Annotated in this window: 55 protein-coding genes and 1 tRNA gene (2 of these 56 only partly in view); 21 read left to right on the top strand and 35 right to left on the bottom strand. The window is 62.8% G+C overall.

Annotation, left to right across the window (positions count from 1 at the left end; all coding sequences use genetic code 11):
- The 7 genes from HAHE_RS16305 to rsmA all read right to left on the bottom strand — a co-directional run.
- Positions 1–329, bottom strand: the beginning of a protein-coding gene (locus HAHE_RS16305; protein ID WP_338685899.1) for a hypothetical protein. Its footprint begins 475 nt before the window's first position; the window shows 329 of its 804 coding nt (coding positions 1–329); it begins with the start codon at positions 327–329; the stop codon falls past the left edge of the window.
- Positions 330–427: 98 nt separating this feature from the next.
- Complete coding sequence (gene def / locus HAHE_RS16300) at positions 428–976, bottom strand: peptide deformylase (protein ID WP_338685897.1); 549 nt, start codon at positions 974–976, stop codon at positions 428–430.
- Positions 973–1,410, bottom strand: coding sequence for a biopolymer transporter ExbD (locus tag HAHE_RS16295; RefSeq protein ID WP_338685896.1), 438 nt, complete (start codon positions 1,408–1,410; stop codon positions 973–975). Before HAHE_RS16295 ends, def begins: the two co-directional genes overlap by 4 nt.
- Before the next feature lie 5 nt (positions 1,411–1,415).
- A complete protein-coding gene (locus HAHE_RS16290; protein ID WP_338685894.1) occupies positions 1,416–2,120 on the bottom strand; it encodes a MotA/TolQ/ExbB proton channel family protein in 705 nt (234 codons plus the stop codon).
- 22 nt (positions 2,121–2,142) lie between these two features.
- Entirely contained in the window at positions 2,143–3,270 is a 1,128-nt protein-coding gene (locus HAHE_RS16285) for a hypothetical protein (RefSeq protein WP_338685892.1), read from the bottom strand.
- A gap of 73 nt (positions 3,271–3,343) precedes the next feature.
- Positions 3,344–3,793: a hypothetical protein gene (locus HAHE_RS16280; RefSeq protein WP_338685891.1), complete on the bottom strand. Its 450-nt coding sequence runs from the start codon at positions 3,791–3,793 to the stop codon at positions 3,344–3,346.
- Between the two features lie 112 nt (positions 3,794–3,905).
- Complete coding sequence (rsmA, locus tag HAHE_RS16275) at positions 3,906–5,237, bottom strand: 16S rRNA (adenine(1518)-N(6)/adenine(1519)-N(6))-dimethyltransferase RsmA (RefSeq protein WP_338685890.1); 1,332 nt, start codon at positions 5,235–5,237, stop codon at positions 3,906–3,908.
- 368 nt (positions 5,238–5,605) lie between these two features.
- On the opposite strand from rsmA, the gene HAHE_RS16270 reads away from it, so the two are divergent.
- From HAHE_RS16270 to metG, 3 genes are all read left to right on the top strand, one after another.
- Complete coding sequence (locus HAHE_RS16270; RefSeq protein WP_338685889.1) at positions 5,606–7,252, top strand: SurA N-terminal domain-containing protein; 1,647 nt, start codon at positions 5,606–5,608, stop codon at positions 7,250–7,252.
- 17 nt (positions 7,253–7,269) lie between these two features.
- Positions 7,270–7,605, top strand: a complete 336-nt coding sequence (locus HAHE_RS16265) for a tetratricopeptide repeat protein (protein WP_338685888.1) — start codon at positions 7,270–7,272, stop codon at positions 7,603–7,605.
- Positions 7,606–7,671: 66 nt separating this feature from the next.
- Positions 7,672–9,246 (top strand): methionine--tRNA ligase, encoded by a 1,575-nt coding sequence (gene metG, locus HAHE_RS16260; protein ID WP_338685887.1) that lies wholly within the window; start codon positions 7,672–7,674, stop codon positions 9,244–9,246.
- Positions 9,247–9,286: 40 nt separating this feature from the next.
- Here the strand turns inward: metG and HAHE_RS16255 are convergent, their stop codons facing one another.
- From HAHE_RS16255 to HAHE_RS16155, 21 genes are all read right to left on the bottom strand, one after another.
- On the bottom strand, positions 9,287–9,598 hold the full coding sequence (locus HAHE_RS16255; protein ID WP_338685885.1) for a DUF3820 family protein: 312 nt from the start codon (positions 9,596–9,598) through the stop codon (positions 9,287–9,289).
- Positions 9,599–9,647: 49 nt separating this feature from the next.
- On the bottom strand, positions 9,648–10,442 hold the full coding sequence (locus HAHE_RS16250) for a cytochrome c oxidase subunit II (RefSeq protein WP_338685883.1): 795 nt from the start codon (positions 10,440–10,442) through the stop codon (positions 9,648–9,650).
- Positions 10,443–10,455: 13 nt separating this feature from the next.
- Entirely contained in the window at positions 10,456–10,671 is a 216-nt protein-coding gene (locus tag HAHE_RS16245) for a hypothetical protein (protein WP_338685881.1), read from the bottom strand.
- A 5-nt stretch (positions 10,672–10,676) separates the two neighbouring features.
- A complete protein-coding gene (locus HAHE_RS16240; RefSeq protein ID WP_338685880.1) occupies positions 10,677–10,877 on the bottom strand; it encodes a hypothetical protein in 201 nt (66 codons plus the stop codon).
- 30 nt (positions 10,878–10,907) lie between these two features.
- Positions 10,908–11,285 (bottom strand): cytochrome C oxidase subunit IV family protein, encoded by a 378-nt coding sequence (locus HAHE_RS16235; RefSeq protein WP_338685878.1) that lies wholly within the window; start codon positions 11,283–11,285, stop codon positions 10,908–10,910.
- Between the two features lie 51 nt (positions 11,286–11,336).
- On the bottom strand, positions 11,337–13,172 hold the full coding sequence (locus HAHE_RS16230) for a cytochrome c oxidase subunit 3 (RefSeq protein ID WP_338685876.1): 1,836 nt from the start codon (positions 13,170–13,172) through the stop codon (positions 11,337–11,339).
- 24 nt (positions 13,173–13,196) lie between these two features.
- On the bottom strand, positions 13,197–15,095 hold the full coding sequence (locus HAHE_RS16225; protein ID WP_338685874.1) for a cytochrome c oxidase subunit I: 1,899 nt from the start codon (positions 15,093–15,095) through the stop codon (positions 13,197–13,199).
- Positions 15,096–15,118: 23 nt separating this feature from the next.
- Positions 15,119–15,880, bottom strand: coding sequence for a cytochrome c (locus HAHE_RS16220; RefSeq protein WP_338685872.1), 762 nt, complete (start codon positions 15,878–15,880; stop codon positions 15,119–15,121).
- A gap of 23 nt (positions 15,881–15,903) precedes the next feature.
- Complete coding sequence (locus HAHE_RS16215; protein WP_338685871.1) at positions 15,904–16,620, bottom strand: hypothetical protein; 717 nt, start codon at positions 16,618–16,620, stop codon at positions 15,904–15,906.
- Between the two features lie 32 nt (positions 16,621–16,652).
- Entirely contained in the window at positions 16,653–18,143 is a 1,491-nt protein-coding gene (locus HAHE_RS16210; RefSeq protein WP_338685870.1) for a cbb3-type cytochrome c oxidase subunit I, read from the bottom strand.
- 6 nt (positions 18,144–18,149) lie between these two features.
- A complete protein-coding gene (locus HAHE_RS16205; protein WP_338685868.1) occupies positions 18,150–18,959 on the bottom strand; it encodes a cytochrome c in 810 nt (269 codons plus the stop codon).
- Between the two features lie 34 nt (positions 18,960–18,993).
- Positions 18,994–20,361, bottom strand: a complete 1,368-nt coding sequence (locus HAHE_RS16200) for a hypothetical protein (protein WP_338685866.1) — start codon at positions 20,359–20,361, stop codon at positions 18,994–18,996.
- A gap of 12 nt (positions 20,362–20,373) precedes the next feature.
- Complete coding sequence (locus HAHE_RS16195) at positions 20,374–21,078, bottom strand: cytochrome c (RefSeq protein WP_338685864.1); 705 nt, start codon at positions 21,076–21,078, stop codon at positions 20,374–20,376.
- Positions 21,079–21,114: 36 nt separating this feature from the next.
- On the bottom strand, positions 21,115–21,669 hold the full coding sequence (locus HAHE_RS16190; protein WP_338685862.1) for a DUF3341 domain-containing protein: 555 nt from the start codon (positions 21,667–21,669) through the stop codon (positions 21,115–21,117).
- 43 nt (positions 21,670–21,712) lie between these two features.
- Positions 21,713–23,203 (bottom strand): NrfD/PsrC family molybdoenzyme membrane anchor subunit, encoded by a 1,491-nt coding sequence (nrfD, locus tag HAHE_RS16185; RefSeq protein WP_338685860.1) that lies wholly within the window; start codon positions 23,201–23,203, stop codon positions 21,713–21,715.
- Between the two features lie 35 nt (positions 23,204–23,238).
- A complete protein-coding gene (locus HAHE_RS16180; RefSeq protein WP_338685859.1) occupies positions 23,239–26,658 on the bottom strand; it encodes a TAT-variant-translocated molybdopterin oxidoreductase in 3,420 nt (1,139 codons plus the stop codon).
- Positions 26,659–26,678: 20 nt separating this feature from the next.
- Positions 26,679–27,401, bottom strand: coding sequence for a cytochrome c3 family protein (locus HAHE_RS16175; RefSeq protein ID WP_338685858.1), 723 nt, complete (start codon positions 27,399–27,401; stop codon positions 26,679–26,681).
- 204 nt (positions 27,402–27,605) lie between these two features.
- Positions 27,606–27,932 carry a hypothetical protein gene (locus tag HAHE_RS16170; protein ID WP_338685856.1) on the bottom strand — a complete coding sequence of 109 codons (327 nt, stop codon included), beginning with the start codon at positions 27,930–27,932 and terminating at the stop codon, positions 27,606–27,608.
- A 51-nt stretch (positions 27,933–27,983) separates the two neighbouring features.
- Entirely contained in the window at positions 27,984–28,907 is a 924-nt protein-coding gene (locus tag HAHE_RS16165; RefSeq protein ID WP_338685854.1) for an MBL fold metallo-hydrolase, read from the bottom strand.
- A 15-nt stretch (positions 28,908–28,922) separates the two neighbouring features.
- On the bottom strand, positions 28,923–29,711 hold the full coding sequence (gene pyrF, locus HAHE_RS16160) for an orotidine-5'-phosphate decarboxylase (RefSeq protein WP_338685852.1): 789 nt from the start codon (positions 29,709–29,711) through the stop codon (positions 28,923–28,925).
- Positions 29,712–29,870: 159 nt separating this feature from the next.
- Positions 29,871–30,341: a MauE/DoxX family redox-associated membrane protein gene (locus HAHE_RS16155; RefSeq protein WP_338685850.1), complete on the bottom strand. Its 471-nt coding sequence runs from the start codon at positions 30,339–30,341 to the stop codon at positions 29,871–29,873.
- 102 nt (positions 30,342–30,443) lie between these two features.
- Between HAHE_RS16155 and HAHE_RS16150 the strand changes: the two genes are divergently transcribed.
- The 7 genes from HAHE_RS16150 (at position 30,444) to HAHE_RS16120 (ending at position 36,756) form a co-directional block, all read left to right on the top strand.
- Complete coding sequence (locus HAHE_RS16150) at positions 30,444–31,838, top strand: sulfatase (protein ID WP_338685848.1); 1,395 nt, start codon at positions 30,444–30,446, stop codon at positions 31,836–31,838.
- Between the two features lie 52 nt (positions 31,839–31,890).
- Positions 31,891–32,550, top strand: coding sequence for a YiiX/YebB-like N1pC/P60 family cysteine hydrolase (locus tag HAHE_RS16145; protein WP_338685846.1), 660 nt, complete (start codon positions 31,891–31,893; stop codon positions 32,548–32,550).
- A gap of 88 nt (positions 32,551–32,638) precedes the next feature.
- Positions 32,639–33,766, top strand: a complete 1,128-nt coding sequence (locus HAHE_RS16140; protein WP_338685845.1) for a M20 family metallopeptidase — start codon at positions 32,639–32,641, stop codon at positions 33,764–33,766.
- Between the two features lie 19 nt (positions 33,767–33,785).
- The gene (gene prmC, locus HAHE_RS16135) at positions 33,786–34,625 is read left to right on the top strand and encodes a peptide chain release factor N(5)-glutamine methyltransferase (protein ID WP_338685844.1); all 840 of its coding nucleotides are present in this window, start codon (positions 33,786–33,788) and stop codon (positions 34,623–34,625) included.
- A 72-nt stretch (positions 34,626–34,697) separates the two neighbouring features.
- Entirely contained in the window at positions 34,698–35,966 is a 1,269-nt protein-coding gene (gene murA / locus HAHE_RS16130; RefSeq protein ID WP_338685842.1) for a UDP-N-acetylglucosamine 1-carboxyvinyltransferase, read from the top strand.
- Between the two features lie 86 nt (positions 35,967–36,052).
- Complete coding sequence (locus HAHE_RS16125) at positions 36,053–36,358, top strand: hypothetical protein (RefSeq protein WP_338685840.1); 306 nt, start codon at positions 36,053–36,055, stop codon at positions 36,356–36,358.
- An 8-nt stretch (positions 36,359–36,366) separates the two neighbouring features.
- Positions 36,367–36,756 carry a type II toxin-antitoxin system VapC family toxin gene (locus tag HAHE_RS16120; RefSeq protein WP_338685838.1) on the top strand — a complete coding sequence of 130 codons (390 nt, stop codon included), beginning with the start codon at positions 36,367–36,369 and terminating at the stop codon, positions 36,754–36,756.
- Between the two features lie 59 nt (positions 36,757–36,815).
- Here the strand turns inward: HAHE_RS16120 and fusA are convergent, their stop codons facing one another.
- Positions 36,816–38,936: an elongation factor G gene (fusA, locus tag HAHE_RS16115; RefSeq protein WP_338685836.1), complete on the bottom strand. Its 2,121-nt coding sequence runs from the start codon at positions 38,934–38,936 to the stop codon at positions 36,816–36,818.
- Between the two features lie 161 nt (positions 38,937–39,097).
- Here fusA and HAHE_RS16110 point away from each other — a divergent pair, with 161 nt between their 5' ends.
- Entirely contained in the window at positions 39,098–39,844 is a 747-nt protein-coding gene (locus HAHE_RS16110) for an ABC transporter ATP-binding protein (RefSeq protein ID WP_338685835.1), read from the top strand.
- A 15-nt stretch (positions 39,845–39,859) separates the two neighbouring features.
- Here the strand turns inward: HAHE_RS16110 and HAHE_RS16105 are convergent, their stop codons facing one another.
- Positions 39,860–40,852: a ThuA domain-containing protein gene (locus HAHE_RS16105; protein WP_338685834.1), complete on the bottom strand. Its 993-nt coding sequence runs from the start codon at positions 40,850–40,852 to the stop codon at positions 39,860–39,862.
- A 121-nt stretch (positions 40,853–40,973) separates the two neighbouring features.
- Positions 40,974–41,456 (bottom strand): hypothetical protein, encoded by a 483-nt coding sequence (locus HAHE_RS16100; protein WP_338685833.1) that lies wholly within the window; start codon positions 41,454–41,456, stop codon positions 40,974–40,976.
- A 119-nt stretch (positions 41,457–41,575) separates the two neighbouring features.
- Between HAHE_RS16100 and HAHE_RS16095 the strand changes: the two genes are divergently transcribed.
- The 3 genes from HAHE_RS16095 to HAHE_RS16085 all read left to right on the top strand — a co-directional run bounded on the left by HAHE_RS16095 (position 41,576) and on the right by HAHE_RS16085 (position 45,411).
- Positions 41,576–42,535, top strand: coding sequence for an SMP-30/gluconolactonase/LRE family protein (locus HAHE_RS16095; protein ID WP_338685832.1), 960 nt, complete (start codon positions 41,576–41,578; stop codon positions 42,533–42,535).
- Between the two features lie 5 nt (positions 42,536–42,540).
- Entirely contained in the window at positions 42,541–43,542 is a 1,002-nt protein-coding gene (locus HAHE_RS16090; protein WP_338685831.1) for a DUF3500 domain-containing protein, read from the top strand.
- A 318-nt stretch (positions 43,543–43,860) separates the two neighbouring features.
- Positions 43,861–45,411: an FAD-dependent oxidoreductase gene (locus HAHE_RS16085; protein WP_338685829.1), complete on the top strand. Its 1,551-nt coding sequence runs from the start codon at positions 43,861–43,863 to the stop codon at positions 45,409–45,411.
- 6 nt (positions 45,412–45,417) lie between these two features.
- Here HAHE_RS16085 and HAHE_RS16080 read toward each other — a convergent pair whose 3' ends face one another.
- Positions 45,418–46,569 carry a redoxin domain-containing protein gene (locus tag HAHE_RS16080; protein ID WP_338685828.1) on the bottom strand — a complete coding sequence of 384 codons (1,152 nt, stop codon included), beginning with the start codon at positions 46,567–46,569 and terminating at the stop codon, positions 45,418–45,420.
- 112 nt (positions 46,570–46,681) lie between these two features.
- Between HAHE_RS16080 and HAHE_RS16075 the strand changes: the two genes are divergently transcribed.
- From HAHE_RS16075 to HAHE_RS16055, 5 genes are all read left to right on the top strand, one after another.
- Positions 46,682–47,203 carry a sigma-70 family RNA polymerase sigma factor gene (locus HAHE_RS16075; protein ID WP_338685827.1) on the top strand — a complete coding sequence of 174 codons (522 nt, stop codon included), beginning with the start codon at positions 46,682–46,684 and terminating at the stop codon, positions 47,201–47,203.
- A complete protein-coding gene (locus tag HAHE_RS16070; RefSeq protein ID WP_338685825.1) occupies positions 47,200–48,513 on the top strand; it encodes a discoidin domain-containing protein in 1,314 nt (437 codons plus the stop codon). Before HAHE_RS16075 ends, HAHE_RS16070 begins: the two co-directional genes overlap by 4 nt.
- Positions 48,510–51,374, top strand: coding sequence for a PSD1 and planctomycete cytochrome C domain-containing protein (locus tag HAHE_RS16065; protein WP_338685823.1), 2,865 nt, complete (start codon positions 48,510–48,512; stop codon positions 51,372–51,374). Before HAHE_RS16070 ends, HAHE_RS16065 begins: the two co-directional genes overlap by 4 nt.
- Positions 51,371–52,852, top strand: coding sequence for a DUF1501 domain-containing protein (locus HAHE_RS16060; RefSeq protein WP_338685821.1), 1,482 nt, complete (start codon positions 51,371–51,373; stop codon positions 52,850–52,852). The genes HAHE_RS16065 and HAHE_RS16060 overlap by 4 nt, the downstream gene beginning before the upstream one ends.
- Positions 52,853–53,084: 232 nt before the next feature.
- Positions 53,085–53,948 carry a sugar phosphate isomerase/epimerase family protein gene (locus tag HAHE_RS16055; RefSeq protein ID WP_338685819.1) on the top strand — a complete coding sequence of 288 codons (864 nt, stop codon included), beginning with the start codon at positions 53,085–53,087 and terminating at the stop codon, positions 53,946–53,948.
- A 7-nt stretch (positions 53,949–53,955) separates the two neighbouring features.
- Here the strand turns inward: HAHE_RS16055 and rnc are convergent, their stop codons facing one another.
- Complete coding sequence (gene rnc / locus HAHE_RS16050; protein ID WP_338685817.1) at positions 53,956–54,687, bottom strand: ribonuclease III; 732 nt, start codon at positions 54,685–54,687, stop codon at positions 53,956–53,958.
- A 60-nt stretch (positions 54,688–54,747) separates the two neighbouring features.
- Positions 54,748–54,823: transfer RNA gene (locus HAHE_RS16045), tRNA-His, on the bottom strand.
- Between the two features lie 53 nt (positions 54,824–54,876).
- Between HAHE_RS16045 and HAHE_RS16040 the strand changes: the two genes are divergently transcribed.
- Positions 54,877–55,227: a Smr/MutS family protein gene (locus tag HAHE_RS16040; RefSeq protein ID WP_425510993.1), complete on the top strand. Its 351-nt coding sequence runs from the start codon at positions 54,877–54,879 to the stop codon at positions 55,225–55,227.
- Here the strand turns inward: HAHE_RS16040 and HAHE_RS16035 are convergent.
- Complete coding sequence (locus HAHE_RS16035) at positions 55,195–55,722, bottom strand: cob(I)yrinic acid a,c-diamide adenosyltransferase (RefSeq protein WP_338685814.1); 528 nt, start codon at positions 55,720–55,722, stop codon at positions 55,195–55,197. The genes HAHE_RS16040 and HAHE_RS16035 overlap by 33 nt on opposite strands.
- Positions 55,723–56,006: 284 nt before the next feature.
- Between HAHE_RS16035 and HAHE_RS16030 the strand changes: the two genes are divergently transcribed.
- Positions 56,007–56,528, top strand: partial view of a 7-carboxy-7-deazaguanine synthase QueE gene (locus tag HAHE_RS16030; RefSeq protein WP_338685813.1) — the 5' portion only. 231 nt of this gene lie beyond the right edge of the window; only the first 522 of its 753 coding nucleotides appear in the window; its start codon is at positions 56,007–56,009; its stop codon lies off the right edge, out of view.

Raw genomic sequence — 56,528 nt, 5'->3', positions numbered from 1 at the left:
GCCGGCTCGGGAGCCGAGTCGGCAAACGGCGAATCCGAACTCGCCTTCGGCTCATCCGCTTCCTTGAACGGCGAATCGCCAAACCCGGCAACGGGAGGCTCGTAACCAAAAGGTGATTTGCCCTGACCGGAAGCAAACGGCTCGGAACCCTTATCGTCATCGGAGGTCAGACGGGTCGCCGGTTCGTCCTCATCGACCGAGAAGGGAGACTTGCTGCCACCCGACGGAGCCGCGAAGGGATTCTCCGGCCCGTCATCGACGGAAAACGGACTTTTCGGAGGAGACGCGAAGCCTTCCTGAGGCTCGAAGATACCTTTGTCTTTGCTCATGATTCAGCGATTTTTGGGGTAGGAACGCCGCTGCGACGTCATGGATATTTTGATTATCCTAATCTTCGGAATGAGTCGAGAACTCATCGTGCCAAGCTTCACCCCCCGGCCGCAAGCCGCTTTAATTTGCGACGCAGGCTGACCTTGGTCGCCGGCGAGACGCGATCGATGAAGAGCACGCCGTTGAGATGGTCGGTCTCGTGCTGGATCGCACGCGCAAGCAGACCGTCGGTTTCGAGCTCAATGACCGTGCCGTCGAGCTGGGGAAGCTTCGCGCGGAGGGCGGCCGGACGGCTGACATCCGCCCGGATATCACGGATGCTCAGACAGCCTTCCGTGTCCTTTTCCTTCTCGGTGCCGAGATCCAGTTCCGGATTGATGAAGACCAAGGGCATCCAGTCCTCGAGCTTCGCATCCTCACCGTTCACCTTGAGAAAACTGACACACTCGGGATCGTGCGCGACATCCACGACCGCGAGCCGCAACGCGACCCCGACCTGCGGTGCGGCGAGCCCCACCCCTTGGGCATCGTACATCGTCTCGACCATATCTTCCGCTAGCTTGCGGACCTCGTCATCCACCCGTTCCACCGGCTGGCAACGTTCGCGGAGGACAGGGTGGCCGTACTGGACAATGTCGAGAATCATTCGGAGTCGCTGGATTCGGCGGGCAAACTGATGCGCGCGGGGACGTCCTTAACTTCGATGCCCGCGGCGGTCAACGCATCCCAGATCGCGACAAGCTTCTCAAGGGACACATCCTTGTCCGCCTCGAGCTCCAGCTTGCGGCCGGGATTCTCCTTCACGTAAGCGTTCAAGTACGGCTTCAATAGTTTCAAATTGGGGACGGTCAGCTCATCGAGCCGGATCGCACCGTCGGCATCAATCGCCAGGATCGACCGTTCGTCGACGATCGTGTCCGAAGGGACTTCACGCACCGTCGGCAACTCGATCTTGAGCACCTCGCGCTTCTTTTTGAACTCCGAGGAGACAATGAAGAAGATGAGCACGATGAACAGGATGTCGATCAGCGAGACGATCGGCACCTGGCGCGGACGGGAAGCAGGACGTTCGAACCGCATCGGTCTCAATCGGCTTCACCCGCCGAGGGGTTCGGGACGAGCCGCGGCGACCGCTCGCAGACATGGGCGAGCTTGGTCAGCAGCACTTCCAGCCGTGCCGCATAGGTCTCGATCTTCCGCTGGAAGAATCCCTGGGCAATGATCGCTGGCACGGCGATCGCCATCCCGACGATCGTCGTCTTGAGAGCCCGCCCGATACCTGCGGTGATCATTACCCAGTCGGTATTGTCGGACCCGAGCCCGGAAAAGACCACCACCAGACCGGACGCCGTCCCCAAGAGCCCGAGAAGGGGCGCGACGCTGATAACCACATCGATCGACGCCATACCCGAGTGGAGCCGGACAATCTCCGACCGGGCCATGGCCTGGACGGCCTCGGCGATCTCGGACTGCGGCCGACCCCGCTGACCAACTGTGACCGCGCCCAAACGGGCGAGCGCGCTCTCACCCCTCTCAAAGGTATTGAGAACCTCTTCAACCCTCCCGGACTGGATACGGCTCTCGAAGGAATCGACGTCCGCCGCAAGATCGTCAGGTACGATCCGGGAACGGGCGAGAGTCAGGAACTTGTAGCAGATCGCCGCAACTCCCACGACCGAGGTGAGACCGAGAAGGATCATGAAGAATCCCCCCTCGCGGAAGAACAGCTCGATTTGCTCGATCACGCTGGGCGTCGAGCCGGCAGCTAACAGGGAGAGGACGGGTTGCATGGAAGAACAGTGAGACTCGGACTCAGAAGATGAAGTTGTAAAGCAGTTCGAGAGGCTCGCCATCGAGTTCCTTCTTCACGTCGGCCGGCATCTTCGGCAGGTCCGCTTCGCGGATCGCCGCGTGGGTGAAGCCGATCTGGATCGTTCCCACTCCGAACTCCTCGACCGTTCCGACAGTGCGCACCCGACCGTTCTCGTCGAGCACCACCCGGATCCGGATCACGCCCGGCGTGATAAAGTCCCGGTTGCGCACGACCTGACGCTGCCATGATTGCTCGATCGCCCGGCTCAGGGCGGCGTGGTACTTCCCCAACGGGCCGCTCTTCACATCCAAAGCGGAGCGGCCGCTGCGGGAGATCGAGCCCTTCAGCTCCGTCTTGCGCTGGTATCCCCGGAAGCCCGGATCGCTGCCCGGCTGGTTCTTCACCTCCTTCGGCTGCTCTTCGACAGCCTCCTCCTTGCGCTCGCCTTCTTCCGTCCGAGCCGTCTCGGGCGCAGACTTCGGCTCCTCCTCCACCATCTCGGGCGGAACCGGTCGATCGACCGGCAGAGGTCCATCAGCGAGCCGTTCCTTCGGCACCCCCGGGATTCCTTCTTCCGGAGCTTCGACTTCGGACGGCGGCGGACTGACCGGATCCGCAGGGTCGGCCGGTGGCGTTTCGACCGCCATCTCGGTCGGCTCTGCGGGAGCCCCCGCCGGATCGGCTTGATCCAGCGACCCATCCTGATACTCGCTCGTCGTCGTTTCGATCTCGTCGGGCACCCGCGGCTCGATGCCCGTCTGACTCGGCATGTCGGGCGCATCCGCGACGGCCGCGGCATCACTCGTCGCCAAAGTGTCCCGCTCGCCGATGAACTTCGGATTCTCCGGAAGCCCGGAAGGCTGGTCCTCCGATGTCCTCGCAAACCCCATTGGTTTCTCGACCGGTGGAGGCGGCGGCTCAGCCGCGACCATCGGCAGAATCGTCATCACCCTTTCCTCCGCAGCTTGCTCGCCCTGCTCCGGCTCGGGGATAGTGAAAATCAGCGAGTGCAGGGCCAAAAACGCGAGGACCAGGACCACCGTTCCATTCACCGCGACTGAAACCAGCACCGCTACCAGCCAAAGGCGGGCATCGCTGACTCGGTCGATGGTCTGGACGGCTTGCATCGCGGATTACCGCGAGCATCCACCGTGCCCGGAGATCCTGCAATCCACGAAATGCGGATCCGCCCGATCAGGCTCACCAGTTGATCGTGACTTCCGGGACGTGCTCCTCCGTCAAATCGAGCGAGCACTTCATGTAGAGATCCCCGAGGGGCGGAACCAAATCGCCACCCAACGTGTAGATGCCTGAACCGGGGCAGACCGGCAGACTCTCGAAAAACTGGTCAGGGCCGACCACCCGGGCCTCAAGCCCCAGAATCGTATCCCCCGGGCTCCGGCCGGACATGTTCGCATAGCCTCGAACCGCCTTCTGAACCGCGGTGATGTTGGCGATGCAAAGCGCCCGGTCACTGCCGCGCTTCCACGCCCGTGCCCCAATCACGAGAATCGAGGTGAGAAGCAGCATGATGAAGATCATGACCGTCAACTCGATCAAGCTTAGCCCGGGCAATGCCTTGGCGCGGACCAGCCTTTGCGGGACACCCGCACCTACGGCAAGCCCACCATCACGGGTGGCGTTTTTCATGGCTGGTTTGTGGGACAGTGCTCGGGGAAGCACCTTTCAGCCTACTTATCACGGATGCCCGAACAAGAAATATTTTATGATATTCAGGAATCTTTGATAGATTTGGAACTTCTCAGCGCCCTCGAGCCAGTTTCCAGCACTCAATGAAGCCGCTGGCAAAATCTTCGGGCCGAGCGGCCATCCAGGCATCGACCTGATCGGCCGCCAGCCAGAGCACCGACTCGACCTCGGCACAGGGAAACCTCGGACTTCCGTCCCAGCGAACCATGTACAGCCGGACATGCTCCCAGCCGGTAGCCTCGCACGCTTGGATCCTTCCGACCTCCTCCGGATCGACCCCTTCGATTCCCATTTCCTCAACCATTTCCCTTCGGGCCGCCTCTTCATAGCCCTCTCCTGAATCGAGATGCCCGGCCACGCTCGAGTCCCAAACCCCCGGGTGTGCGTCCTTCAGTCGAGACCGCTTCTGCAGCAGCAGCTCCCCGCGCCGGTTGATGGCGAAAATGTGCACCGCCCGGTGAAGCAGCCCCTTCTCGTGAACTTCCGACCGGGTTGCCTGACCGACGACTTCGTCGCTCTCATCCACCACATCAAAAAGCTCGCCGTCCTTCTGCGGCACTTCCTTCAGCGGGTGTGGGTCGTAGACCTTGGCCAGCGCGACCCAGTCATCCGGACTCAGTTCCTCCGCGCGCGCCGCGGGCGAAATCCCGAGATCTTCCGCCACCTCGTCCCAAACCGGTTCCTCGGGCATCTGCTTGCGCAACTGCTTGCGCCTCTGGGCGAAACCTCGCCGGATCAGCTCGTCGAACCGCCGCGCATCAAACACCGGAAAACGATCCGTCAGCGGTTCCAGCAGGGCGACCGTCGAGTCGATCTGCGGCCGGGGATGAAAAGCTTCAGGAGGGATGACCCGGAGGGGCTTCACATCCCAACCGCTCTGGATCCTCAGGGAAAGAACTCCGTAATCCTTTGTTCTCGGCACTGCCCCGAGCCGGTCGATGACCTCCTTCTGCAGCATGATGACCGCTCGTTCGAACGGATGGGGGCGCGACAGGAAATTCTTCAGAATCGCCCCGCCCGACGAGTAAGGCAGATTGCCGAGAAACTTCACGGGACGATACTTCCACAGCACGCGGGGGTCGAAGCGCGCCCCGTCCTCGTGGTAGACCTCCACGTCCGGCCGGTCGGCGAACCGCTTCTTCAGCCAAGCGGCCAGGCGCGAGTCGAACTCGATGAGCACCAGGCGTTTCACACGCCCGAGCAGCATTTCGCTCAGAGCTCCCGTGCCGGGCCCGACCTCCACCACGGTATCACCGGGCTGCGGATCCAGTTGCTCGGCAATCCAGCCCGCCACCGCAGGATCACAGAGGAAATTCTGTCCGAGCTGGCGGTTCGGCCTCACTCCCGCTTCTTCAAGCGCCTCTCGGATCTCGTGTCCCGTCACCCCCCCAGCGGAGGCGTTCCGGGGCGCAGCGGCAAGTCCGCGGTGCGCCCGGTATTAAATTTCCAAAATCTTTGAACATCTCCCCCACTCCCCGGTCTGAACCCTTTGAAAGCCGCGCGTAAGTGCAGTTTTCATGTAAGGGTGAACAGCAGTTGTCTGTTTTCCGGCTCCCCCCGGACCGGATTTTCGACAACTTCGCCGTCGGGGAGTGGGTGCTCCCCGGCGGCAATTTTTTTTCGGGGACGGCGATGCGACTCCCCCTCCCGGCAGTCGAACCGGACGCCCTCGGTACGGGTGCGAATAAGGGTTGAAGGACCGAGGCGGGATCCCTTTACTTCCGCGCCCCGCACGCAAGCGGCACGCGCTTCATGATCGAGAACATTCGCAGATACACCGGCCTGATCATCGTGGTGATCGTACTTCTCCTCCTCGGGTTCATCTTCATGGACACCAGCGGGATCTTCACTCGCAGCGCCGGCAGCGGCACCTACGTGACCGTCAACGGCCGTGGTTACAGCTACCCCGAGTACCAGAAACTGGGGCCCTCCTCGATCTCTCTGATCCAGCGCCTACCTGACTACCAACTCTACGGCTTTTTCAATGCGCTCCGCGGTGACGCCCAGGACGAGAACAACCAGAATCTCCAGTTCTTCGCCGGACGCGTGGTCATCAAGAACGCCAGTGAGGAGTTCGGGATCTATCCCTCCGACGAGGACGTGCAGGAATTCGTCGAAGGGCTGCGGGTCTTCCAAACCCAGCCACCGGCTGGAACTCCCCCCGGAACACCGGGTGAGTTCAACCAAACGGCCTACAACGCGTTCAAGGAGTCCCTCGGATCGTACGGGCTGTTCGAGCATGACTTCCTCGACCTGATCCGCGACGTGATCGCCACTGAGGAAGTCCGCACGATCGTCGGCGGCGGCCTGCCGGGCTCCCGACACCTCGCCGAAGCGATGACGGTCGTCCGCTCGCAACAGGTCGAAGCATCGGTCGCAAGCATCGATACCGCTCCGTTCGTCGAGAAGATCCAGCCGACCGACGAAGAGCTTCAGGAATACTGGGAGACTCGCAAGGATGCGTTCAAGACCGAGAAGCGAATCAAAGTCAGCTACGTTCTCGCCTCCCCGCAATACCCGGACGATATCGTGGAAAAGCCGGAGGCTCCCGACGCCCCGGAAAAGACGCCGGAGGAGCAAGAGAAAGCGGATGCCGAGAAGCAGGCCCGCGAGGAAGCCCGAGCGAAAGTCGACAAGGAACTGGCGATCGCCGTGGATGACTTCATCAACAAGGTTCACGACTCCGAAGGCGAAGACTACGTCAAGCTCGTCGGAGAAAAGGGCTGGACGCTGGTCCAGACCGACTGGGTCACCGAGACCACCCTGCCGGCCGATCTGAAGCTGCGACCCCGCGCCACGGCCGGCGGCAAGTCCGTAGCCAACCACCTGTTCGGACTCACCTTGGGGCCCGATCCACTGGCGCCTTTCACCGACGCGATCGGCGTCGGTGACAACCAATGGCTCGTCGCCCGACTCGATGAGGTCGAGGAGGTCCGCGAGAAGTCTTTCGACGAGGCCAAGGAGGAGGTGAAGGAACAGTATGTCGATGAGAAGGCCGACGAAGCGATCAAAGCCGAGGTGGAGGCGAAGACCGAAGCCCTCAAGAAGTCGATCGAAGGTGGAAAGTCGTTCGAGGATGCGGCCAAGGAGCTGGAACTCGAACCCAAGAAGCTCGGACCTTGGGCGATGTCGGACACGCTCGACGACGAATCTGCCTCAAGGGAAATCTTCCAGCTCGCCTCGACCGTGAACCCCGGTGAGTTCGCGGAGCCCCTCTACCAGGACGACCGCGCCGTGATCATCCACGTCGACAATCGCCAGATCATCAAGGACGACAACCGTGGGCAGCAGATCGACAGCCTCGGCTCGAACCTCGAAATCCGGAACGAGAACGCCGCCTTCGCGGCATGGTTGAACGAGGAGATCCGGCAAGCCAACCTCCAGACCGCCACTCCCTGAGCGGACACCGCGCCCCGATGTCCCAGCGCGACGATCTCTTCGACGAGGGCAACGGCTGCCTTGCCACCGGAGATCTCGATGAGGCCGCCGCGCTCTATCGACGCAGTACCGAACTCGATCCTGAGTTCTTCGACGGCTGGCATGCCCTCGGCATGGCCCTGCTGAAACTCGGCGAGGTCAAGGAAGCCATCGGCTGCGGACTCAAGGCCGTCACCCTCCGTCCCAACGACCTTCTCGCCTGGACGTCCCTGTCCCAGATGTACGTCCGCGACGGCAACATCCCCGAAGCGGAGGCCGCCAAGGGGAATGCCCGAATCCTATCGCTCGGCGGCAAGGTTGATCGCAACTCCTGAGATTCATTTCCGAGGACTTCGACGTTCGATGTTGGACGTTCGATGTTCGATGTTCACCCTGCCGCCATGCTCCTGACCACCGCCATCGACTACACCAACGGCGCGCCGCACATCGGCCACGCCTACGAGAAGGTCCTAGCCGACGTGCTCGCCCGCTACATCCGGCTCCGCGGGGACGAATGCTACTTCCTCACGGGAGTCGACCAGCACGGCCAGAAGGTCCAGCAGACCGCGGAGAAAGAAGGCGTTCATCCGGCGACTTTCGCCACCAAGAAGACCAAGCTCTTCCTGAACCTGTGGAAGAAGCTCGGTGTCGACTATGACGGTTGGGCGGCGACGACCGACGACCGCCACAAGGCTTGCGTCCAGAAGATCCTTTCGGACCTCAAGGACAAAGGCCAGCTGTACAAGAAAGCCTACAGCGGCTTCTACTCCGTACGTCAGGAACAGTTCCTGACGGATCGCGACCGCAACGATGCGGGCGAGTTCGGACCCGAGTGGGGCGAGGTCGTCGAAATTGAGGAAGAGAACTGGTATTTCCGCCTGTCCGACCATGCCGCATGGCTCAAGGACTACGTGACGACCCGCGAGGACAGCGTGATCCCATCCTTCCGCCGCAACGAACTGCTGGGAGCGGTTGAGCGGGCCGGTGAGCAGGACCTGTGCATCTCGCGGCCGAAAGAGCGGCTCCGTTGGGGAATCGAGATCCCCTTCGACCCGGAGTTCGTCACCTACGTTTGGTTCGATGCCCTCATCAACTACATCTCCTTTGCCGGCTACCTCGCTGACGAGGGATCCGAGCTTCCGGAATTCAACAAGCTCTGGCCCTCGGACGGATCGACCACTCCCCTTCACATCATTGGCAAAGACATCCTGGTTCCGGCCCACGGCATCTACTGGCTGTGCATGCTCCACGCGATGGGTTTCCCGGATGAGCAACTTCCCCGCCTGCTGGTTCACGGCTGGTGGAACATCAGGGGCGAGAAGATGTCCAAGTCGCTCGGCAACGTGGTCGATCCCGACGAGCTCGCGGACCGCTTCGGCCCCGATGCGGTCCGCTACTACCTTGCGCGCGATATCGTCACCGGCAAGGATTCCGACTTCGATCCCGAGCGGTTTCTGATGCTCTACAATCAGGAACTGGCCAACGAACTGGGCAATCTCTGCAACCGTGCGTTGAACATGACGGCCAGGTTCTGCGGCGGGACAGTCACGACCACCCACGAACCGGAATCCCAGGATCTCGAACTCCGCCAGTCGCTCGAAGCAACGACCGCTGCCTACCGGGAGGCGATGGACCGCTTCGATCCGGCGGCGGCACTGAAAGCGATCAACGGGCACGTGAAGCAGTGCAACGCCTACACCGATCGCAACGAGCCATGGGTGCTTGCCAAGGATGAGACCAAGAAGGCACGCCTCGAGACGGTTCTCTACCACATGGTCGAGAGTCTGGCCCATCTCACCGTGCTGCTTTCACCGGTGCTTCCCGAGCCAGCCGGGCGTCTTGCTTACCAATTGCGCAAAGAGGACCTGCTGGACCTGAAGTTGTCCGGTCTGGCGTGGGGGCTCGTTGAAGACGGACACACCACCGGCAAACCGAAGCCCGTCTTTCCACGAATCGTCATCGACGAGGAAGCCTAAGACGGCCGGAGCCGCACGCGGCTGGCCAGGGGCCCGACCTCTATTCCTCGAAATCCCACGACGTGGGGCGCTGCGGCTTGAGCTTCGCGCGACCGCCCAGCGCGCGACGCAGAGGATTGAAGACCTCGTCCATCCCGTGCGCCTTGATGTCGTGAACGGCCTCCATCAGTTCGCCGAGACGTCCCTTGGGAAAGCCCTGTGACTTGAACCAGACGAGATATTCGAGCGGCAGGTCGTGGATCGGGAACCCATGCGGAGGATGAGCCTTCCGCCCATACATGCCGAATGGCATCCGCATCCGCCCGATCTCCTCGAGAAGATTGCGGAAGTCTTCGCGGTCGATTTCCTCCACGGCCCGAGCATCACCCGGACCGCTGTCGATGCCCAGCCCGGACGTCGTCTCAACGGGCCGCGGTGGCCTCAGCGGGGCTGTTGCGTTTGAGAGCGGACTCGGACTCCGCGGCAAACCACGAATCAAAGGCCTTCTCACTGATGACCTCCATCTGGCCGGCCATGTTTCCATGGCCTTCGCCACAGAGCTGGGCACAAACGACCGAGGTTTCGAGTTCCTTGTTCGGTGTGAACCACATCGGGATCTCGCGGCCCGGGATCGCATCCTGCTGGATCCGCATCGGGATGATCGCGTAGTTGTGGATCACGTCGTTCGAGCCGATATTGAGAATCGCAGGACGGCCCTTTGGCAGCTTGAGCACCGAAGTGGTGAAATCATCGAGCGCGTTGGGATCGTCGAGGTCGATGCCCGGGTCGCTGTTCGCTGTCTTGAGACGATGGTCGATCCGGCCGAACTTGCCGTCGGCACCCGCATAGTGATAGGTCCAGCCGAACTGCCAGCCGATGACCCTTACACGGATCGGGTTGCGCTGCTGCACCGTTTCCCATGAATCGGTCCGCTCCTTCCACAAGGGGAACGCGAAACCGAGAAGCAGCACGGCCTCGAGAATCACGATCCCGATTTCGAGGTGGGACGACACGTGGTTCCGGACACCGTGATACGAGGCTTTCGGATTGGCCGACTGGCGGAACCGGACAAGGCAGTACAGGAAGAACAGCGTCCAACCGATGAACAGCGCGATCATCAGCCAGTGAACGACGTCGATCATGTGGTCGACCCGTCCCCCGTGATTCGAGAAGTTATCGGGGATACTGAGGAATTTCGAAGGACTCAGGGAGTTCATGGACGGCGGAAAATCAGTGGGATTGGACGGCGGCGGTCTCGAAGTCGTCGCGCAGCTCCGGATCGAGCGAATTGCGGCTGCGCAGGGCGATGCGAATCATGAAGAAGGCCACACCGGTCATCATCAGAACGATCACGCCCAGCATGAACAGAATCGACCAGCCGGCCGCGTTCGGTCCGTTATCGGCGAAATTGTTGGCGCAAGTGGCGCAGGCAATGATCGATGGCATGGTCATCAGAGCAGGATGTTTCGGGCTTTGCGGTAGAAATAGACACCGTAGATCGGCATTCCGACCGTTCCGGCGATTCCTAGAATTCCAAGTCCGGCGGAGACCACGCTCCGCTCTTCCGTCAGCAGGAATGCCCACAGCGCCAAGAAGATGAACATTAGAGTGCTCACCGTGACGAAAACGATATGGAAGGATCTCAGGGACATGGCGGGAAGATCGGCCGGATGAGTTTCGGGTCAATCGGAGTCGACCGGTTCAACCAATGGTGCCGGGTCGGTTCCGGTCGAGAAGTTGTCGTAGTGAATGGGATCGCCCTTCGCGAGGAAGATGAGCGCCACCATCGCCACGCCGAAGAAGAGCCCGAAGCCGAACAGCCAGTAGACCCACACCTTCTCGTGATTCAGGTGCATGAAGATCAGGGCGACGAGAGTTGCCTTGGTGGTGGCGATCGCGAGACCGAGAATCATGTCCGCCTTGTCGAAGCCGTGACCACCGAAATCGAGGGCCGGAACGGTCGCGACCATTACCGTCAGGACCGTGCCCACGAAAAGCGCCGCGCCGATCATGAGATACAGCCGTGCGGACTTCTTGATGTCTTCTACGCTGTCAGCCATGGAATGGAATGTGTTGGAATCTTGGGATGGGTGTTTTGGCGGATCGCCCGATCACATGAGGTAGAAAATCGGGAAGGCGAAGATCCAGACGAGGTCAACGAAGTGCCAGAAAAGGCCGCCGACTTCGACCCGGTTGGCGAGCCACTCCGGGTTGCTTTGATACATCTTGCGGCTGCAGAAGAGGTAGTAGGCGAGCACGATGGCGCCACCGACCACGTGGAGTCCGTGCAATCCGGTGATCGTGAAGTAGATCGCGTAGTAGGTATTCCACTTGGGCGTGAACTTCGAGTCCAAGGCGACTTCCGCCCTGGGCACCGAGACATGCGGGAACTTCCGGTTATGGTAGTCCGGCCCCATGAAGTGCTCCTTGAGAGTCATCGTGACTTTGGGAGCCGAAACCGCCTTTTCCCCAATCTTGATCTCGGGCAACCCCTTGCCGCCCTCGGCCGTGTGCTTTTCAAGGGCATCCATATAGAAGGCGATCTCCTGCCATCCCATGCGGTAGCGGTCCTTGTGAGTCGGCTCACGGTCCTTCTTGGCCAGGTGATCCTCCAACTGCTCGACCACTCCCTTGTGCATCTCCCAAAGCTCGGCGACCTCCGGGTTGTTCTTGATCAACCAGCTGCTCTCGATCGCGATGATCGGATCCTGATCCTTCTCCTCGGCGATCATCACGAGGTGCTGGAAGTCGATGCCGTCGACATAGTGGAAATTCATCGGGCTTGGCTCATACTTGCCCTCGACCACGGTGTTGTCGCGCAGAGCCACGGAGGTGGAGCCCTCCTCGTAGTCATTGATCACGTCGTGGCTCTTCAACCGCAGCACCATCGGCTTGCTGAAGGTGAACTTGACGGTGGGCTTCTCAGGAAGGCTCACGTCGTCAAGCGACTTGCCCTTGATGAGGACGGGGACGGCGCCGTCGTCGCTGAGCTTGACCTCGGTCAGTGACACCTCGGTCGCAAGACGTGCACGCATGCCCGCCTTCCAGCGTGCGTAGATCTCATCGCGCTCATCCGCGCCCGCCTCAGCACCCTTCGGATAGTCGGCCGCGAACGCCGCTTCACCGAGCAGGTCGTTGCGCTTGATGTCGGCCTTCTTGAGGCGCCATGCCTCGCGATTGAATCGGATCCGCCAGTTGGAATTCTCGGCGTGATTGTCGAGTTGGATACCCTTGAGCTTGTCGATGACTTCAAGCGACAGCGGCGTGCCCGCCTTGACGATCTTGTCTTCGTCCGGCTCGGCGGAGTCCGCCGCATTCAGGTCGAAATCCTCGGCAAGCGTGATCGCGACTCCCTCCGTCGTGGCCTCGGCGATCGCATCCTCCACCCAGTCGCCCTGCATCCGGGCAAGGTCGAAGGTCAGCGAACTGGTCAGGATGTTGTGGCGGTTCGCCTCGATCTTGTGACCGTGGGCATCCAGTAGGTACTCCGGCTCATGGTCGCCGTGATCCCCGTGACCGTGATCGTCGCCCCCGACCTTGAAGTAGTCGATGTGCCCCTCGATCGCGGTGTAGTCATTGAGCCGTGCGGCCTGGTGGTGGAACTTGACGTTGTACTCGATCCCCTTGAAGACCATGAAGATCGCGGCGCAAGCGACCGTGATGCCCATGAAGATCTGGAAACGGCCCCACTGGCGCATCTTGAGCGAGGCCCAGGCGAACACGACGGTGACCGACGAGGCGATCAGGATGAACGTGTTGATCAGGCCCGGCAGCACGGGCAGGGTCCGCTCCGGCCATGGGTAATCCGCTCCGAGGCGGAGGAAGATGTAGGCGGAGAAAAGACCGCCGAAGAGCATGACTTCCGACGCGAGGAACAGCCAGATGGCGATCTTCGAGTTGAAGAGGCCGGTGTCCTTGCGCGGATTGACGACGTAGGGAATTTCCATGTTCTGGGAAAGCTGGGGCGGTGATCAGTGCTCGGCAGGAGATTCCTCCGGCTTCTCGGCGGGCGCTTCGGCCGGCTTCTTCGGTTCGATCCACTGGGGAAGGAAGTCCTCGTCGTGGTCGGGCCGGCTGTATTCGTATGGTCCGCGGTAGACGACCGGCTCGGTCAGGAAGTTGCCGTGACCCGGAGGCGTCGGGGTCGCCCACTCGAGGGTGGTCGCGTTCCAGGGGTTGTCGCTGGTGACCTTGCGACCGGCGAACTTGCTGATGACCATGTTGATCAGAAACGGGACCTGGGCGAGAGCCATGATCCATGCAGCCCATGACATCAGGATGTTGAGGTCGATGTGTTCGGCAACGGTGGTTCCGAAGACATTGGCGCTGTCCGGAGACTTCGCGAGGTAAGCGTCACCTCCGTTGTACCAGCGGCGGTGGAAACCGGCCATCCCCTGAGTGAGCATCGGGAAGAAAATCAGGTTCATGCAGATCAGGCTCGGCCAGAAGTGCAAGTGGCTGAGGAAGCGGCTCATCTGGCGGCCGGTAAGCTTCGGATACCAATGGTAAACGCCGGCGAAGAGACCGAAGAGAATCCCCGGAGCCACGACGTAGTGGAAGTGACCAATGACGTAGTAAGTGTCGTGCAGGTGGAGATCCACGAGGTTGAACGCCAGCGGCAGACCGGTAAGACCGCCGATACCGAACATCGGCAGGAACGCGCAGGCCCAGATCATCGCCGGCGTGAAGCGGATCGAACCACCCCACAGGGAGATGATCAGTGAGGTCAGAAGAATGACCGACGGGATGGAAATCAGAACCGTCGTCGTCTGGAACCACGTCGAGACCACCGGACCCATCCCGGTCAGATACATGTGGTGCGCCCACACGATGAATGACAGGAAGCCGAGCACGAGCACCCCGTAGACCATCGCCTTGTAGCCCCAGAGAGGCTTGCGGGTGTTGGCCGGGATAATCTCGGCCACGCAGGCAATCGCCGGAAGGAGCAGGACGTAGACCTCGGGGTGACCGAGGAACCAGAAAAGGTGCTGGAACAGCAGCGGCGAGCCGCCACCGGAAATCTCAAGAAGACCTTCCGCCTTGGTGTAGAGACCGGAGGGCATGAAGAACGACGAACCGGTCACTCGGTCCATCAGCTGCATGATCCCTGCTGCTTCAAGCGGAGGGAACGCGAGCAGGAGGAGGAAGCCGGTCACCAGCATGGCCCACACGAAGAACGGCATGCGCATCCAGGTGAGGCCGCGTGCCCGCAGGTTGATGATGGTCGTGATGAAGTTGACCGACCCGAGGAGCGAAGAGGTGATCAGGAGTACCAGTCCGATGAGCCACTGCGTCTGGCCCGCCAGCCACTGGTTGGTGATTTGCGCGTCGGCGATGCCCGCCAGCGGAGAGTAGTTCGTCCAACCGGACTTCGCGGCCCCCGATTCCATGAAGAACGAGCCGCACATGATCAGGCCACCGGCGAGGTAGACCCAGTAACTCATCATGTTGAGACGCGGGAACGCCATGTCGGGCGCACCGATCTGCAGCGGAGTGACGAAATTGCCGAAGGCACCGAAGCCCAGAGGCACGACACCGAGGAAGACCATGATCGTACCGTGCATGGCGCCGAACATGTTGTAGGTATCGCCGGTCACCTTGCCGTCCTGAAGCCAGCGTGCCTTCCAGTCGTCGGTGAACATCCAGCTCATCCAGCCCGGAAGGGGCTCGTGAGGATAGGCGATGCTCCATCGCATCACCATCATCAGGAAGAACCCGAACAGCAGGAACGCTCCGGCGGTGATGCCGTACTGGATACCGATCATCTTGTGGTCCGTGGAGAAGATATACTTCTTCACGAAACCGGGATCGTGGTGATGGTCGTGGTCGTCGTGACCGTGTGAGTCGGCCGTGGCGGCATGTGCACTCATGATGGTAGCTGGTAGGTTCCTGGTTACTCGGCGGCGGCTTCCACCGGCTCAAGCGTGACGGGGTCGATCATGGTGGTCGGATCGAGCTTGTCCCCCGGAAGGTCCTTGAGGTGGTCGGCTTTCAGTTCATCGGCGGTCACGGGCGAGCCAGGGTTCGCCCGTGCTTCGGAAATCTTGATCGCCTCGGCGGCCATCTCCTTGGTGACGACATCACCCTTCGAGTTGCCGAAAGCATTGCGCACGTAGGTCATCACGGCGGCGAGATCGACATCGCTCATGCCGATACCCTGGGCGGGCATCACCCCGTAAGTCTTGCCGGTACTCGTCGGCCCGGAAAGACCGTTGAGAACGACCATCGCGAAGCGCTCGGTCTCTCCAAGCGCCCATTCGCTGCCGGCGAGAGCCGGATAGGCACCCCCGCCCTTGCCGTCGGGCGCGTGGCAGCCGATGCACTTGCCGTAGATTTTCTCGCCCTTGGCCATGTAGATCTTTAGGGCCTCGCCGGGTGGCGGCCCGGAGTTGTCGCCGCTGTCGAAGGTTTTGCGAACGTAGTCCGACTTAACCGTCTCGTTGTAGTTGAAGAACGAACCCGCATTCCCCAGCGCGAGGCCGGCGAAAATCAGGATGAACGCGCTGGCGCCGAAGACCCACAGGGACAACGGCTCTCGACCTCCTTCATCAACGTGCTTCTCACGCGCCACGGCAGCCGCCTCGCGCATGGCGCGGTCGTGCGACTGGGTGACGTTCAGCGATTCGTCGAGATCAGGCTTCTGGGAATCTTGCATCGGATGGACGGGAAAGTATCGGTTCAGCCTTCGTTGTTATCGTCGCCCTTGATCGGGGCGTAGTTCATCGAGGCGGGAACGGGATCGTCGTGCTTGAGCGAAAGTAGGTAGCTGACGAGAGCCTCAGCCTTCTCGCCGGGCACCACTTCCCAGCCCTTCTTGACGGTCACACCGAGGGCATCGTCGGACGGCTGTCCGGTGATCTCTCGCTTTTCGAAGAAGAACGACATGGACGGACAGGATGACCAATTGCGGCGGGCCGGATCCAGCCGCGGATCGTAGAGGTGGAGCATCAGCCAATCCTTGGCATCCGCACCGTGCTCCGCCTCGACCCTGCGGCCGAGGTTGGACAGGTCGGGACCCAGACGGGTGACACCGATCGGGGCGAAATCAAGGCCGATGTAGTCGTAGATGTTCGACTCGCGACGGCTGTCGACACCATCGGGATGGAGGGAGGGAGCAAGGCCGGCGAGATCCTGCCGCCCAAGGTCGTTTCCGGCGTAGCTCGGCCGTGCGACCTGCGTGTGGCACTCGTAACAGCCGTTTGCCGCATAGATGTGCGCACCGTTCGCGACCCGACCGGCCCGCTTCGGGTGGTAAATCCCCTCCTGCGTATCGACGCCCTCCTGGAAGGCGATCGGAGCGGGATTGCGAAGCTTGAAGAAAGGCACGACCACCACAGCCAGCCACGCGATACCGAAGCTGGCGGTGAGACCGATGGCAAATTGACGGAAACTCATGGGAAGTAGGTTCGAAAGGGATTCCGTGAAATTCAGTGGGCGGAGGCGGAGCCGACGTTATCGATGTCACCTTCCGGTCCGTGCGGACTCGAATGGTGCGGCGTCACGAGCAGGGTCGGGTGCGAGCTACGCCGACCGAGGCGCAGCCACATCAGCGTCAGGTGGAGGAAGAAGAAGACGTTGGAAAGCAGCAGGAAGCTCCATGCCGTGGTCACCAGAACCGCGTAAGGGAATGCGCGGCCGGCGGCATTCTCCCAAGGTTGGAGGTATTCCTCCTGACCGACGCCCTGCATCAGGCCGCCGAAGAGGGCCACCACGATGATCGCGCCGATCCCGTAGATCGAGAGGAAGAAGTGCCACTTGATCAGGCGGCGCGACAGCCATTCACGACGGGTGATCCGAGGAACGATGAAGTAGATCGAGCCGAAGGCGATGAAGCTGAAGAAGCCGTAGACCGCCAGCAGGTCGTAGCCGTAGCCGGACATCGTGAACTGGGTGATCTTCATTACACCCGGGCTGTTCAGAACGACGCTGGCGGCACCAAGGACGAGGAGGAAGATCAGCCCCCAGATCGTGAAGCGGAGGGTCGGGCTGAGATTGACCGTCTCCATTTCGCTGGAAGCCGTCTTGAGCAGATTGATACCGGCGAGCGCGGCAGGCATCGCGAACAGGATGCCGGCGAATGCGCCGAGATACGGAAGGAAGTTCGGAATCGGTGCACCGGTCAGCTTCTGCAGGCCGGCCCAGGGTGCGATCGCGGCGAGGGTCCAGAAACCGAGGAGCGACATCGAGTAGTTGAACACCGGACGGCCGGTCACCTTCGGCACCAGATAGTAGGCCATCCCGATCCCGACCGGAGCGAAGAACAGCAGCAGCAGCGCCGAGTGATACCAAGCGTTCACGCCGGCGGCGCCGAGAGGGCTGCCGCCGAACCCGTGGACGAGCAGGTGGGCCGATCCGAAGAACCAGGGGAACCAGATCAGCGCCGCCATCAGGTACCACTGCGAAATGTAGGTATGACCTTCCGGGCGCACCTTGAACTGAACCATCGACCAGATGAGGATGGCACCGTAGGAGAGCAGCATCGGGATCCACGCGAAGGACGGCATGTCCATCCAAGGCATGCCCGTTCCGCCACCGGCGAGAATGCCGATCACGCCGATCGAGATGGCGAAGTTCCAGACGTGCCCCGCCATCAGGATCGTTCCGGCATTGCGGCATTCCTGACGCGAAAGGCGTGCCATCAGCCAAATCATCATTCCGAAGGCCGCCTGGCAGCCCCAGCCGTAGAGCAAGGCGCTCTGGTGGGCGGCGAACACGCGACCGTAGGTGAACCATGCGCAGTCACCGAGGAATTGCGGACTGTGAACCTTTGCCGACGAAATGATGCCGAGGAGGATCGCGACGGCCAACCAAGCCGCGCCGCTGGTGAAAAAGAACATCACCGGGTGCCGCAGCGAGCGGTCAATCGCGGCCCGGACGGTCGGGTCGTGATCGATACTGGATTCGGGAGGGTTCGACATGATGAATTACTTCTCGGGAGCGATGAGATCTTCCTGCTTGAGCATCGGCTTGCCGACCTCGCTGCGCAGCATCTTGACCTGTTCAACAAGAACCGGAGGGGCCGTGTTTCCGAAGGAATTGCGGATGTAGGTGAGCACCGCGGCGACGTCCTCGTCGGAGCTCGCCGCCCCCATCGGCGCCATCGGCGCGAGGAATGTGAGCTTCTGCCCCGCAACTTCGATCGGACCTTCAAGACCGCGCATCTGGATACGGATGAGGTTGGATACGGGACCGGTGACCCACTCGGAACCCGCAAGCGGCGGACCGACGTTCGGCACACCCTTGCCGTCCATGCCGTGGCAGGCCATGCAGACCATAAACGCCTGCTTGCCCTTCTCGATGACGGCCGGATCGATCTCGGTGTCGGCAGGAGGCGTCAGGGCATCCACAGCAGCGGGATCGCCCGCGGCAGGTGCGTTCGCGATCTCGATCGCGGTCGGCGAGTTGGGCACAACCTGCGCCGGATCCTCGACCTTCGTCGGAGCACCGTCGACCAGTTGCTTACCGACATAGTCGAAGACATGCTCGGGATGCAATTGGACGGTCTCACCCTCGGTCACGACCTTCGTCTCAAAAGCCGCAGCCTGGGCAGTATCGACCGCCTCGCGCACCTTCTGACGGTTTTTCGCAGCCGCTTCCTCGAGCGGATCGGAGCCTTCACCACCGCCGACCACCATGCGGGTGAGCAGCAGCACGACGAAGAACAGCGAGATCACGCCGATCCCCCACCAAAAGGCGGTGAAACGGATGAGCGGGTTGTCACGAGATGGGTCCATGGAAGGAATGTCGAAATGCGGATGAGGAAGAGACCTAGTTCGAAACGTTCGCCGACTCGAGAAGGCGCGGGTCGCGGTTCGGGTAGAGGTTGTTGGCGCCGAGGGCGCGAAGGTAGAAGAAGACGAAGCCCGCACCGACAGTAACGAAGGCCAGAACATCACCCCAGAACGCTCCGGGAACGGCCGTCGTCACGTGACCGAACTTGTCGGGCAGGATGTTCATCAGCGAGATCGAGCGCTCGGGGATTGAGATCAGGTAGTGATCCACGACGTGCATCACGAGTGTGTAGACCGCGACCAGGCTGAGCAGCTTCGGATTCTTCTTCAGCCATGCCTGCAGCAGGATGACGAACGGAACCACGAAGTGGCCGAAGACGAGGAAGATCATTCCGGTGTTCCAGCCGCCGGTGTTGCGGATCAGGAAGTAGCTCGTTTCCTCAGTGATGTTCGCATACCAGATGAGGAAGAACTGGGAGAAGGTCACGTAGGCCCAGAAGATCGTGAAGGCGAGGAGCAGCTTGCCCTTGATGTGGAAGTGCTCGGGCGTCAGCACCTTCTTCATGTAGCCGGCGCTCTGGAGGAGCGTGGCGGTGATGATGATGACCGCCATCGAGTTCAACGCGGTGCCGGCGAAGATGTAGACGCCCCACATCGTCGAGAACCACTTGTAGTCCAGGCCCATCAGCCAATCGAAGGCAGCGAAGGTGATCGTGATCGCGAAGATGATCAGCGTGTAAGTCGAGTGAAAGCGGGCCTTGAACAGGCGGACCGTTCCGGGGTTCGGGTCGCTGTCCTGCTCAACCGACAGCTTCCTCAGCCCGCGGATAACGAGAGTCAGGCCGACGAAGTAGAAGATGAAGCGAGTGTACCACGCGAAGAGGTTCATGTACCACAGCTTGTTGGCCAACAGCGCGTGGTGGTTGTCGTTGAGCCAACCCTGGAGCGAATCGGAGCCGTAGAAGCCCGCCATGAACCCGTCGAACAGTCCAACATTGTCCTGGGACAGGCCCTCGCGGTGGATGGTCATCCACTCGTAGAGATACTGTTGAACCGCCGGGCAGAGCAGCGGGATCGCGAACAGGAACATCCACGGATAAACCGAACCGAGGTTCTCCATGATCCGGCGGACCGAAGTCCCCCACCCCGAGTTGGAGACGTTGTGGAGCAGCGTCCAGAAGCAGCCGCCGACGGCAAGGGTGAAGAAGAAGAACAGCGCGAACAGCCAGGAGTAGGCGTAGGTCGCGGCCCAGCCTTCGTTGGGTCCGAAGAGCAGGAACAGGCTCACCACCGAGAGGATGGCGCAGAGCCCTCCGGCGATCATCTTGACCTTGGAGACCGTAGCGTTCTGGAGACGCTCCCCGTTGGCGGGGATGTCTGCGGAAGTGACGAAGTGGGATGCCATGGTGGAAAAGTGTTACTGGGCCGAACTCTCGGTGTTCTGGGTCGCGGCATCGAATGCCGCCTTGATCGAAGGATCCGAAAGCGGAGCCTTGCGGGCGGTCTGCAGCGCGCGGACGTAGGCGACCACCGCCCAGCGGTCACGGATCGGGATGTTGTGCTTGTAGGCACCCATGTTGCCCTTGCCGTTCGAGATCACGTCGAACAGCCGGCCGTCCGGGTAGGCGGCCTGGCCGAAGTTGTCCAAGGTCAGGTTGGCGATGCCCGGGACGCCGAAGCTCGAGGTGATACCGAGACCGTCGCCCGACTTGCCGTGGCAGGGCATGCAGTTGATGTTGTAGACCTCCTCGCCGCGGCGGAGGAAGGCGTCCACGTTGTTGGCATCCAATCCGAGTTCGTCGGGCATGCCGTTGGAGTAATAATCCTCGATCGCGCCGGTGGCGTAGTAGCTGGTGCCGCCGCCGAATTCGTATTCGGGGATACCGCCAAGCTCCGACTGGCCTTCGGGGAGAAATCCGACCGGGTTGGTGCCGTCGACCGGATGGCGGCCGCCGGCGCCGTCCGAGAAGAACGCATCCGGCTTCTGGGCCTTGAGTTTGTCCTGGTCATCCATGTCGGGGAACAGGCGCAACGGCGTTTCGGCGCGCTTCTCACCGCGCATCGGAAGCAGTCCGATGACGAGCGCGGCGATGATCGCGTAGGCGAGGAAGAAGTATTTCACGGTGGGAGCGGAGAGCTGGAAGGTGAGCGCGGAGGGTCAGTCCTCTTCTTCGATGAGTTCGATGTTCGAACCGCCGATCTCCTCGAGAAGCGAGCGGGTGCCGTCCGGGCTGAATTTCGGATCGCGGGCCTCGATCGCGATGAAGAACGCGTCGTCGGTCGTCCGGTGGAACTGGCGGCTGGCGAAGAGCGGGTGGTTGAGACGCGGCAGCTTCATCAGCGCGAGCAGGCCGAAAAGCACCGTGAAGCCCGAGAAAAGGATGGTCAGCTCGAACATCGGCGGAAAGAAGGCCGGCACGGTGAAGATGTTGGCCGGCTTGGCCTGAACGACCGTCGGGTAGATGCGGACCTGGGTGATGTAGGCGAGGAAGAAACCGGTCGCCAGACCGGTGCACCCGCCGAAGAACACGAAGAATGGCAGGATCGAGCGTTTGAGCCCCATCGCGCCGTCGAGTCCGTGGATCGGATACGGCGAGTGGCAATCCCACTTGCGGAAGCCGGCATCGCGGACCTTTTCCGCGGCCTTGTAGAGGGCGGAGGCGCTTTTGAACTCGGCGAGGTAGCCGTAGACTCGTTTGCGGGTGGTACTCACTGGAAGAATTGCCAAGGGTTAGAATCCAATTGCCAAATGGGGGTCAGGTATCGGCGGTGGCGGGAGCCGGGGAATGGAGCTCCTTCTGGTAGGCGGCCTCGACGGCCGTGCCTTCGTCCGGATGATCCTCGTGGTCGTCGTGGTGCGGATCGGACTCCGGCAGCGTCCACTTCACCTCGGCGATGTTGATGCACGGCAGGAAGCGCAGGAAGAGGAGGAACAGGGTCAGGAACATCCCGATCGTGCCGACGAACAGCAACTGGTCCTGGCCACTGGGATTGTAGTATTTCCAGTCACCCGGCAGCCACATGCGGGCCAGGGTCGTGACGATGATCACGAAGCGCTCGAACCACATCCCGATGTTGACGAGCATCGATACGCCCATCACGACCCACAGGTTCTCGCGCATGCTCTTGAACCAGAAGATCTGTGGCGCGATGACGTTGCAGAACATCATGCAGAAGTAAGCCCAGGAATAGGGGCCGGTGATCCGGTACTTGAAGGCCTCCATCTCGAACTTGGCGCCCGAGTAGAACGCCACGAAGAGCTCCATCAGGTAGGCGTAGCCGACGATCGTGCCTGTCAGCAGGATGATCTTCGCCATGTTGTCGATGTGCTTCATCGTGATCAGATCCTGCAGACCGTAGATGAAGCGTGCCGGGATCATGATGGTGAGCACCATCGCGAAGCCGCCGAAGATGGCGCCCGCGACGAAGTACGGCGGGAAAATGGTGGTGTGCCAGCCGGGGACAACCGAGGTGGCGAAGTCGAACGAAACGACCGAGTGGACCGAAAGCACCAGCGGCGTCGAGAGCGCGGCGAGGAGCAGGTAGGCCATTTCGTAGTGGCTCCACTGGCGGTTTCCGCCGCGCCAGCCGAGCGAGAAGATGCCGTAGAGCAGCTTGCGCAGGCCGGGCTTGCAGCGGTCGCGGATGGTCGCGAGATCCGGAACCATCCCGAGATACCAGAAGATCAGGGAGATCGTGAAGTAGGTCGAGACCGCGAACACGTCCCAAAGCAACGGCGACTTGAAGTTCTGCCAGATGCCGTTGGCGTTCGGGATCGGAGCGAGGAACCACGCCATCCAGACGCGGCCGACGTGGAAGGCGGGGAAGATGCCCGCGCACATCACCGCGAAGATCGTCATCGCCTCCGCGGCGCGGTTGATCGACGTCCGCCAGTTCTGGCGGGTCAGGAAGAGAATCGCCGAGATCAGCGTTCCGGCGTGGCCGATACCGATCCAGAAAACGAAGTTCACGATCGGCCAGCCCCACATCACGCGGTTGGTGTTCCCCCACACGCCGACACCGGTCGAAACGAGGTGGAACAGTCCGCCGCCGACACCGATGGCGGCGATCAGCGCGCTGGGCAGGAACAGAAGCCACCAGAGGAACGGCTGACGGTTCTCGAGGACGCCGCAGATCCGCTCGGTGATCCAATGGTAGGAACGCCCGTTGAGGATGAGCTTCTCGCGCTTGAGGACCGGGAGCTTCGGAGCGTCGCCGGTCGTGTTGGTTTCAGAGGCGGTAGACATTCTGACGAATGGGGATTCTCAACTCGCGAGTCGAGTTAGTGCATGTGAATGGTGGCCTTGCCGATGTTGTGGGCACCGGGCATCTTTTCATTCGGGTTCTTGACGCGGGCCAGATAACTGGTGCGCGGACGGGTTCCGATGTAGTTGAGAAGGTCGTAGTTCCGCTCGAGAACCGGCGTGTTGTCCTCCCCGCGGATCTTGCGGAGAGTCGAATCCGAGTCGAGCAGGTTGCCGAAGGTGATCGCCTCGGCCGGACATGCCTCCTGGCATGCCACCTTCACCGAATTCGCGGGGATCCGGAGGTTCTCGGTTCCGACTTCGGTCACCGTCGAGTCGCCGGTTGCCAGCGACTGCTGCTTCTGGGTCCGCTTCTGGCGGATCTTCGCGTCCTTGAGTCGCTGCACGCAGTAGGTGCACTTCTCCATGACCCCCCGCATCCGGACGGACACGTTCGGGTTGCGCTGGAGGTGGGCGGCGGTGCCGACCTGCTTCTCACCGAGCGGACCACGGTAGAGGTTGTGCGCAACGAGCGGGTTGCGCTTGTTGTAGTCGAAGAAATTGAAGCGGCGCGCCTTGTAGGGGCAGTTGTTGGCGCAGTAGCGGGTGCCGATGCAACGGTTGTAGGCCATCGAGTTGAGGCCGTCCTCGGTGTGGATCGTGGCATTGACCGGGCAGACGGTCTCGCAGGGCGCCGACTCGCACTGCACGCAGGCGACCGGTTGCGGGATCATCTCCATGTTGGCCTCGTCGAGGACCGGATCACCGTTCTCGTCCTTCACGGGATGGCCGTGGTCGTCGAGCTCAGGCTGCACCGCGAAGTAGCGGTCCATGCGGATCCAGTGCATCTCCCGGCCCTTGGCAAGCTGCTCCTTGCCGACGATCGGGATGTTGTTCTCAGCCTGGCAGGCGACGAGACAGGCGTTGCAGCCCATGCAGGAGGAAAGGTCGATCGACATCCCCCACTGATGGATCGGATCGCTGATCAGCTTTTCGCCATCGCGGTCGACCGGCTTGTAGAGCGAGATGTTCGGCGGAGCGTGCGAGTCCATGCCGTGCTTCTGCACGCTGGCAAGCTGCTTCGCGAAGTCGCCCTTGTGATCGTCCTTGAGGGTCGAGACCTCGCGGGCAAGCGCACGGCCATACATCGAGTGGTGTTCCTGGGTGGCGGCGAGCGAGTAGCGGATGTCGGTGCCCGCCGGCGCACCTTCCACCATGGCGAAGTAAGCGGTTGCGGCGGTGCGGAACGGATAAGCGTTGAAGCCTGTGTTCACTCCGACCTGGCCAACGTGGTTCTTGTGGTCGACCGGACGGCCGAGTTCGTCCTCCTCGTTGAAGCCCTGACCGTAGCCGAGAGAAATGATGATCGTATCTTCGGCTTGGCCGAATGCGATCTGGACCGGCACTTCGAGCGGCTGCTCCTGGCCCTTGACCTTGATCCGGATCAGGCGGCCCGTGCGGTTCTCACCTTCGTCGTCGGGCCCCTTCTTACCGTAGTAGCCTTCGACCCCGTAGCTCTTGCCTTTCGGCTCGAGTCCCACAACTTCGTCGTAAAAGCCGAGGCGCTTGGCGGTCTTCGGCGCGATCAACGCGACGTTGTCCCACGAAATCTTCGAAACCGGGTCCGGAGCTTCCTGAAGCCAGCCGTTGTCGATCCAGCGGCCGTCGTAAATCGAGCCGTCGGTGGCGAAGATGATCTCAAGCTGCTCGTTGGCCGGCTCGGGAGCCGACTTGGCAAGCTCGGTGGCACGGTCGGTGTCGGCTTCGTACTCACCAGACTCGTAGGTCGAGTCCGCGAGGAAACCGTCATGCAGGAACTTCTTCCATGCCGCTTCGCTATCGCCCGCCCGTCCGGCAAAGGTCTTGCGGACCTCGACGTAGGCCGGAGGCATCGGTTCACCGGCAGCTTCCTCACCTTCCTTCGGCTCTTCTTTCGGGAGGAATGCCGCGAGCACTTCGATTTCCGACATGCAGTCCGCGTAGAGCGGCAGGATCATCGGCTGAACGACCGTGTGCACGCCATTGATCGTGCGGCTGTCCGACCAAGCCTCAAGGTAGTGGGCGGCCGGAACATGCCATGTCGCGGCGTGCGCGGTGGCATCGGTGCGGAGACCGAAATGGATGCTCGTCTTCGCCTTCGCCAGGGCCGCAGCGAAATCGAGATCCGAGGGAGCGTCGTAGACCGGGTTGGACGGAGTCAGGAGCAACACGTGCTCGACCGCTCCGGACGTCAGGTCCTTGGTGAGTTGTTCGATGTCGCCGAGACCCGTCGACTCGGTACGGACCAGCTTGACCGGGCCGCCTTCGGCACTGCTCTTCAGGGCGTCGTTGATCGCCGCCACCAGATGGTGGACGACTTCGGGGGCGCGTGAGCCGGCCACCACCGCAACCTTGCCATCGGCATTCTTGAGGTCATCGGCCATCGCCCGGACCCAGTCGCTGATGCGGCTGTCGGGAGTCTTGATGTCCGGCACCTGAATCGAAGCGCCAACCTGCTGCGCGAGGACCTTCGCGAACTGAACCAGCTCGCTCGGCTTCACTTTCAGACGGTGATCGGCCATGCCGCCGGTCAGCGAGAATCCGCTTTCGACCGCATAGAGCCGGTTCATGCCGGATGCTTCCGGCTTGTTGCCGTAGCCTTTGCCTTCCGGCTTGCGGCGATCGAAGAAACCAGTGACCGGACCGACCGGGTCGAGGCCGGCGAAATCGCAGTCGAGCGAAACGATGCGGTCCGCCTTCGAGAAGTCGACCACGTAGCGCTGACCGTCGCCGGCCGCCTTGTGGGCTTCGCCCTCGAGGGCCTCGTAAGCGTAGAACTTGGCGGAGCCGAAGCGGTCCGCGATCTCCTTGCGAAGACGCGCGCGGGTCGGCGAGTCATCGCGACCGAAAACGAACCCGACCTTCGCCGAGGTGTCGCCCGCGAGAGCTTCCATCACGGCATCGAAATCGGCACGCTTGGCCGCCTTGCCACCCTTCAGCACGTAGCGCGAGCGGGACGGCGAGTAGAGATCGAGCACCGACGCCTGGGCGAACGCATCCGTTCCGGCGTTGTCCGGGTGCAGGGTGTTCGGAGCGAGCTTGGTCGGGCGACCCTCGAAGCTCGTCACCACCATCGGCGTAGCGCCATGGGCGCGCGGCATGCTGGTAGCGTAGTAGGTCGCCTTGCCCGGGATCACCCACTCGGGCGCCTGGGCGTAGGGAAGGATATGGCTTTCCGGGCGACGGCAAGCCGCCATGCCGAAGCCGGCGAGAGCGGTCGACGCACCCATCAGCTTGAGGAAGGAACGGCGCGACGTCTGCGCGTCGTCGTCGTCCGCCATCTCGGCAGCTCCTCGGGGAAACTCACGTTCCAGCCACTCGCGGAAGGCCGGGGTATTCTCAAGCTGTCCCGTGCTGCGCCAGGCGACGGTGGTTTCGTCGGCGGGAACCTCGGGGTGTTGCCAGATGCGTTTGCTCATGGATCGGCGAAAGTGGGAAATCAGTGGTGGCAGGTGGCGCAGGTCTCACGCGGCTGGATCTGCCACATCTCCTTGAGTTTCAGGCCCAGTTCCTCGGTCGTCTTGACTCCGAGACGCTCGGCATTGCTGACACCGTCGACCTTCTTGGCGAGGTAGCGGGCGGGGTCATACTTGAGGTTGTAGACCTCCTCGAGAGGACGGAGGTGCTTCTCCGGAGCGCGGTGGCACTCGAGGCACCAGCCCATCGATAGGTTCTGGTCCTGATAGACGACTTCCATCTGGTCGACCCGGCCGTGGCAGCTCTGGCAGGAAATGCCCCGGTTCACGTGGACGAGGTGGCTGAAGTAGACGTAGTCGGGCGTCTTGTGGATCCGCACCCACTCGACCGGCTTGCCGAAGTCCGGGTGCTTCAGCGAGGGGTCCATCCGATTGCGCAGCGGCTGCAACTTCGGGCTCTCCTTCTGCACGTGCTGGTGGCAGTTCCAGCAGGTGTTCGACGTCGGCACGTTCGAGTGGTTCGAAACATCGACGAACGAGTGGCAGTAGCGGCAATCGAGGCCGAGCTGGTCGACGTGGATCTTGTGCGAGAACGGAATTGGCTGGGACGGCTGATAGCCGACCGCGAGCGTCTTCGGTGTCGCGTAGTAGGTAAACCCGGCGACGACGCCCGCGCCGAGGGCGATCACGCAGAATCCGATCTTGAACGGGAGAAGGTTGGTCCAGCGCGGGAAGAAATTGGCCATGACGTGCGTCAAAAGTGTGCTCGGCGGGGGCGAAAGTGGACGCTTGTGAAAATTTTCACAAGCCCTTTCAAGACCCCGTCGGAGGTTGGTCCGGCGGGGGGCGCCGATGTTGCAAACCGCTCCCCGACTGGCAACCGGAAAAACCCCTCAGCCGTGGAAAAAATCGAATTCTTTCAAGCCACCTTCCACTGCTGAGACAGGGTCTCAACTAGACCAGTTCAGACCCTTCTCCTCGCGCCATTTCCGGAACCCGGCGAACTGCTCCTTTTTGGGCAGATCGCGACGCGACGGATCCTCATCGAGGAACTCCTCGAAAAGCCGTTTCTGCTCCTTGTTCTCATCCTTCCGCTCGCGCACCCGTTCCGCCGTGACGGATGGGGTCGATTGGGAAAGAAAACGCTCGATCCGCCTCAGGCGACGGCTGGTGATCCACTGGTTGAGCAGGACCAGCAGCAGGAGGACGACGAAAACCGTCAGGAGCACCCGGAGACCACCGGGTAGATCCGCATATTCGAGGGCCGAAGCGAGCATGCCATCATGCTGACTCGCGTTTTGCCGGGTGCAAGTCCCAGCCAACAATCGTCACCACTCGATTCCGACGCCCTCTTCCGGGATCAGCACGTGCTCGCTGATGCCGAGCCGGTCGGCCTCCTGCAGCAGGCGGTCGACCGCCTCACCCGGCGCCTCATTGCCGAGCGGGAAAGTGTCGTAGTGCATCGGGATCATCACCTTGGCCCCGATCTCGGCGAAGGCACGAACGGCTTCCTCCGGATTCATGTGGACGTCGCGACCACTCGGGGCGTCGTAGGCACCGATGGGCATCAGCGCGACGTCGATCCCAGGACAGCGGCGTCCGATCTCGGCAAAGCCGTCGAACCACGCCGAGTCCCCGCAGTGGAAGACGCTCTTGCCGCCCGCCTCGATCAGGTAGCCGCCGTAGTCGCGGTGGGTGTCGTGGATGTAGCGCGCGCCCCAGTGGTGGCTCGGGGTGTGCAGAATATGGAGTTCATCGAGCTCCAACCGCTCCCAGATCTTCATCTCATGGACCTCGGGAAATCCCAACCGCCTCACCAGCGAGGCGCTGCCGCGTGGAACCACGATCCCGTCACGCGCTTGGAGGATCTTCAGGCTGGGCTTGTGCAGGTGGTCGAAGTGCGCATGCGTCACCAGCACCAGATCCAGTTCGGGGATCATGTCGATCGGCAGACCGGGCTCGCGACGCCGGCGGACGATGCCGTGCCAGCGGGCCCAGTTGGGATCGATGATGAGCGCATGGTCGGCGAACTGCAGGAAAAATGCGGCGTGTCCGATCCAGGTGACCCTCACCGATCCTTCCGGCGGCGGATTCAGCACCGGCGCCTGCATCTGGCCGTCGGGACGGCGGAACATTCCGGGAACGATGCGGTGGCGGAAGAACTTGTAGTTCCTCTGCGGCCATCCCCGCTGGGGCAGGATGCCGGAATAATGCGCGCTGGCCCGTTTCGGCCGGATGTCCTCGTTCTCCATCGTCCCCTACCCCTCTCAAGCGTTTGCCGGCGCGCCGTATGCGTCCGAAATCTTCCGCGCCCAATCCGCCGCCCGCTCGCCGAAGCTGCGATCATCGCCGGCGTAAGAAATCCCGCGGGAAACATTGATTACATCCGGCGCCGACCGACCGGCCTCCGCCAACGAAGCGAGATCGCCGCCCTGCGCACCTAGACCTGGCACCAACAGCGGAGCATCCGGCACCTTCCCCAGCACACCCGAGGCGTTGGTCAGTCCGACCACGTAGCCGACATCCGTCTGGCGGCCCTCTTCCTTCGCCCGATCACCGAGCGCGGTCACGAGTTCAAAGACCGACCTTCCGTCGGCCAGCTGCTGCCGTTGGAAATCCGCCGAACCCGGATTCGAGGTCACCGCGAGCAGGTAGATCCCCTTCCCTTCCCACCCGAGGAACGGCTCGATCGAGTCGTACCCGAGGAACGGGTTGAGGGTCACCGCGTCGACCTTCCAGTGACTGAAATAACTATGGGCATAGTATTTCTGGGTCTCGCCGATGTCGCTCCGCTTGGCGTCCAGAATCACCGGCACCTCGTCGGGCATCTCCGCGAGCAGGTCTCCGAGCATCTCGATCCCGCGCAGACCCATCGCCTCGAAGTAAGCCATGTTCGGCTTGAAGGCCGCGGCGTGCTCCCACGTTTCGCCGACCAACCGCTTCAGGAATTCGGGCACGGCTTCAATCCCGTCGTCGCCGGGCCGCGGATCGATTCCCACGCAGAGCCTCGATCCGGTGGCTTCGATGCGGGCTTGGAGTCGTTCGGCGTAGCGCATGCCCGAACTTGGAACGCATCGGCCCGTCGGGCAAGGGTAAGGAACCTGCCGGAGGCGGACCGCGCGAGCCCACTCGCGCCCCGGAGCCTCAAGGCTCGAGCAGACGCGGACTCCCCGTCGGCACTGATGCGCGAGTGGGCTCGCGCGGTCCTTCCCGAATCAGCCCGGGAGCCGCATTTTCGTTCCACGGAACACCTTCCGGCCGAGCTTCCTTTCGACCGACATCAGGAAAACCAGAATCGTCAGCTGGACCAGCAGCAGCGCCATCTTGGCCCCCCCGTCCAATGTGAACAACTTTCCGAAGCACCCGCAGTCGGCCTCAATTCCGCGCACCATCGCCTGTCCGTTCACGAAAAGGAACACGCATGTCAGCCCGATCATCACCCGCACGGCTCCGCGATGGAAGAAGCTCGTCAGCAGGCAAAGCCCGGAGATCACCTCCAGCCACGGCACGAAGTAGGCCACCATCAGGTTCCACGGGTCCTGCAGAATGCCGAATTCCGCCACTTGGCGGGAAAAGGCAGGAGCCCCTACGCGGAACAGCTTGTCCGCCCCGAGGATCGCGAACCACGTGCCCATCAGCACCCGGCCGGTCAGAATCCCATACTCGAACGGTGTCTTCGGCTGCATCGGTCCGCCGAGAATAGGGTTCCCCGGGGCTTCGTCCAAGCGAAGAGTTGACAGGCCTTCACCGGCCCCGTCCGTTACCTAGGCCCAGTTCCTTCCCCAAGCATGCACCCTTTCCTCACCCTCTCCGTCATCCTTTGCGGGTTGGCATTCACCGCCATCGCGCGATCGGCCGAACCGATCCGCAACGTGCTCTTCATCATCGCCGACGACCTCAAGGCGAACGCCCTTGGAGCCTACGGCAACGAGATCTGCCAAACCCCGAACCTCGACCGCCTGGCGAGCCGGTCGATGGTCTTCGATCTGGCATTCTGCCAAGGCACATGGTGCGCGCCGTCCCGCCAGTCGCTGATGCACAGCCGCTACATCGGCAATCGCGGACCCACGCTCGGCAAGCACCTGATCGCCCACGGCCGCTACAGCGCCCGCGTCGGGAAGATTTTCCACATGCGCGTGCCCGGCGACATCATCGATGGCACCGACGGACGCGACGTTCCTGAGACCTGGACGGAGCGATTCAACTGCAAGGGTCAGGAGGCACACACGCCCGGGCTCTACCGGCTGCTGAATCAGAACATCGAGACGCGGGCCCCGGAAAACCGCCAGAGCACCGCAATGCCGCACCGGATGTTCGTCAGCGTCGAGTCCGACGGCGACGGATCCGCCCAGCCGGATTGGAAAGCCGCCGAGAAGGCGGTCGAGATCCTGCAGGCCCGCGCCGACTCCCCCGAGCCGTTCTTCCTCGCGGTCGGATTCGTCCGTCCGCACTACCCGAGCGTGGCACCGGCCGAACACTTCAGGCGTTACCCGTTCGAAAAGGTCCCCGCTCCGGTCGTTCCCGAGGGCGACATCAACGATATCCCCAAGCCCGGCCGCGCCCCGACTACCTCCGAGGGCTGCGGCATCGCGAAATTTCCGGACAACATCCGGAAAATGCGGGCCGACTACTACGCCACGGTGACCTTCATGGACGAGCAACTGGGCAAGGTTCTTGATGAACTCGACCGGCGGAAGCTCCGCGACTCCACCCTGATCATTTTCACCAGCGACCACGGATATCACCTCGGCGAGCATGACTTCTGGCAGAAGTCGACGCTTCACGAAGATGTCATCCGGGTGCCCTTCCTCATTTCCGCCCCGGGCATGAAGACCGGCCGCACCCGCTCGCTGGCCGAGCTCGCCGACATCTATCCGACTGTATGCGACCTACTCGGCGTTCCCATTCCCGAGAGCGCCCAAGGCGAAAGCCTGAAGCCGGTGCTGCAGGATCCCGAAGCCAAGGTCCGGCAGGCGGCGTTCGCGCTGAATCCGCCGAAAGGTCACGCCATCCGCACCGACGAATGGGCCTACATGCGCTACCGGAACGGCGAAGAGGAACTCTACCGGATGTCGACCGATCCTGGGCAAATCGAGAACCTCGCAAGCCGGAAGGAACTGGCCGGCACGAAGCGCGAGCTGAAACGCATGCTCGACGAGAAAGTCGCGCAGGCGACGAAGTGACCCTGCCGCAAATTCGTTCGCCACGCCAACCGGGATGCCCTAGCTTCGGCGGATGATCCGGTTTTCCCCATCCTTCATCTGCCTGCTGGCTTTCGCCTTCGGCCCCGTCGTCGCCGAAGCAGGCTCGATCCGAAAGCCGGCCGCCGAAAAACGCTACAACTTCCGCGACGGCGACATCGTTCTGCAAGGCAACGCCGGCCCGCAATCGGATGCCGTCCGGGCCGCCACCGGTTCGCCCTACACCCACTGCGGCGTCGTTTTTCAACACGAGGGCAAGTGGATGGTGATGGAGGCCGTCCAGCCGGTGCGGACGACCCCGCTCGAGCAATTCATCGACCGCAGCCTCGCCGGGACCTTCCGCGCCTACCGGCTGCGCGAAACCGTCGGAGCCGATGCCGTCGCCAAAGCCCGCGCTTGGGCCACCAAACAGGCGGGCAAGAACTACGACGTCCGCTTCCAGTGGAACGACACCGAGCTCTACTGCTCCGAGTTCGTCTGGAAGCTCTACGAGCAGGCCGGCGTCGAGCTCTGCCCGAAGCGTGCGTTCCGCACCTACAACCTCGATGATCCCGCGGTGAAACAAATCATCGAGCAACGCTACGGCGGCCGCGCCAACCTGCCGCTCGACGAACCCGCCGTCGCCCCGGGCGACATCGCGACCTCCAAGCTCCTCATCGAGGCACCGCGGATCGAGACGAAGAAGATGCGCTGACCCGGGCATCGTCCGAAGTTCGGCTTTTAATGCGCGCCCCAACAAAGTCGGGGTTGGACGTTCGGTGACCAGCGTTCAGGCTCCGCGCGTGGCTGTCACCGAACTCCTCCATCAGCTCGTCCGCATTCCGTCGGTCAATCCGGACAACTCGCCCGGCACCGAACAGACCGGCGAAGGCTGGATCGCCGCCTTTCTCTCCGAGTGGCTGCGGAAAATCGGCGCGACCGTCGAGCTCGAGGAAATCAAGCCGGGCCGCCCGAACCTGATCGCCCGCTTCGCTCCGCGCGACGGCCGCCCGCGGATCCTTCTCGGACCGCACCTCGACACGGTCGGTATCGAAGGCATGACCATCGAACCCTTTTCGGGCGAAGTCCGCGACGGTCGCCTGTGGGGTCGCGGCGCCTCCGACACCAAAGGCCCGATGGCCGCCATGCTGTGGGGACTTCGCGAAAATGCCACAGCTCTCAAGGACGCTCCGGTGGCCATCGATTTCGTCGCCTTCATGGGTGAGGAATCCGGTCAGTGGGGATCGAAGGAATTCGCCCGCAAATACGGCTCGGAATACGAGTTCGCGATCGTCGGCGAGCCGACCTCGCTCGACGCGGTCCACACCACCAAAGGATCGCTTTGGGCGACGCTGAGGACGACCGGCAAGGCCGCGCACTCGTCGCAACCGGAACGCGGCGAGAACGCCGTGATGAAGCTGGCCCGCGCTCTCGATCCCTTCGAAACCGCAATGAGCGAGAAGCTCGCCACCTTCACCCACCCGATTCTCGGACGCTCGACACTCAACATCGGCGTTGTCCGTGGCGGCAGCCGGCCGAACATCGTCCCGGACCGGGCCGAGGCCGAGTTGGACATCCGCATCACCCCGAGCCTTCGCGATGCCGGTGGCGCGCTCGCGCTGCTGCGATCGATGACCGAAGGCACACCGCTTGAAGTCGTGAACCCGCACGAGAATCCGCCGATGGAACTCCCGGCCGACCACCCGTGGATCGAGCGCATCCGCTCCGTTCGTCCCGCTACAAAGCCGGTCGGCGCACCATGGTTCTCCGACGCCGCCCACCTGTCGGCCGGCGGCATCCCTTCGATCTGCCTCGGCCCCGGCTCGATCGACCAGGCCCACACCTGCGACGAGTTCATCGACGTCGCCACCCTCGAGGAAGGAGCCCGCTTCTTCTCCGACTTCGTCTCCAAACTGATCATTGGTGCTTGAGCATTGATCATTGAACCGCATGACCACCGTCCTCGACATTCTCGACAAGGGCACCGCGTATCTTGAGAAGCGCGGGATAGCAGAGGCTCGGAGAAACATGCAGATGCTGGTCGCACACCAGCTCGACTGCACCCGCATGGCGCTCTACCTGCGCTTCGACGAACCGATGGACGAGTCCGATCTCGAACCGCTCCGCGAGGCACTGAAGAAGCGCGGCGAAGGCGTGCCGGTGCAGCACCTCATCGGCAGTGTCTTTTTCCGCAACCACGAGTTCGCCTGCGATGCACGGGCGCTCATCCCGCGACCGGAGACCGAGGAACTCGCCGAGTGGCTGACGAAGAACGTAAAGCTCGCCGATGACGCCCGCATTCTCGACATGGGCTGCGGCTCCGGGGTGCTCGGAGTCTCGTTGGCTCACGACTTCCCGAAAGCGTCGGTGCTGCTGGCCGACGTCTCGTCCGATGCCCTTGCCCTCGCCCGCGAGAATGCCGAGCGGAACGGCATCAACAATGTCGACTGGGTGGAGAGCGATCTCTTCGCCGCGATCCCGACCGACTCGACCTTCGACCTGATTGTCGCCAACCTCCCCTACGTCCCCGAGGGCGAGGCGGTTTCCCGCGAAGTCAGGCACGACCCGGCATTGGCGCTCTTCAGCGGGAAGGACGGGCTCGACCTCATCCGGCGATTCGTTCCCGAGTTGGCCAACCGCCTCAATCCCGGAGGCACGGTCGCCCTCGAAATCGGCCATGAACAATCCGCCGAGGTCGAGGCGCTACTGAAGGGAAGCGGGCTCACGGACGTCTTGACCCTCAACGACCTCTCTGGCATCCCCCGTTTCCCCATCGCCCGCAAGGCGTGACGGGAGCGGACTCTCCGGTCCGCCGGTCAGAATCCTGCGGACCGGATCGTCCGCCCTCCAAATTCATCATCCATGGATAAGCTTCTCGTTCACGGCGGTGCTCCGATTCACGGAGCCATCACGATTTCCGGCTCCAAGAACGCCTCCCTGCCGATCCTCGCCGCCGCGCTGCTGACCGAGAACGATGTCGTGATCCGCCGCGTCCCGGACGTGTCGGACACCAACTACATGGTGCAGATCCTGACCGGTCTCGGGGCCGACGTGGAACGTTTCTCCGGCACGGTGCGGGTCACCGCGGCGGACATCTCCGACACGGCGCCGTATGACATCGTCCGCCGCATGCGGGCGTCGGTCTGCATGATGGGCCCCCTGCTCGCCCGCAAGCGTCGCTGCGTGGTCGCGCTGCCAGGCGGCTGCGTCATTGGCGACCGCCCGATCGATCTCCACATCCGCGGACTTGAGGCCCTTGGCGCCAAGGCCGCGGTCGAGGGAGGAAACGTGACGCTTTCCGCGCCCGACGGACTCAAGGGCGCGACGGTCGATCTCTGCGGTGAGAACGGACCGACCGTGCTCGGCACGGACAACGTGATGATGGCCGCCACGCTGGCCGAAGGCATCACCACCATCACCTCCGCCGCCTGCGAACCGGAAGTCATCGACCTCGCCGACTTCCTGAACTCCATGGGAGCCAAGGTCAGCGGCGCCGGCACCCCGGTCATCACGATCGAGGGCGTCGAGAAACTCCATGGCACCGTTCACAACGTCATCCCCGACCGCATCGAGGCCGGCACCTTCATGGCCGCAGCAGCCTTGGCTGGAGAGGGCGTGACCTTGCGCCGCGTCAATGAAGGCCACCTGAGCGCGATCACCTCGGCCCTTCGCAAAGCCGGACACCAAGTGCACTTCAACGACACCGGCGACGCCTGCACCGTGCATCGTGGCGACACGCCGATGCCGGCGGAGATCGTCACCGAGCCCTATCCCGGTTACCCGACCGACATGCAGGCGCAAATGACCGCGCTGTTCGTCACGACCCCGGGAACCAGCATCGTGGTCGATACCATCTTTCCCCAGCGCTTCATGCACTGCGCCGAGCTGAAACGGATGGGTGCCGACATTTCGGTCACCGACGGCAAGGCCGTGATCACCGGCGTCGAAGGCCTCAGCGGCGCACCGGTGATGGCCAGCGACCTCCGGGCCTCCGCCGCGCTCGTGCTTGCCGGCCTGACGGCCAAGGGCACGACCGAGATCAACCGCCTCTACCACATCGACCGCGGCTACGAGCACATCGACGAGAAGCTCGAGGCGCTCGGTGCGAATGTCGAGCGGGTGCGGATTTAGCCGCTCTCCGCACGCCACCGGGGCTAGCTTGAAAAACGGGGGAACATTGCTCTTGTCAGTATTTCTGACCAGACTAGTCTGATCTAATGAGAATGGTGGGACTTTACGAGGCCAAAACCACCCTTTCGGCGTTGGTCGCCGAACTGGAAAGGACGGGGCAAGCGATCGCCCTCACCCGGCACGGGAAGGTGGTCGCCGAGCTTCAGTTGCCGCAGAACGACACAGCTCCCAAGGCGGGAATGCTGGCAACCGACTCGTTTTTTATCGCCGACGACTTCGACGCGGACACTGCAGGTTTCGAAGAGCTTTTGGCGGAAGACGATCTTCCTCCCCGGTTGAAGAAGGTCGCCGGCGACGAGGCCTTGTTTCAGGACCGGCCGAAGTCTTCCTAGCCGATTTCATGGACCACCTGATCGACACGAATGTCTTGGTCCTGTTCCTGCAGGATGACCCGAGACTGTCGCGCCGTCTTTCGGACTGGATCGAGGACCCCGGGCGCAACTCGTTCATTTCGCTCGCGAGTCTCTGGGAAATCTCCATCAAGAGCGGCCTCGGCAAGCTTCGGGTCGCCTACGCGGATCGTCTCGACCTGCCCGAACTTCTCGAGGGCGCCGGCTTTCGCCTTATGCCGATCGGATGGCCTGCTATTCGCAAAGCCGGCAGCCTGCCACTCCATCACCGAGATCCGTTCGACCGCCTGCTGGTGGCGGAGGCGCAGCTCCGGGGACTGCCCATACTATCCCTCGACTCCAAACTGGACGCCTACGGAATCGAACGGTTCCACCGCTGAACGAAAAAACCCGCTGCCCTTTCGGACAGCGGGTTTCGTGAATCCTTGCGGAGCGCCGCTTACTTCTTCTGACGCTCTTCCTCGCGCTTCTTGGCAGCGGCGATGACGTCGTCGGCGATGTTCTTCGGGCAGGCCGCGTAGTGACTGAACTCCATCGAGAACTGGCCGCGACCGGAGGTCATGGTGCGGAGGTCACCGATGTAACCGAACATCTCGCTCAGCGGAGCCTCTGCCTTGACGCGCACGCCGGTCGGCGTCGGCTCCTGGCCTTGGATCATACCCCGGCGGCGGTTGAGGTCGCCGATCACGTCGCCGACCTTTTCCTCGGGAATGAACACGTCGAGCTTCATGATCGGCTCGAGGATCTGCGGACCGGCCTTCGGCATGGTCTGGCGGTAGGCTGCCTTGGAGGCGATTTCGAAAGCGACGGCCGAGGAGTCGACGGCGTGGAAGCCGCCGTCGGTCAGCGTCACCTTGAAGTCGAGGCAGGGGTAACCGGCAAGCGGGCCCTTCTCGATCGAATTCTTGAAGCCCTTTTCAACAGCCGGGATGTATTCCTTCGGCACGTTGCCGCCGACAACCGACGACTCGAAGACGAAGCCGTCACCGGGCTGAAGAGGCTCGATCGTGTAATCGATCTTCGCGAACTGACCCGAACCACCCGACTGCTTCTTGTGGGTGTAGCTGTCGGAAACCGGCTTGGTGATGGTTTCGCGGTAGGCGACCTGCGGGGCACCGACCTCGACCTCGACCTTGTGGGTCCGCTTGAGGATGTCGACCTTGATGTCGAGGTGAAGCTCGCCCATCCCCTTGAGGATGGTCTCGCCGGTTTCCTCGTCGGACTCGACACGGAACGACGGATCCTCCGCCACCATCTTGCCGATCGCGACACTCATCTTCTCGGCGTTGGCCTTGTCCTTGGCCGAAACGGCCATCGAGATGACCGGATCCGGGAAAACCATCGGCTCAAGGGTGGCCGGGTTCTTCTCGTCGCACAGCGTGTGACCGGTCTGGACGTTCTTGAGACCGACGATCGCGATGATATCGCCCGCCTGGCAGGAATCGATCTCGTTCCGGTCGTTGGCGTGCATTTCGACCATCCGGCCGACCCGTTCGGTCTTGCCGGTGAAGCTGTTGAGGATCGTGTCACCCTTGTTGATCTTACCCGAGTAAATGCGGGTGAAGGTCAGGGCGCCGAAGCGGTCGTCCATGATCTTGAATGCCAGCGCGCGCAGCGGGCCGTTCGGATCGACGGTGGCGAAGTTGCCGGTCTCGTTGCCTTCCTCGTCCACCTCGGGCTGCGGCTCGACCTCGGTCGGGCTCGGGAGGTAGTCGACCACGGCGTCGAGCAGGTTCTGCACACCCTTGTTCTTGAAAGCGGAACCGCAGTAGGTCGGGAAGAAGGAAAGGTTGATCGTGCCCTTGCGGATGCACTTCTTGATGGTCGCGACGTCGGGCTCGTTGCCTTCGAGATACTGCTCCATCACGTCGTCGTCCTGCTCGACCGCGGTCTCGATGAGCTCGGCGCGGTACTGGGCGGCCTTGTCCTTGAGATCGTCCGGGATGTCCTTGATCTCGTAGTTTTCCGGGAGACCGGAGTCATCCCAGTAGTAGGCCTTCTCCTCGAGGAGATCGACGACTCCGACGAAGTCGCTCTCGGTGCCGATCGGCAGGACCATGACGAGCGGCTTGGCGCCAAGCACGTTCTTGACCTGATCGACCACGCGGTAGAAGTCGGCGCCGATACGGTCGAGCTTGTTGACGTAGATGATCCGGGCGACTTCCGACTCGTTGGCGTAGCGCCAGTTCGTTTCCGACTGGGGCTCCACACCGCCAGATCCGCAGAACACACCCACGCCACCGTCGAGAACCTTCAGCGAACGGTAAACCTCCACGGTGAAGTCAACGTGACCGGGGGTATCGATGATGTTGAAGCGGAAAGGCTCCTTCGCCCACTGCTGGTCCTTACCAGGCCAGAAGCAGGTGGTGGCGGCAGACTGAATGGTAATGCCGCGCTCCTGCTCCTGCTCCATGAAGTCGGTGGTCGCTGCGCCGTCGTGCACTTCACCCAGCTTGTGAATCTTCCCGGTGAGCTTCAGAATCCGCTCGGTGGTGGTGGTCTTACCGGCATCGACGTGGGCGAAAATGCCGATGTTTCTGTATTTGCTGAGGTCCGTCATCGCGTCAGTTGTGATTGATTGTCAGGCGACCAAGTCGCGGAGCGGCGAATTGCTAGCGGACCGTGGCGATTTGGCAACCCCGGACTCGGGGAAATTCCCCCGAATCCGCTTCGTTCCTCGCGGCTTGCACTTCCCACCGCAGCCCTGATGCTTCCGCAGCCATGGACCGCCCGCTGCTTGAAATCGACGCCGTTGAGAAGCGATTCGGCAATTTTGTCGCAGTCAAGGGCGTCTCGCTGGCGGTCGAGGCCGGGGAAACCGTCGGCCTGCTGGGCGTCAACGGGGCCGGCAAGACGACCCTGATGAACATGATCCTCGGGTTGATCACCCCGAGCGGCGGCAGCATCCGGGCCTTCGGACTCGATATCACCAAGCACCGGATCGAGATTCTCGAGCGGACGAATTTCTGCACCACCTATGCGACGCTGCCGGGAAACCTGAAGGTCCACCACAACCTTGAGGTCTTCGCCAGTCTCTACCGGGTGAAGAAGGGCAAGGAGAAGGTGGCCGAGCTGCTCGAGGTGCTCGAGATCACCCACTTGGCCGACAAGATCACCGGCCGGCTTTCGGCCGGCGAGTCGACCCGGGTCAATCTGGCCAAGGCCCTGCTCAACAACCCGCAGCTCCTGCTGCTCGATGAACCGACGGCCTCGCTGGATCCGGACATCGCCGACAAGGTCCGCAAGCTCGTCCGCCGGATCCAGCGCGAGCGTCATCCGGCGATCCTCTACACCTCCCACAACATGCGGGACATCGAGGAGGTCTGCGACCGCATCCTTTTCCTTCACGAGGGCAAAATCCTCGCCGAGGGGACGGCCGATGAGATCACGAAGAAGTTCGCCGGCCGCGACCTCGATGACGTTTTCATCAAGATCGCGCGCAAGGAGATCGAGGCGCTTCAGGCCTGAATCGGCCCGCCCCTGCTACTCGGCTTTCTTCAGCTCGAACGGGCGCGAGGTCGCTTCGCCTTTGGAGGGAAAGTCTTCGGGGATCTCCTGGGTCACCTTGCCCGTGGCCGCCCATTCGGCTCCGCGGAGGAAGGTCACGATGAAGCCGACACCCTCGAACGCCGCCGTATCGTGCCCCAGAGTGGTGTGGAAAACCCGGCCCTTGTGGTAGTCGAGCACCATCAGCATCGGCTCGTTGCGACCCGCTTCCTTCAGCTTCGGAGTATCGGCGGCGGTAGCGAGAATGGTCATATCCTCTCCGGGTCCGCGCAGCATCGAGTAGCACTCATCCTTCGTGTGGGTCCAGAAATCGGGCAATCCCTTGGTGATCGGGTGCTCGGTGTTGCGCATTGTGATCAGGAACTCGCTCTGCGGACCATGCGTGCCGCAGCGACCCGGTGAATCGTCACGGACGACCTTCCCGTCGGCGTCATAGTAAACGTATGGCCCGGACTTCTCGTTCCGTCCGCCCCAGCCACCGAGGCCGATCATCTTGTTGTACTCCGGCCAGTCGCCCCAGCTGTTGTTGGCGGCGTGGACCGACACCAGTCCGCCGCCTTCCGCCATGTACTTTTCGAATGCTCTCTTCGTCGCCTCCGGCCAGTTCGCGGCATTGAAGCCGAAGTTGCTCACCACCACGTCGTATTTGCCGAAGTCCGGCGCGAAATCCGGATCGGGCTCGGGCTTCTTCGCCTTCTCCGATTCACCGACACCGGCCAGTGGAAGGAACGACTCCTCCCGCTCCCACTTCCAGATCGAGGCGGTGCGGGCGATCTCCACCTCGAACAGTCCGGAGTCCTGCAGATACTGCCGCATCATGATCGTCGATTTCGGCCAGACCGCGTGGTTGTTCTGACCGTCCATGATCAGCGCCTTCAGCTTCTCGGCCGCGGAGACGCTCGACGGAGCCACCAGCAGGAATCCGAGAGCGAGCGTCAGACCGGAAGAACGGGAGATTGGGGAGTTCATGAGACGATCCTCTACGCGGCCCGCCGTCCGGAACTTCCGGCCTCATGCCATCGGGAGGGAACGACACTCCCTCTCGTCGCGTCCCGGCGGGACGTTTATTGCCACAGCTTGTGGGGCCCGATCAGGGAACGAGGAAGTACTTCCGCTCTTCCAAGCCATACCTCGGGTCCGCCACCAAGCTGCCGCTCGTCACGCCCTTCACGTTGATCTTCTTGCCGTCGTAGGGGCTCTTCACGAAGCCCTCGCCCATCGTTTCGGCGGTCGGCCAGTCACCACGAAGGTCGAGATCGGCGATCGTCAGCTCCTTTTTCTCGGGCTTGGCCGGCTTAGGCGCGGGCGCCGGAGCCGGGGCAGGCTTCTCAGGTTCAGCGGGCTTCGGCTCAGGCTTGGGAGCTTCGGCGACTTCCACCGGTTTCTCAGCCGGCGGCTTGGCGACCGGTTCCGGCTTCGGCCCGAAGGACGCGCCGCTCATTCCCGAACCCGAACCTGAGGATGCCGGTTCGCGAAGCTCGGAATAGGTCCCGCAGGACGCGACAACCATCGCCCCGAGTGCCACCGCCAATCCGGCCCTTGCCCGCGCGCCTGTCATCAACCGTTCGATCATGCCTGATCGAGTCGCCCGGCCATTCGATGATCAAGCATATTCCATCCCGACGTAGCCCTCCGGGTCATGCCGGATTCACCGCTGGAACCCCGGCGATGCCGGTGCCAGCCTGCCCAACCATGATTTCATCCCCAAAGCTCATTGTCCTCGCCACCTCTCTGGTCGCGCTCGCCCCGGCAGCCGAGACCATCGAACGTCTCGACCCGGCCCTCGACGCGATCATTCCGCCTGACACCGAAATCGAAACCCTCTGCACGGGCTTCCAGTGGGCGGAAGGCCCTGTCTGGCTGCCGGAAGAGAAGCGGTTGCTCTTCTCCGACGTCCCGCGCAACACGATCTACACGTGGAAGGAGGGCATGACCGAGGCCGAGGTCTGGATGAAACCGTCGGGTTTCACCGGACCGGTCAGCAACCGCCGCGAGCCAGGCTCAAACGGGCTCGCGCTCGATGCCAAGGGACAACTTGTGCTCTGCGAACACGGCGACCGACGCGTCGCCGTGCTGACCGAGGACGGCGGCAAGATGACCATCGCCGACCAATACGAAGGCAAGCGCTTCAACTCGCCCAACGACCTCGCCATCCACAGCAGCGGCGCGATCTACTTCACCGATCCGCCCTACGGCCTGCCGAAGGACGCCAAGCCGGAACTCGATTTCTGCGGCGTGTTCCGCGTCACGCCCGACGGCGAGGTGACCTTGCTCGACCGCTCGCTCGACCGCCCGAACGGCATCGCGCTCTCGCCGGACGAGAAAACGCTCTACGTCGCCCAGTCGCACGGGCCCCGTCCGATCATCACGGCCTACCCGATGAAGGACGACGGCACGGTCGGGCCCGGTGAGGTGTTCTTCGACTGCAAACCCCTCGACGGCCCCGGCGCTCCGGACGGCTTGAAAGTCGGCCCCGACGGCACCGTCTTCTCCACCGGCCCGGGCGGACTGCTCATCATCAGCAAGGAAGGCAAACTGCTCGGACGCGTGCTCTGCGGCCGGGCCACCGCCAATGTCGGCTTTGGCAACGACGGCCGCTGGCTTTTCCTCACCTCCAAAGACCGAATCCTGCGTCTCCGACTCAAAGAATGACCACCATGAAATCCCTCCTCCCCGCCCTGTTCCTGGCCCTCCCGATCGCTGCCGAGGAGTTACCCGCACCGCTTGCCTTGCAAACGGCTGCGAACGCATTCCTCGCCAGCCTCGACGACAAAAAACAGGAACGCGCGACCTTCCCCTTCGACTCCGAGGAACGCGAGAACTGGCACTACACGCCGCGCGACCGCAAGGGACTGCCGCTGAAGGACATGAACGAGGCGCAGAAGAACGCCGCGGTTGCTCTGGCCAACGAGATTCTCAGCGAACGCGGCGCAATGCAGGCGGCCCAGATCATCTCGCTCGAGAGCGTGCTGGCGAAGCTCGAGAACAACCCGCAACGCCGCGACCCGGAGAAATACTTCGTCGCGATCTTCGGCACGCCCGGCGACAAGGACGGCTGGGCGATCCGCTTCGAAGGGCACCATCTTTCGGTCAACGTTACACTGGTCGGCGACAAGGGATTTTCAGTCACACCGTCGTTCATGGGCACCAACCCTGGCGAGATCCGCGAAGGCGAACTGAAGGGCATGCGCCCGCTCGCCGCCGAGGAGGACCTTGCCCGCGCTCTTGCCCTCACGCTGTTGGAGTCCGGCAAGAAAGACGTCCTCTTCAGCGAGAATCCACCGAAGGAAATCCTGACCGGCGAAGAACGGGTGGCGAAACAACTCGAACCGGTCGGCGTGCTGGCATCCGAGATGACCGAGGCCCAGCAGGAGGCGCTGTTCGAACTCATCTCCCAATACACCGGCCGCTACCGCGCCGATCTGGCCGAGGCGGACATGGCGAAGATCAAGAAGGCGGGCATGGACAAGATCCGCTTCGGCTGGGCCGGCTCCACCAAGCCGCGCGAGGCCTACTATTACCGTGTCCAGGGACCGACCTTCCTGATGGAAGGCTGCAACGTTCAGAACAACGCCAACCACATGCACGCCGTGTGGCGCGACACCGAGAACGACTTCGCCCGCGACCTCCTCGGTGAGCATTTGGACGGACACGAGTGACCGGAGCCCGGCACCTCGCACCAGTTTGCCATGGGTCAGGCATCTTCAGCGCCGAAGGGGCGTCGGCAATTAGCCACGGGGTTCACCCCGTGGTTCCGTCGAGGCGGAAACATTGGAGCCCCGTAGGGGCGAAGGCGATGCGGGACAAACCGCTTGCTCGGACTCCGCCTACGCTCCTCCGGAGCTTGAAAATCGGGCTGCACGTCATTCCACGGGGTGAACCCCGTGGCTAATTGCCGACGTCCCTTCGGGACTCTTCGATTCTCCCTGGGTGCTTCACAGTCCCAGTCCGGTAGAAGATTTACTACAAGCCACCCCATGCCATCCCGCTTCTTCGCAACCCTCATCATCGCCACCCTCTTCAGTAGCAGCGCCCGGTCGGAGACCTACGACGTGGTCGTCTACGGCGGAACGCCGGGCGGCATCACCACGGCGATCGCCGCCGCACGTGAGGGGGCTTCCGTGGTGCTCCTCGAACAGACGAAGCATGTCGGCGGGCTGAGCACCAGCGGGCTGAACCGCGACGAAGGCGAACACATGGCCCCGGAAACCTTCGGCGGCCTGTGCGTGCGATTCACCACCGAGGCCGCGAGGCGCAGCGGCACCGGCACCGACAAGCGGAAGAAAGGCCCGCGGGTCTGGCTGTCGCACGTGGCGGAACAGGTCTTCCTGGAAATGCTCGCCGATGCCGAGGTCCCGGTGAAATACGGCCAACTCATCGAGGGCGTGGAGATGAAGAACTCCACCCTCGTCTCGCTCGCCGTGAGAGGTGGTGAAAGCTATGAGGCCAAGATCTTCGTCGATGCGACCTACGAAGGCGACCTGATGGCCAAAGCGAAGGTCTCCTATACCGTCGGTCGCGAGGCGCGCGACACATACGGCGAGTCGCTTGCCGGAGTCCGCTATATGGACGAACCGATCAAGGTGTCGCCCTACGACGAGAACGGCGAACTCCTGTTCGGGGTGATGCCCGGCAAACCGCCCGCCGAGTTCTCCGCAAGCGAGCATCCGATCTGCTACAACATCCGGCTCAACCTGACGACCGACCCGGAACAACGGGTGCCGATCACCAGGCCGCCCAGTTACGACGCGAGCCAGCACGAGTTGCTCGCACGCTGCATCGAAGCCGGCCAACTGACACGACTCGGCGAGATCATCGGCATCTACGGCATCCCCAGGACCCGCATCCGCGAGTGCAACAACCGCCAGTTCTCGATCGTCTCGATGAGCATCCCCGGCGCCCAAACTCCGTGGGCCGAAGCGTCATTCGAAGAGCGCGAACGGATCCACCAACTTTATCGCGACTACACCCACGGCATGCTGTGGTTCCTGAAAACGGACAAACGGGTGCCGGCGTCCATTCGCAAGGAAATGGAGCCCTACGGTCTGTGCGCCAACGAGTGGAAGGACAACGGTCACTGGCCGTGGTATCTCTACATTCGCGCCGCGCGCCGGATGAAGGGCGAGTATGTGCTCACGCTGTCGGACATTACCGAGGAGCGATCGAAGGAGGATGTCATCCACATCGGGTCGCACTTCATCGACTCCCACCACGTGACCCGCTACGCGACCGACGACGGTCACTTCATCAATGAAGGAAGGATGTGGCAGGAAGGGATGCGCTTCGACATTCCCTACCGGGCCCTGACCCCCAAGGCCGCCGAGTGCAGTAACCTGCTCGTACCGGTCTGTGTCTCGGCCAGCAACGTCGCATTCGCCGCGATCCGCTTGGAGCCGACCTGGATGCACCTCGGTGAAGTCTCGGGCATCGCCGCCGCGATGGCGGCGAAGTCCGGAATCGCCGTTCAGGAGGTCGACGTGAAACCACTGCAGGCGAAAATCACCGAGGCGGGTATACCGCTGAAGTGAACCCGCTCACTCGCCCTCGGCATCATTGATCGCCTTCAGCACCTGACGGCGAAGCTCGACCGGCTCGACCCGGCCGGTGTGGCGCCAGACGATTTCGCCTTTCGGCGAGAGGATCACCGAGTGCGGCTGCGCGCCGCTCCATTCCGGATCGATCGCCTCGGCAAGCAAGTCGGGGTTCTCACCCGAGAAGCGGTAGTTGATCGTCGTGCGACCCTCCTTTTTCAGGCCGTCCATGCTGCGCGGTGAAACGGCGGCGTGCTGCTTCTTCAGAAAGCCCTCGGCCTTCTTCGCGGCTGCTTCCGGATCAAGGCTGATCGTCACCATGTCGAACGGCCGGTTCTGGAAGCGGCGGTAGGTTTCGACGAGATCGGGAAACTCCGCCATGCACGGCGCACAGGTGGTCGACCAGAAGTTGATCAGGCGGACGACACCGGCATCGTTGGCCTTTACCTTCTTGGCCAGCTCGACATCCATCGGCTCGAGCACCACCTCGCGCTTCTCCCAAGCCTCCTGATCCTTGGCGACGGCATCCTTTTTCCACAGCCACTTGGTCGAGCAGCCGAACGAACGCGTCTTCGGAGTGGCGACTTCCTTGTCGGCAAGGACCGCATCCAAGGCGTCGCGCAGATAGCTCTTCTCGACCGGGCCCGAGGAACGGCCAGCGTCATCCATGCGTCCGGTGTAGCGCAGCTTGCGATCGGGACCGAAGACGAACACGTGCGGCGTCGACTGCCCGCCGTAGGCCTGCGTCACCGACTGCGTTTCGCCATCGTAGAGGTAGGGGAAGGTCCAGCCCGACTCCTCGGCGAAGGGCTTCATCTCCTCGAACGAATCCCCGTAGGGCGAGTAGCCGAGCTCGTCAGGGCGCAGGCCGATCGGGTTGTTGCCGTTGATCGCGACCATCGCGACGCCCTTGTCCGCGTAGTCCTCGTGGATCTCCTGCATCCGGCCACGGGCGGCGACGGCGTCCGGGCAATGGTTGCAGGTGAAGATGAGGCAAAGCACTTTCGAGTCCTTGAAGTCGCTGAGCGAGTGATCCTTGCCGTCGATTCCGGGCAGGGTGAAATCCGGAGCCGGCGAGCCGATCGGCAGGACCGGCGGCGGCTCGGCGGCAAAGGCGGACGAGACGAGAACGAGGGAGAGCAGAGCTGGCTTCATCGGCGGCAAACTACGCCAGAACTGGCCGATTTCCTACTCCGCTGACGGACGAATCGGGAGTTCTCCGGATTTTTCGCGAAAGATCCGGGCCATTCCCGGTAAAACGGGTGGCATGCACGAAAATCCGGCCAACCCCGAGGAACGCATGGTGTCGCTGATCGCGCGACACCAGCCGGAGATCCATCGCTACATCCACTCGCTGCTGCCTGACCGCATGCTGGCCGACGACGTGGCGCAGGAAACCAACCTCGTGCTGTGGCGCAAGGCCGCCGAATACGATCCCGCACAGCCATTCCTGCCGTGGGCGCTGACCATCGCGCTCTATCAGGTGAAGGCGGCGCGGCGCGACTCGGCGCGGGACCGACACGTGTTCAGCGACGAACTCGTCGATCTGCTCGCGGCCGAGCACCCGAGCACCTCCGCGCCCGACCTCGACGACGCGCTCGAGCGCTGCCTGGGTGAACTTTCCCACAAGCAGCGCGACCTGATCCTCGCCCGCTACCAACCGGGGGCGTCGGTTCAGGAGATGGCCGCCGACCGTTCCCAGACACCGACCGCCCTGTCGCTGGTCCTCCTGCGCATCCGCAAGGCGCTGGAGACCTGCATCGAACGCAAACTCGCCCAAGCCGGATGAAGACGGACCGACTCGACGAACTGCTGCAATGCCTGCTCGACGGCACACTCGATGACGCCAGCCGCGAGGAACTGGATGCCCAGCTTCTCGACTCGCCCGAGGCCCGCGAGCGGTATCGCCGAACGAGCGCCGTGCACGCCGCGCTGATGCGTCACGCAAGCTCGGAGCTGCCGTCTTTTGCCGACCCTCATCCGGAGCCTCGCAAGATCATCCGCTTCCCGTGGCGGACGCTCGCCGCGGTGGCGGCGGTGGCGATGCTGATTGCGGTCGTCGACTGGATTGCCGTCGAACAGATCCGCCCGAAAGCCGAAGTGTTGAAAGTCGGTCAAGCCACGTGGCCGGACGGAGCTCGGGAACTGACGACCGGTCGTCTGAGAGCCAACGAGCCCGTCGAACTCCTCGCCGGACGCATCGAGCTCGGCTACCCGAGTGGCGCCCGCGTGGTGCTCGAGGGCCCCTGCCGTTTCAATCTAGAATCAAAGGAAGCCCTGACCGTGCTTCACGGCCGCGCATCGGTGCACGCTCCGGAGGGCGCAGAAGGATTCCGGATCGACACTCCCGGCGGCAACTTCATCGACCGTGGTACCGAGTTCGGCGTCGCGGTGGGCAGCGACGGCACCAACCCGGTCGTATTGACCGAAGTCTTCAAAGGGGAGATCGACGTCCTCACCGGCCAGGAGTCGGAACTCCGGCTCAAGGGTGGCGAGAGCCGCGGCCTGGTGCGCGACGGCGCCATGATCGAGTCGCTCGACGAGTCGCCGATCCGGCTGGCGAATTCCCTTCATTCGCAACCTTCCGTGTCCGAGTCCGACACCGCCAACCTCGCCCTTGGCAAGCCGGTCATGAGCCCGGGTTACTGCACCCGTCCGCACGGATCGGTTTTCCCGCCGGACAACCTCACCGACGGCCGCCTCGACGACTCCGGGGTACCCGGCGACTGGTCGTTCTGGCTCGCCCCCGATGGGGAAAGCGGTGAGTTCACCGTCGACCTGATCGACACGACAAGCATCTCCCGCGTGTCACTGCAGAACACCACCAACCGCTCGATCGACGACCGCGGCATCGGGCGCTTCGAGATCCTCGGTTCGCTCGACAACAAGCACTTCGAGCCGCTTGTCGAAGGCACCCTCCCCCGCACCGATCCGTCGCTCTACGGCGAGTCCCTGCCCTTCCACGACTTCACTTTCCCGATCTCCGAGCTGCGCTATGTGAAGGTGGTCGTCCTTTCCCACTACCGCCATCCGAAGCGCGCCGCCAATCACCCCTGCCAAGGCGGCGGGCTCAACGAGATCCGAATTTTCGCCGAATGACCCGACTCCCACTCATCGCCCTGATCGCCACCACGGCGCACGCCAAGGTGGACTTCGCCAAAGAAGTCCGTCCGATCCTCAACGCCAACTGCACCGCCTGCCATGGCGGCGTGAAGGACGCCGGCGAGGTATCCTTCATCTACCGCGAGCGGGCCCTCGGCAAAGGCGAGTCGGGCAAGCCGGTGATCGTGCCGGGTGACCCGGACGCGTCCGAGATGATGGTGCGCATCCTTTCCACCGATCCGGATGAGGTGATGCCGAAGCCGGAGCACGGACCGCCGCTGTCGAAGGAGGAAACCGAAACGATCCGCCAGTGGATCAAGGAAGGCGCCGAGTGGGGCGAGCATTGGGCATTCGTCGCGCCCGAGAAACACGGCCTCCCCGAAGTCAAGCAAGCCGATTGGCCGATCCGTGATCTTGACCGGTTCGTGCTGGCGCGTATCGAGGCGGAAGGCCTGAAGCCGTCGCCCGAAGCAGACCGTGCCTTGCTCCTGCGTCGTGCTTCGCTCGACCTGACCGGCCTGCCACCGACCGTCGCGGAACTCGACGCGTTCCTCGCCGACGAATCACCCGACGCTTACGAGAAGCAGATCGACCGCCTGCTCGCCTCCCCTGCCTTCGGCGAGCGATGGACCAGCGTGTGGATGGATCTGGCGCGCTACGCCGACTCCGAAGGCCTCGGCGTCGACGGTCGTCGGGACGTTTGGAAATATCGCGACTGGCTGGTCAACGCCTTCAACCGCGACCTTCCCTTCGACCGGTTCACGATCGACCAGCTCGCCGGCGACCTGATCCCGAACGCAACGCTGGAGCAGAAACTCGCCACGGCATTTCACCGTCTCAGCCAGTCGAACGACGAGGGCGGAACCGACGACGAGGAGTTCCGCGTCGCGGCCGTGATCGACCGGGTCAACACGACCTGGGAAGTCTGGCAGGGCGTGACCATGGGCTGCGTGCAATGCCACAGCCACCCCTACGACCCGGTCCGCCACGAGGAGTTCTACCACTTCACGGCTTTCTTCAACCAAACGGCCGACGCCGACCTGAGCGAGGAGTTTCCAAAGCTGACCGTGCCCAATGACAAGACCCACTATGCCGCGGCAAACGAGTTCCAGAACCAGATCGAGGAAGCCCAGGAAAAGCTTCACCAACGGCACCTGAAGATCGATGAACGCTCCGACTGGAAGCCTGCGAAGATCACCAAGGCTGTCGGTACGAAAGCAACCCTGAGCATCGTCGAGGAAAACGGCATCAGCGAATACCGGGCCGACTCGAACGTCGCGGCCGGCGCCAGCTACCAGCTCGATATTGCCGTACCGACGGATCTGGCCCAGCTCACCGCAGTGCGTCTCGAGTTCCTTCCCCTGGACCTCGTGAAAGCCGCCCATTCGGCCGAGTGGGGTGCGATCCTGAAAAAGTTCACGCTGCAGGTCGTCGGTCCGGACGGTCAGGCGACCGCCGTTCCGCTCGCCGAGATCATCGCCGACGAGCCGCATCCGTTCTTCGATCCCAATGGTTCGCTCAAGGGAAGCAATCGCGGCTGGGGCACCTACTCGAAGACTTTCGGCCCCCGCCACTGCACGATCGTGCTCGAGGCACCGCTGAAGCTCGGCGCCGGATCCAAACTCCGCGCGATCCTCGACAACGGCCCGTCGATCCTCGCCAGTTTCCCGATGGTATCGAAGCGCGGGCGCCTCTACCTGACCGACCAACCGGTGTGGATCACCGACCGCGATTCGGAAGCGGGCTTGCTCTACCGCAAGCAGATCGCCGACGCCCGGGCGAAGCTGAAGCAGCTGCCGTCGACCTCCGTTCCGATCATGAAGGAACGCGACCCCGCGTTCGCCCGCGAAACGCGAATCTTCGAACGCGGCAACTGGCTCGAAAAGGGAGACCTTGTCCAACCCGGCACCCCGGAGGTTTTCCCACCGCTTCCGGATACCGACGAGCCGGCACGCCTGCGGATGGCCCGCTGGATCGCCTCGCCGGAGAACCCGCTGACGGCCCGGGTTGCGGTCAACCGCTTCTGGCTCGAGCTCTTCGGCACCGGCATCGTGCCGACTCCTGAGGACTTCGGCTCCGCCGGCGAAAGACCGACCCATCCCGAGCTCCTCGACACCCTCGCAGTCAGCTTCAGCACCGACATGGAATGGAGCGTGAAACGCCTCCTGCGCGAGATCGCGACCAGCGCCACCTACCGGCAATCGGCCGTGGTGCGCCCGGAACTGGAAGAGCGCGACCCGTCCAACCAACTGCTCGCCCGCGGGCCTCGGCAGCGGCTCACCGCCGAGATGGTTCGCGACCACTCGCTCGCCGTCGCCGGATTCCTGAGCGACAAGCTCGGCGGCCCACCCGTCCATCCGCCGATCCCCGACGGCGTCTGGAAACCCTTCTCCAGCGACCCGTGGAAAACCCCGCAGGAAGGCGACGCTGACCGCTACCGGCGTTCCGTCTACACCTACTGGAAACGCAGTATCCCCTACCCGACTTTCGTCACCTTCGACGCGCCGACCCGAGAGACCTGCTCCAAGCGCCGCATCGTTTCCAACACCCCCCTCCAGGCGCTCGCGATCCTCAACGATCCCGCTTTCGAGGAGTGCGCGAAAGGTCTCGCCCGCCGGATGAAATACGATGCCGACGGAGACCTCGAAGACCGGCTCGCCTTCGGCTACCGCGCAGCGACATCCCGCAAGGCATCGCCCGAACGCCTGAAGGAACTCGTCCGCCTCTACCACGAACTCGAAGCGAAATACGCTGCCGACCCGAAGCTCATGAAGGGCATGGCCGGCACACCCGACGGCGCCGCATTCACGATTGTCGCCTCGGTCATGCTCAACCTCGACGAAGCCCTCACCCGATGAATCTTTTTCAGCATCTCCAGACCGAACAGCTCCGCCACGTCACGCGCCGGCATTTCCTGCGTGACTGCACGACCGGCCTCGGCGGCATGTGGCTGGCTTCGCAAGGCATCGCTTCCGGCTCCGGCATCCTGAAGATCGACCACGATCCGTCCAACCCGCTGGCATCCCTCTCACCGACCCTTCCGCCGAAGGTGAAGCGCGTGATTTACCTGCACATGGTCGGCGCACCGAGCCAACTCGAGCTCTTCGACTACAAGCCGCAGCTGCAGAAATACGACGGCAAGGATTGCCCGCAGGAATACCTCGAAGGCCAGCGATTCGCCTTCATCCAAGGGGTGCCGAAGATGCTCGGACCGCAGTTCGAGTTCAAACAACACGGGCAGTCCGGCGCATGGATTTCGGACCGGCTGCCGGAGCTTGCGAAACACGCCGACAAGATGTGCTTCATCAAGACGATGCAGACGGACCAGTTCAACCACGGCCCGGCCCAGCTGCTCGTCCACACCGGCAACCAGAACCTCGGCTACCCGTCGATGGGCTCGTGGGTCACGTGGGGTCTCGGCACCGAGAACCAGAACCTTCCCGGCTTCATGGTCCTGATCTCCGGCGGCCGCCTGCCGCGGGTCGGCGCGTCGCTTTGGGGCAGCGGCTTCCTGCCTTCGGTCTATCAAGGCGTGCAATGCCGCTCCGCCGGCGACCCCGTGCTCAACGCCGCCAATCCTCAAGGCGTCAATCGGGAGATCCGTCGCGCGGCGCTCGATTCGCTCAAGACGCTCAACGAGCAGACCCACGCCGACTTCAACGACCCCGAAACCGTCACCCGGATCGCACAGTACGAAATGGCCTTCCGCATGCAGGTCTCGGTTCCGGAAGTCATGACCATCGACGACGAACCTGCGCACATCCACGAGATGTACGGCACGCAGCCGGGCAAGGAGTCGTTCGCCAACAACTGCCTGCTCGCCCGAAGGCTTGCCGAAAACGGCGTCCGTTTCATCCAGCTCTTCGACTGGGGTTGGGACTCGCACGGATCGAACAAGAACGAGGCCATCAACCACGGCTTCAAGAGCAAGTGCGACTCGATCGACAAGCCGATCTCCGCCCTGCTCACCGACCTCGACCAGCGCGGCATGCTCGATGACACCCTCGTGGTCTGGGGTGGCGAGTTCGGCCGCACCCCGATGCAGGAAAACCGCGGCGGCGGAGAACGGAACGCGTTCGTCGGCCGCGACCACAACCCGAATGCCTTCACCCTGTGGATGGCGGGCGCCGGTGTGAAGCCGGGCATGACCTACGGCGAGACCGACGACATGGGCTATCTGGCCGCCAGCGACCCGGTGCACATCCGCGACTTCCACGCCACCTTGCTGCAGTTGGTCGGCTTCGAGCACAAACGCCTCGCTTTCCCGTTCCAAGGGCTCGATCAGCGGCTGACCGGCGTGAAGCCGGCCCGGATCGTCAAGGACATCCTCGCCTGACGGCGGCTCCACCGCTCTTCATTTGGAGTGCGGTGGCAGAACCCCGGCAGGGGTGGCGACACCGCTTTCGAGCCACCTGAGCGGCAATCGTCGCCCTCTTGTTCCGCTTCACCGTCAAAAGCGGTGTCCACGGTCGCAGGCTCCCTCTGCCACCGCACTCCAGATTCCTGAGAAGTGCCGGAAAGACGGGCTGGTCACATGGCGTCTCAACTTCATAGCCTCCACTCACCCCATGAAACGCCGTTCTCTTTTCACCATGGTTCCCGCCGCCTCCGCCCTGCTCGCCCTCCGCTCCAGCGGGAAGCCGATCACGGATGGCGCCCTGACCTCCGCCGGATTCACGATCTCGGTCCAGTGCTGGTCGTTCCGACAGTTCACCCTGTTCGAGGCCATCGAAATGGCCGCCGCGGCCGGTGCCGGAGGTGTCGAGGTTTTCCCCGGTCAGAAGATCGGCGGTGAACTGGGCGACGCCAAGGTCGACCCCGCCAAGGTCGCCGAACAGGCGCCGGCGATCCTCGCCCAATGCGAAAAGCACGGAATTGTCCCGGTGAACTTCGGAGTCACCGGTATTCCGAAGGACGAGGCAAAAGCCCGCCTGACCTTCGAGTTCGCCAAGGCACTCGGCCTGTATGGCGTGACCACGGAAGAGATCGCCTCGCTCGACACGCTGGAGAAGCTCGCCAAGGAATACGATCTCAAGGTCTGCTTCCACAATCACCCGAAGAAGCCGAACTACAAGATGTGGAATCCTGACTACATCCTCGAGACGATCAAGGACCGCCACGAGAACATCGGCTTCTGCGCCGACATCGGCCACTGGGCGACCACCGGACTCGACCCGCTCGAGGTGATCAAGAAAGTCGGTCCGCGGGTCCATGCCTTCCACATGAAGGAACGCGCTTCCATCGAGGAGTGGACCCACGACCGGCCGTTCGGAACCGGAATCATCGACAACATCGCGATCCTCGACGAGGTCCGCAAACACGGCTTCGCCGGCAACGTTTCGATCGAGTACGAGCACAACTGGGCGACCAACCAGCCCGAGATCGCGCAGTGCGTCGGCTACCTTCGCGCCTACTCGAAGATGCGCGCCTGAGCTTCGCTCAGGATGCTTCTTCCGGAGATTCCGTCTGCTCGGACTTGGCCGCGGACGGATCCTCCCAAACCCGCGTCCTCAGCGCCTCGAGCGCGGCACGGGCCTCGGCTTCCTTCTTGCTCTTGCCGCGTCCGACGGCGAGTACGAGGTCGCACCATGACACCTGGGCGAGGAACACCTTGCGGTGGTCCGGCCCGGTTTCACTAAGGATCTCGTAGACCGGAGGCTCCGGCTGGATCGCCTGCAGCGACTCTTGCAGTTCGCCCTTCGGATTGCGCTCTTCCGGGCTTCCGGCGAGTGCCTCGATTTCCTTCTGGAAGAGACGCAACACCAACTCGCGGCACGGCTCGTAGCCCGAGTCCAAATAGACCGCGCCAATCAGCGCCTCGAAGGCGTCGGCCAGCGTCGACACACGACGCCGACCACCTGTGGCCTCCTCGCCTTTTCCGAGAAGCACGTAGCTTCCGAGATCGATCGTCAGCGCGAAGCGCGCGAGTGCCCGACGGGATACCAGCCGCGAGCGCAGCTTGGTGAGTTTCCCCTCGGGAAAGTCGGGGAACATCTTGAAGAGGTCTTCGGTCAGGATCAGCTGCAAGACCGCGTCACCGAGGAATTCCAGCCGCTGGTTGTCGAAGTGCGGGCGCTGGGACTCATACGCCAGACTCGGGTGGGTCATCGCCTCGGCAAGGAGAAGCGAATTGCGAAACTTGTAATCGAGTCGGCTCTCGAGACTTTCCATGACTTTGTCGGGACTTCCGCCCCTTCCGCCCGAAAGCCCGATGCTTTCCGATGGAAAAGGTGGGGTGACCGACGGGACTCGAACCCGCGACAACCGGAATCACAATCCGGGGCTCTACCAACTGAGCTACGGCCACCGTTACCGGAGGGCGGATGACTAAGGTGGCCCCGGAGCTTTGGAAAGCGAAAAATGGTATCTTTCCCCGCGGAATTGCGGGAATTTCCCGGTGTGGACGAAGAACCCCACCAAGTGCCGATCACGCCCGAACTCGACCTTCACACCTTCCGGCCGTCGGAAATCGGTGAGCTGATCCCGGAGTATCTGGCGGAATGCCGTCGCGAGGGCATCCGGTCGGTCCGGGTGATCCACGGCAAGGGCACGGGGACCCTCCGCGAAGGGGTGCACGCCCTGCTACGGCGGATGCCCGAGGTCGAGTCCTTCCAGTTTCCCGCCGGTGAAGGATCCGGCGGCTGGGGCGCGACCTGGGTCTACCTCAAAGCCCGGTCTTCAGCCGTCCAACCGGGCGAGAATCCACAGTAAATCCGAGAGCCGGTTGAAGTAGAGCCGCACCGATTCCGGCAGCGGTCCTTCGCTTTCGTGGAGCTCCCAAACCCGCCGCTCGGCCCGACGCGCCACCGACCGCGCCACATCCAAGCCGGCCCTCGCCACCGAATGCTCGACTCCGGGACGGGCCCATCCTTCGAACCGCACGCCACGGCTCTCGTATTCCTTCGCCCGTTGCTCCAGCCATGCCACGTCGGCATCGGTCACCTTGGCAAACCCCTTTTCTTCGTAGAGCGCTTCATCTTCGGGCAGACACGCGAGTTGCCCCATCAGGCCGACCAGCTTCCCCTGCACCGCGTCGACGACTTCCTCCAGCCCCGGCGCCAGTCCAGCGGCACGAGCCAAACCGAGGGCCGAATTCAATTCGTCCACCGCCCCGAGCGCCTCGACCCGCAGCCCGGTTTTCGGTGCACGCTTTCCGAACAGCAGGTCGGTCTCCCCCGAATCTCCCCGTCCCGTGATGATGCTCATGCCCCGAGCTTCAGCCCGAAGTTCCAAGTTCCAAGTTCCAAGTTCCAACAAAGGACCGCGCGACCCCAGTCGCGCCCCGGAGCCTAAGCCCATGGATCACCCGAATAGCCGATACCTACAAACCGACCACCGGCCACTGACCCCTCATCACCGGTTACAACCCGCCCCACGGATCTCCCCGCCAATGCTCCGGGGCGCGGTCGGAGCCGCGCGGTCCGCCTACAGCACCCGAAACTCCATCCTTGGCGACCTCGGCGTCTTGGCGGTTCATTGGCCTCGCCCCGATGAAGCTCGCGAAACTCAACGACGGCCCCGAGATTTTCCACACCCTCCAAGGCGAGGGCGTGTCGGCTGGCCTGCCCGCGACATTCATCCGCGCCTCCCGCTGCAACCTTCACTGCCGCTGGTGCGACACCGATTACACTTGGAACTTTGAAGGAACTCCTTGGAAGCACGACTTCGACACCCGTCCGGGCTACGCCAAGCACCGCAAGGAGGACGTCACGATCGAGATCTCCCCTGAAGCGATCGCCGACGTCGTCCGTCCGCTCCCGCCCCGACGCGTCGTTCTGACCGGCGGCGAACCGCTCTTGCAGGAAAGTGGCTGGCTGGAACTCATCGGTCTGCTCCGCGACGGCTCCGAAGCATGGGCGTTCGAAGTCGAGACCAACGGCACCCGGATCCCGTCCGATGCCTTCGCGGAAGCGGTCGACCAGTTCAACGTTTCCCCGAAACTCGCCAATTCCGGCATGGATCCCTCGCTCCGGCTCGTCCCCGGAGCCCTTGAATATTTCGCCGCCAGCCCC

Source organism: Haloferula helveola (genome assembly GCF_037076345.1).
Lineage (GTDB): Bacteria > Verrucomicrobiota > Verrucomicrobiia > Verrucomicrobiales > Akkermansiaceae > Haloferula > Haloferula helveola.
Note: the sequence above shows the minus strand (reverse complement) of the source record. Positions and strands in the feature narration are given on the sequence as shown.

Bases quoted from the DNA above. Each gene is read 5' to 3' on its own strand.
- def (WP_338685897.1), bottom strand. From the start codon at position 976: ATGATTCTCGACATTGTCCAGTACGGCCACCCTGTCCTCCGCGAACGT.
- HAHE_RS16295 (WP_338685896.1), bottom strand. From the start codon at position 1,410: ATGCGGTTCGAACGTCCTGCTTCCCGTCCGCGCCAGGTGCCGATCGTC.
- HAHE_RS16290 (WP_338685894.1), bottom strand. From the start codon at position 2,120: ATGCAACCCGTCCTCTCCCTGTTAGCTGCCGGCTCGACGCCCAGCGTG.
- HAHE_RS16285 (WP_338685892.1), bottom strand. From the start codon at position 3,270: ATGCAAGCCGTCCAGACCATCGACCGAGTCAGCGATGCCCGCCTTTGG.
- HAHE_RS16280 (WP_338685891.1), bottom strand. From the start codon at position 3,793: ATGAAAAACGCCACCCGTGATGGTGGGCTTGCCGTAGGTGCGGGTGTC.
- HAHE_RS16270 (WP_338685889.1), top strand. From the start codon at position 5,606: ATGATCGAGAACATTCGCAGATACACCGGCCTGATCATCGTGGTGATC.
- HAHE_RS16265 (WP_338685888.1), top strand. From the start codon at position 7,270: ATGTCCCAGCGCGACGATCTCTTCGACGAGGGCAACGGCTGCCTTGCC.
- metG (WP_338685887.1), top strand. From the start codon at position 7,672: ATGCTCCTGACCACCGCCATCGACTACACCAACGGCGCGCCGCACATC.
- HAHE_RS16250 (WP_338685883.1), bottom strand. From the start codon at position 10,442: ATGAACTCCCTGAGTCCTTCGAAATTCCTCAGTATCCCCGATAACTTC.
- HAHE_RS16245 (WP_338685881.1), bottom strand. From the start codon at position 10,671: ATGCCATCGATCATTGCCTGCGCCACTTGCGCCAACAATTTCGCCGAT.
- HAHE_RS16240 (WP_338685880.1), bottom strand. From the start codon at position 10,877: ATGTCCCTGAGATCCTTCCATATCGTTTTCGTCACGGTGAGCACTCTA.
- HAHE_RS16235 (WP_338685878.1), bottom strand. From the start codon at position 11,285: ATGGCTGACAGCGTAGAAGACATCAAGAAGTCCGCACGGCTGTATCTC.
- HAHE_RS16230 (WP_338685876.1), bottom strand. From the start codon at position 13,172: ATGGAAATTCCCTACGTCGTCAATCCGCGCAAGGACACCGGCCTCTTC.
- HAHE_RS16225 (WP_338685874.1), bottom strand. From the start codon at position 15,095: ATGAGTGCACATGCCGCCACGGCCGACTCACACGGTCACGACGACCAC.
- HAHE_RS16220 (WP_338685872.1), bottom strand. From the start codon at position 15,880: ATGCAAGATTCCCAGAAGCCTGATCTCGACGAATCGCTGAACGTCACC.
- HAHE_RS16215 (WP_338685871.1), bottom strand. From the start codon at position 16,620: ATGAGTTTCCGTCAATTTGCCATCGGTCTCACCGCCAGCTTCGGTATC.
- HAHE_RS16210 (WP_338685870.1), bottom strand. From the start codon at position 18,143: ATGTCGAACCCTCCCGAATCCAGTATCGATCACGACCCGACCGTCCGG.
- HAHE_RS16205 (WP_338685868.1), bottom strand. From the start codon at position 18,959: ATGGACCCATCTCGTGACAACCCGCTCATCCGTTTCACCGCCTTTTGG.
- HAHE_RS16200 (WP_338685866.1), bottom strand. From the start codon at position 20,361: ATGGCATCCCACTTCGTCACTTCCGCAGACATCCCCGCCAACGGGGAG.
- nrfD (WP_338685860.1), bottom strand. From the start codon at position 23,203: ATGTCTACCGCCTCTGAAACCAACACGACCGGCGACGCTCCGAAGCTC.
- HAHE_RS16180 (WP_338685859.1), bottom strand. From the start codon at position 26,658: ATGAGCAAACGCATCTGGCAACACCCCGAGGTTCCCGCCGACGAAACC.
- HAHE_RS16175 (WP_338685858.1), bottom strand. From the start codon at position 27,401: ATGGCCAATTTCTTCCCGCGCTGGACCAACCTTCTCCCGTTCAAGATC.
- HAHE_RS16170 (WP_338685856.1), bottom strand. From the start codon at position 27,932: ATGCTCGCTTCGGCCCTCGAATATGCGGATCTACCCGGTGGTCTCCGG.
- HAHE_RS16165 (WP_338685854.1), bottom strand. From the start codon at position 28,907: ATGGAGAACGAGGACATCCGGCCGAAACGGGCCAGCGCGCATTATTCC.
- pyrF (WP_338685852.1), bottom strand. From the start codon at position 29,711: ATGCGCTACGCCGAACGACTCCAAGCCCGCATCGAAGCCACCGGATCG.
- HAHE_RS16155 (WP_338685850.1), bottom strand. From the start codon at position 30,341: ATGCAGCCGAAGACACCGTTCGAGTATGGGATTCTGACCGGCCGGGTG.
- HAHE_RS16150 (WP_338685848.1), top strand. From the start codon at position 30,444: ATGCACCCTTTCCTCACCCTCTCCGTCATCCTTTGCGGGTTGGCATTC.
- HAHE_RS16145 (WP_338685846.1), top strand. From the start codon at position 31,891: ATGATCCGGTTTTCCCCATCCTTCATCTGCCTGCTGGCTTTCGCCTTC.
- prmC (WP_338685844.1), top strand. From the start codon at position 33,786: ATGACCACCGTCCTCGACATTCTCGACAAGGGCACCGCGTATCTTGAG.
- murA (WP_338685842.1), top strand. From the start codon at position 34,698: ATGGATAAGCTTCTCGTTCACGGCGGTGCTCCGATTCACGGAGCCATC.
- HAHE_RS16125 (WP_338685840.1), top strand. From the start codon at position 36,053: ATGAGAATGGTGGGACTTTACGAGGCCAAAACCACCCTTTCGGCGTTG.
- HAHE_RS16120 (WP_338685838.1), top strand. From the start codon at position 36,367: ATGGACCACCTGATCGACACGAATGTCTTGGTCCTGTTCCTGCAGGAT.
- fusA (WP_338685836.1), bottom strand. From the start codon at position 38,936: ATGACGGACCTCAGCAAATACAGAAACATCGGCATTTTCGCCCACGTC.
- HAHE_RS16110 (WP_338685835.1), top strand. From the start codon at position 39,098: ATGGACCGCCCGCTGCTTGAAATCGACGCCGTTGAGAAGCGATTCGGC.
- HAHE_RS16105 (WP_338685834.1), bottom strand. From the start codon at position 40,852: ATGAACTCCCCAATCTCCCGTTCTTCCGGTCTGACGCTCGCTCTCGGA.
- HAHE_RS16100 (WP_338685833.1), bottom strand. From the start codon at position 41,456: ATGATCGAACGGTTGATGACAGGCGCGCGGGCAAGGGCCGGATTGGCG.
- HAHE_RS16095 (WP_338685832.1), top strand. From the start codon at position 41,576: ATGATTTCATCCCCAAAGCTCATTGTCCTCGCCACCTCTCTGGTCGCG.
- HAHE_RS16090 (WP_338685831.1), top strand. From the start codon at position 42,541: ATGAAATCCCTCCTCCCCGCCCTGTTCCTGGCCCTCCCGATCGCTGCC.
- HAHE_RS16085 (WP_338685829.1), top strand. From the start codon at position 43,861: ATGCCATCCCGCTTCTTCGCAACCCTCATCATCGCCACCCTCTTCAGT.
- HAHE_RS16080 (WP_338685828.1), bottom strand. From the start codon at position 46,569: ATGAAGCCAGCTCTGCTCTCCCTCGTTCTCGTCTCGTCCGCCTTTGCC.
- HAHE_RS16075 (WP_338685827.1), top strand. From the start codon at position 46,682: ATGCACGAAAATCCGGCCAACCCCGAGGAACGCATGGTGTCGCTGATC.
- HAHE_RS16070 (WP_338685825.1), top strand. From the start codon at position 47,200: ATGAAGACGGACCGACTCGACGAACTGCTGCAATGCCTGCTCGACGGC.
- HAHE_RS16065 (WP_338685823.1), top strand. From the start codon at position 48,510: ATGACCCGACTCCCACTCATCGCCCTGATCGCCACCACGGCGCACGCC.
- HAHE_RS16060 (WP_338685821.1), top strand. From the start codon at position 51,371: ATGAATCTTTTTCAGCATCTCCAGACCGAACAGCTCCGCCACGTCACG.
- HAHE_RS16055 (WP_338685819.1), top strand. From the start codon at position 53,085: ATGAAACGCCGTTCTCTTTTCACCATGGTTCCCGCCGCCTCCGCCCTG.
- rnc (WP_338685817.1), bottom strand. From the start codon at position 54,687: ATGGAAAGTCTCGAGAGCCGACTCGATTACAAGTTTCGCAATTCGCTT.
- HAHE_RS16040 (WP_425510993.1), top strand. From the start codon at position 54,877: ATGGTATCTTTCCCCGCGGAATTGCGGGAATTTCCCGGTGTGGACGAA.
- HAHE_RS16035 (WP_338685814.1), bottom strand. From the start codon at position 55,722: ATGAGCATCATCACGGGACGGGGAGATTCGGGGGAGACCGACCTGCTG.